This is a genomic window from Shewanella sp. 10N.286.52.B9, assembly GCF_002873635.1.
Classification (GTDB): domain Bacteria; phylum Pseudomonadota; class Gammaproteobacteria; order Enterobacterales; family Shewanellaceae; genus Shewanella.
In genome coordinates, this window is the sequence record NZ_MCTY01000047.1 from 1 (window position 1) to 57,671 (window position 57,671).

At 41.6% G+C, this 57,671-nt stretch carries 53 protein-coding genes (1 of these 53 running past the window's edge); 22 read left to right on the forward strand and 31 right to left on the reverse strand.

Going from position 1 to position 57,671, the window contains the following annotated elements; translation table 11 throughout:
- A partial coding sequence (locus tag BCU91_RS03780; RefSeq protein WP_198590427.1) for an antibiotic biosynthesis monooxygenase occupies positions 1-149 on the reverse strand: 149 nt, incomplete at its 3' end.
- 299 nt (positions 150-448) lie between these two features.
- Between BCU91_RS03780 and BCU91_RS03785 the strand changes: the two genes are divergently transcribed.
- Both BCU91_RS03785 and BCU91_RS03790 read left to right on the forward strand, forming a co-directional pair.
- Positions 449-1,477 carry a radical SAM protein gene (locus tag BCU91_RS03785; protein ID WP_055023927.1) on the forward strand — a complete coding sequence of 343 codons (1,029 nt, stop codon included), beginning with the start codon at positions 449-451 and terminating at the stop codon, positions 1,475-1,477.
- A gap of 17 nt (positions 1,478-1,494) precedes the next feature.
- Complete coding sequence (locus BCU91_RS03790) at positions 1,495-2,052, forward strand: DUF1349 domain-containing protein (RefSeq protein WP_198589518.1); 558 nt, start codon at positions 1,495-1,497, stop codon at positions 2,050-2,052.
- 185 nt (positions 2,053-2,237) lie between these two features.
- Here the strand turns inward: BCU91_RS03790 and BCU91_RS03795 are convergent, their stop codons facing one another.
- Positions 2,238-3,203 carry a helix-turn-helix domain-containing protein gene (locus BCU91_RS03795; RefSeq protein ID WP_102530930.1) on the reverse strand — a complete coding sequence of 322 codons (966 nt, stop codon included), beginning with the start codon at positions 3,201-3,203 and terminating at the stop codon, positions 2,238-2,240.
- Positions 3,204-3,317: 114 nt separating this feature from the next.
- On the opposite strand from BCU91_RS03795, the gene BCU91_RS03800 reads away from it, so the two are divergent.
- On the forward strand, positions 3,318-4,109 hold the full coding sequence (locus BCU91_RS03800; protein WP_102475385.1) for an MBL fold metallo-hydrolase: 792 nt from the start codon (positions 3,318-3,320) through the stop codon (positions 4,107-4,109).
- Positions 4,110-4,277: 168 nt separating this feature from the next.
- Here the strand turns inward: BCU91_RS03800 and phoR are convergent, their stop codons facing one another.
- The 3 genes from phoR to BCU91_RS03815 form a co-directional block, all read right to left on the reverse strand.
- A complete protein-coding gene (gene phoR / locus BCU91_RS03805; RefSeq protein WP_102530931.1) occupies positions 4,278-5,573 on the reverse strand; it encodes a phosphate regulon sensor histidine kinase PhoR in 1,296 nt (431 codons plus the stop codon).
- A gap of 221 nt (positions 5,574-5,794) precedes the next feature.
- On the reverse strand, positions 5,795-6,484 hold the full coding sequence (gene phoB, locus BCU91_RS03810) for a phosphate regulon transcriptional regulator PhoB (RefSeq protein ID WP_102439538.1): 690 nt from the start codon (positions 6,482-6,484) through the stop codon (positions 5,795-5,797).
- 217 nt (positions 6,485-6,701) lie between these two features.
- Positions 6,702-7,661, reverse strand: coding sequence for a porin (locus tag BCU91_RS03815; protein ID WP_102439537.1), 960 nt, complete (start codon positions 7,659-7,661; stop codon positions 6,702-6,704).
- A 344-nt stretch (positions 7,662-8,005) separates the two neighbouring features.
- Between BCU91_RS03815 and rdgC the strand changes: the two genes are divergently transcribed.
- A complete protein-coding gene (gene rdgC / locus BCU91_RS03820; protein WP_102439550.1) occupies positions 8,006-8,917 on the forward strand; it encodes a recombination-associated protein RdgC in 912 nt (303 codons plus the stop codon).
- A 129-nt stretch (positions 8,918-9,046) separates the two neighbouring features.
- On the opposite strand, the gene BCU91_RS03825 is transcribed toward rdgC, so the two are convergent.
- Complete coding sequence (locus BCU91_RS03825) at positions 9,047-10,852, reverse strand: PDZ domain-containing protein (protein WP_102530932.1); 1,806 nt, start codon at positions 10,850-10,852, stop codon at positions 9,047-9,049.
- A gap of 153 nt (positions 10,853-11,005) precedes the next feature.
- Here BCU91_RS03825 and BCU91_RS03830 point away from each other — a divergent pair, with 153 nt between their 5' ends.
- The 5 genes from BCU91_RS03830 (at position 11,006) to BCU91_RS03850 (ending at position 17,722) form a co-directional block, all read left to right on the forward strand.
- Positions 11,006-13,162 carry a tetratricopeptide repeat protein gene (locus tag BCU91_RS03830; RefSeq protein WP_102530933.1) on the forward strand — a complete coding sequence of 719 codons (2,157 nt, stop codon included), beginning with the start codon at positions 11,006-11,008 and terminating at the stop codon, positions 13,160-13,162.
- A gap of 163 nt (positions 13,163-13,325) precedes the next feature.
- Positions 13,326-14,882: a GGDEF domain-containing protein gene (locus tag BCU91_RS03835; protein ID WP_102439534.1), complete on the forward strand. Its 1,557-nt coding sequence runs from the start codon at positions 13,326-13,328 to the stop codon at positions 14,880-14,882.
- A gap of 31 nt (positions 14,883-14,913) precedes the next feature.
- Positions 14,914-16,275: a nucleotide 5'-monophosphate nucleosidase PpnN gene (ppnN, locus tag BCU91_RS03840; protein WP_102530934.1), complete on the forward strand. Its 1,362-nt coding sequence runs from the start codon at positions 14,914-14,916 to the stop codon at positions 16,273-16,275.
- A gap of 182 nt (positions 16,276-16,457) precedes the next feature.
- Positions 16,458-17,216 (forward strand): flap endonuclease Xni, encoded by a 759-nt coding sequence (gene xni / locus BCU91_RS03845; protein WP_102530935.1) that lies wholly within the window; start codon positions 16,458-16,460, stop codon positions 17,214-17,216.
- Positions 17,217-17,242: 26 nt separating this feature from the next.
- Entirely contained in the window at positions 17,243-17,722 is a 480-nt protein-coding gene (locus BCU91_RS03850) for a DUF3192 domain-containing protein (RefSeq protein ID WP_102439531.1), read from the forward strand.
- 84 nt (positions 17,723-17,806) lie between these two features.
- Here the strand turns inward: BCU91_RS03850 and BCU91_RS03855 are convergent, their stop codons facing one another.
- Complete coding sequence (locus BCU91_RS03855) at positions 17,807-20,569, reverse strand: prolyl oligopeptidase family serine peptidase (RefSeq protein WP_102530936.1); 2,763 nt, start codon at positions 20,567-20,569, stop codon at positions 17,807-17,809.
- 525 nt (positions 20,570-21,094) lie between these two features.
- Here BCU91_RS03855 and BCU91_RS03860 point away from each other — a divergent pair.
- Positions 21,095-22,105 (forward strand): isocitrate dehydrogenase, encoded by a 1,011-nt coding sequence (locus BCU91_RS03860; protein WP_102439529.1) that lies wholly within the window; start codon positions 21,095-21,097, stop codon positions 22,103-22,105.
- A 131-nt stretch (positions 22,106-22,236) separates the two neighbouring features.
- On the opposite strand, the gene rlmM is transcribed toward BCU91_RS03860, so the two are convergent.
- The 4 genes from rlmM to BCU91_RS03880 form a co-directional block, all read right to left on the reverse strand.
- Positions 22,237-23,328 carry a 23S rRNA (cytidine(2498)-2'-O)-methyltransferase RlmM gene (gene rlmM, locus BCU91_RS03865; RefSeq protein WP_102439528.1) on the reverse strand — a complete coding sequence of 364 codons (1,092 nt, stop codon included), beginning with the start codon at positions 23,326-23,328 and terminating at the stop codon, positions 22,237-22,239.
- Between the two features lie 187 nt (positions 23,329-23,515).
- Positions 23,516-23,896 (reverse strand): DUF423 domain-containing protein, encoded by a 381-nt coding sequence (locus BCU91_RS03870; RefSeq protein ID WP_102439527.1) that lies wholly within the window; start codon positions 23,894-23,896, stop codon positions 23,516-23,518.
- A 22-nt stretch (positions 23,897-23,918) separates the two neighbouring features.
- The gene (locus BCU91_RS03875; RefSeq protein ID WP_102439549.1) at positions 23,919-24,650 is read right to left on the reverse strand and encodes an alpha/beta family hydrolase; all 732 of its coding nucleotides are present in this window, start codon (positions 24,648-24,650) and stop codon (positions 23,919-23,921) included.
- A gap of 76 nt (positions 24,651-24,726) precedes the next feature.
- Positions 24,727-25,638: a transcriptional regulator GcvA gene (locus BCU91_RS03880; RefSeq protein ID WP_076540323.1), complete on the reverse strand. Its 912-nt coding sequence runs from the start codon at positions 25,636-25,638 to the stop codon at positions 24,727-24,729.
- 178 nt (positions 25,639-25,816) lie between these two features.
- Here BCU91_RS03880 and BCU91_RS03885 point away from each other — a divergent pair, with 178 nt between their 5' ends.
- Positions 25,817-26,053, forward strand: a complete 237-nt coding sequence (locus BCU91_RS03885; protein WP_102519846.1) for a hypothetical protein — start codon at positions 25,817-25,819, stop codon at positions 26,051-26,053.
- A gap of 161 nt (positions 26,054-26,214) precedes the next feature.
- Here the strand turns inward: BCU91_RS03885 and thiI are convergent, their stop codons facing one another.
- The 3 genes from thiI to pomA all read right to left on the reverse strand — a co-directional run bounded on the left by thiI (position 26,215) and on the right by pomA (position 29,753).
- Positions 26,215-27,669: a tRNA uracil 4-sulfurtransferase ThiI gene (gene thiI, locus BCU91_RS03890; RefSeq protein WP_102519847.1), complete on the reverse strand. Its 1,455-nt coding sequence runs from the start codon at positions 27,667-27,669 to the stop codon at positions 26,215-26,217.
- Positions 27,670-28,034: 365 nt separating this feature from the next.
- Positions 28,035-28,982, reverse strand: a complete 948-nt coding sequence (locus tag BCU91_RS03895; protein WP_102439524.1) for a flagellar motor protein MotB — start codon at positions 28,980-28,982, stop codon at positions 28,035-28,037.
- A gap of 3 nt (positions 28,983-28,985) precedes the next feature.
- Positions 28,986-29,753, reverse strand: coding sequence for a flagellar motor protein PomA (gene pomA, locus BCU91_RS03900; RefSeq protein ID WP_102439523.1), 768 nt, complete (start codon positions 29,751-29,753; stop codon positions 28,986-28,988).
- A 398-nt stretch (positions 29,754-30,151) separates the two neighbouring features.
- Here pomA and xseB point away from each other — a divergent pair, with 398 nt between their 5' ends.
- Genes xseB through dxs form a run of 3 tightly spaced genes read left to right on the forward strand, consistent with a single transcriptional unit; the run spans position 30,152 to position 33,169 of the window.
- A complete protein-coding gene (gene xseB, locus BCU91_RS03905) occupies positions 30,152-30,388 on the forward strand; it encodes an exodeoxyribonuclease VII small subunit (protein ID WP_076540313.1) in 237 nt (78 codons plus the stop codon).
- Positions 30,389-30,390: 2 nt separating this feature from the next.
- A complete protein-coding gene (gene ispA / locus BCU91_RS03910) occupies positions 30,391-31,272 on the forward strand; it encodes a (2E,6E)-farnesyl diphosphate synthase (protein ID WP_102439522.1) in 882 nt (293 codons plus the stop codon).
- Between the two features lie 19 nt (positions 31,273-31,291).
- Complete coding sequence (gene dxs, locus BCU91_RS03915) at positions 31,292-33,169, forward strand: 1-deoxy-D-xylulose-5-phosphate synthase (RefSeq protein WP_102530943.1); 1,878 nt, start codon at positions 31,292-31,294, stop codon at positions 33,167-33,169.
- A gap of 176 nt (positions 33,170-33,345) precedes the next feature.
- Here the strand turns inward: dxs and grpE are convergent, their stop codons facing one another.
- A complete protein-coding gene (gene grpE / locus BCU91_RS03920) occupies positions 33,346-33,963 on the reverse strand; it encodes a nucleotide exchange factor GrpE (protein ID WP_076540307.1) in 618 nt (205 codons plus the stop codon).
- Positions 33,964-34,061: 98 nt separating this feature from the next.
- On the opposite strand from grpE, the gene nadK reads away from it, so the two are divergent.
- A complete protein-coding gene (gene nadK, locus BCU91_RS03925) occupies positions 34,062-34,940 on the forward strand; it encodes an NAD(+) kinase (RefSeq protein WP_102439520.1) in 879 nt (292 codons plus the stop codon).
- A gap of 114 nt (positions 34,941-35,054) precedes the next feature.
- Here the strand turns inward: nadK and BCU91_RS03930 are convergent, their stop codons facing one another.
- Together BCU91_RS03930 and BCU91_RS03935 are read right to left on the reverse strand one after the other, a co-directional pair.
- A complete protein-coding gene (locus BCU91_RS03930; protein ID WP_102530937.1) occupies positions 35,055-36,095 on the reverse strand; it encodes a GTP-binding protein in 1,041 nt (346 codons plus the stop codon).
- A gap of 59 nt (positions 36,096-36,154) precedes the next feature.
- Complete coding sequence (locus tag BCU91_RS03935; protein WP_102439518.1) at positions 36,155-37,480, reverse strand: DEAD/DEAH box helicase; 1,326 nt, start codon at positions 37,478-37,480, stop codon at positions 36,155-36,157.
- Positions 37,481-37,762: 282 nt separating this feature from the next.
- On the opposite strand from BCU91_RS03935, the gene BCU91_RS03940 reads away from it, so the two are divergent.
- The 4 genes from BCU91_RS03940 (at position 37,763) to BCU91_RS03955 (ending at position 42,240) form a co-directional block, all read left to right on the forward strand.
- Positions 37,763-38,380, forward strand: coding sequence for a peptidylprolyl isomerase (locus BCU91_RS03940; protein ID WP_102530938.1), 618 nt, complete (start codon positions 37,763-37,765; stop codon positions 38,378-38,380).
- Between the two features lie 300 nt (positions 38,381-38,680).
- Positions 38,681-39,829, forward strand: coding sequence for an L-threonine dehydrogenase (gene yiaY / locus BCU91_RS03945; RefSeq protein WP_102530939.1), 1,149 nt, complete (start codon positions 38,681-38,683; stop codon positions 39,827-39,829).
- A gap of 331 nt (positions 39,830-40,160) precedes the next feature.
- A complete protein-coding gene (locus BCU91_RS03950; protein WP_102439515.1) occupies positions 40,161-40,526 on the forward strand; it encodes a cytoplasmic protein in 366 nt (121 codons plus the stop codon).
- 412 nt (positions 40,527-40,938) lie between these two features.
- A complete protein-coding gene (locus tag BCU91_RS03955) occupies positions 40,939-42,240 on the forward strand; it encodes an NAD(P)/FAD-dependent oxidoreductase (RefSeq protein ID WP_102530940.1) in 1,302 nt (433 codons plus the stop codon).
- A gap of 164 nt (positions 42,241-42,404) precedes the next feature.
- Here the strand turns inward: BCU91_RS03955 and BCU91_RS03960 are convergent, their stop codons facing one another.
- From BCU91_RS03960 to BCU91_RS20670, 5 genes are all read right to left on the reverse strand, one after another.
- Positions 42,405-42,773: a hotdog domain-containing protein gene (locus BCU91_RS03960; protein ID WP_076540291.1), complete on the reverse strand. Its 369-nt coding sequence runs from the start codon at positions 42,771-42,773 to the stop codon at positions 42,405-42,407.
- Positions 42,774-43,030: 257 nt separating this feature from the next.
- Positions 43,031-44,056: a low-specificity L-threonine aldolase gene (gene ltaE / locus BCU91_RS03965; protein WP_102439513.1), complete on the reverse strand. Its 1,026-nt coding sequence runs from the start codon at positions 44,054-44,056 to the stop codon at positions 43,031-43,033.
- 88 nt (positions 44,057-44,144) lie between these two features.
- Entirely contained in the window at positions 44,145-44,729 is a 585-nt protein-coding gene (gene tpx, locus BCU91_RS03970; RefSeq protein ID WP_102439548.1) for a thiol peroxidase, read from the reverse strand.
- An 87-nt stretch (positions 44,730-44,816) separates the two neighbouring features.
- Positions 44,817-45,641, reverse strand: coding sequence for a mechanosensitive ion channel domain-containing protein (locus BCU91_RS03975; RefSeq protein WP_102439512.1), 825 nt, complete (start codon positions 45,639-45,641; stop codon positions 44,817-44,819).
- Between the two features lie 25 nt (positions 45,642-45,666).
- Positions 45,667-46,164 (reverse strand): OmpA family protein, encoded by a 498-nt coding sequence (locus tag BCU91_RS20670; protein WP_277869331.1) that lies wholly within the window; start codon positions 46,162-46,164, stop codon positions 45,667-45,669.
- A 614-nt stretch (positions 46,165-46,778) separates the two neighbouring features.
- Here BCU91_RS20670 and BCU91_RS03985 point away from each other — a divergent pair.
- Entirely contained in the window at positions 46,779-48,284 is a 1,506-nt protein-coding gene (locus tag BCU91_RS03985) for a peptide MFS transporter (RefSeq protein WP_102439510.1), read from the forward strand.
- Positions 48,285-48,397: 113 nt separating this feature from the next.
- On the opposite strand, the gene BCU91_RS03990 is transcribed toward BCU91_RS03985, so the two are convergent.
- On the reverse strand, positions 48,398-49,543 hold the full coding sequence (locus BCU91_RS03990) for a response regulator (RefSeq protein ID WP_102439509.1): 1,146 nt from the start codon (positions 49,541-49,543) through the stop codon (positions 48,398-48,400).
- Between the two features lie 51 nt (positions 49,544-49,594).
- Positions 49,595-50,332: a VacJ family lipoprotein gene (locus tag BCU91_RS03995; protein WP_241901018.1), complete on the reverse strand. Its 738-nt coding sequence runs from the start codon at positions 50,330-50,332 to the stop codon at positions 49,595-49,597.
- A 487-nt stretch (positions 50,333-50,819) separates the two neighbouring features.
- Here BCU91_RS03995 and BCU91_RS04000 point away from each other — a divergent pair, with 487 nt between their 5' ends.
- Together BCU91_RS04000 and BCU91_RS04005 are read left to right on the forward strand one after the other, a co-directional pair.
- The gene (locus tag BCU91_RS04000; protein ID WP_102530941.1) at positions 50,820-52,619 is read left to right on the forward strand and encodes a hypothetical protein; all 1,800 of its coding nucleotides are present in this window, start codon (positions 50,820-50,822) and stop codon (positions 52,617-52,619) included.
- A 34-nt stretch (positions 52,620-52,653) separates the two neighbouring features.
- Positions 52,654-52,953, forward strand: coding sequence for an EscU/YscU/HrcU family type III secretion system export apparatus switch protein (locus BCU91_RS04005; protein WP_102439506.1), 300 nt, complete (start codon positions 52,654-52,656; stop codon positions 52,951-52,953).
- Positions 52,954-52,973: 20 nt separating this feature from the next.
- Here BCU91_RS04005 and BCU91_RS04010 read toward each other — a convergent pair whose 3' ends face one another.
- The 7 genes from BCU91_RS04010 to BCU91_RS04040 form a co-directional block, all read right to left on the reverse strand.
- The gene (locus BCU91_RS04010) at positions 52,974-53,372 is read right to left on the reverse strand and encodes a DUF2802 domain-containing protein (protein ID WP_102439505.1); all 399 of its coding nucleotides are present in this window, start codon (positions 53,370-53,372) and stop codon (positions 52,974-52,976) included.
- 89 nt (positions 53,373-53,461) lie between these two features.
- Complete coding sequence (locus tag BCU91_RS04015; protein WP_076540271.1) at positions 53,462-53,956, reverse strand: chemotaxis protein CheW; 495 nt, start codon at positions 53,954-53,956, stop codon at positions 53,462-53,464.
- An 8-nt stretch (positions 53,957-53,964) separates the two neighbouring features.
- Positions 53,965-55,047, reverse strand: coding sequence for a chemotaxis protein CheW (locus BCU91_RS04020; RefSeq protein ID WP_102439504.1), 1,083 nt, complete (start codon positions 55,045-55,047; stop codon positions 53,965-53,967).
- On the reverse strand, positions 55,031-55,822 hold the full coding sequence (locus BCU91_RS04025; RefSeq protein WP_102439503.1) for a ParA family protein: 792 nt from the start codon (positions 55,820-55,822) through the stop codon (positions 55,031-55,033). Before BCU91_RS04025 ends, BCU91_RS04020 begins: the two co-directional genes overlap by 17 nt.
- Positions 55,823-55,895: 73 nt before the next feature.
- A complete protein-coding gene (locus tag BCU91_RS04030; RefSeq protein WP_241904030.1) occupies positions 55,896-56,300 on the reverse strand; it encodes a hypothetical protein in 405 nt (134 codons plus the stop codon).
- A gap of 13 nt (positions 56,301-56,313) precedes the next feature.
- Entirely contained in the window at positions 56,314-57,471 is a 1,158-nt protein-coding gene (locus BCU91_RS04035; RefSeq protein ID WP_102439502.1) for a chemotaxis response regulator protein-glutamate methylesterase, read from the reverse strand.
- 23 nt (positions 57,472-57,494) lie between these two features.
- Positions 57,495-57,671 carry part of the coding region annotated (locus BCU91_RS04040; protein WP_102530942.1) for a chemotaxis protein CheA on the reverse strand (this coding region is incomplete at its 5' end). The annotated region continues 1,649 nt past the right edge of the window, so 177 of the 1,826 annotated nt are shown.

Genomic DNA, 57,671 nt, shown 5'->3' on the forward strand with positions numbered 1-57,671 from the left:
GCTGGGTTGTCGTTGTCTTGGTGGAGGTCATAGTTGATGCAACCGTCTTCGGCACGAGTGACGTCGATTAATTTCAACAGCTCTGCTTTTACCAGTTCGATTTTGTCTTCATTGGCTTTGATGTTTGCAACGATAGTTAGCTTAGTCATAGTGTGTTCCTTTGTATGGAGTTGAAGCAGCTGATGGTGTGCTGCGTTGTTGGTTTGGGCGTATATTACGGTGATTATTGCAAAGTAAAAACAGTCTAGAAATTGATTTATTATCAAATTTAGTTTGAGAATTGATTTTTAAGTCTGACCATAAAGAGGGAATTAGATCGCGTTGTGTGGTGATGTGCACGGTGTTTATCTATTTTTTTTTGATAATAATTCAAATAATACCGCGTTTTTACCGTGTAAAATTTGCCGTAGGATGGCCAAATCAATTTCAATTCATTGGATAAATAGCCATGTCACAGATACATTTTCAACAGGGCCCAATACGCCCACCATCAGAAGCAGACAGTTTGCTTATCAGAACCACACAAGGGTGCCCGTGGAATAAATGTAAGTTCTGCACCCTTTTTGAAGGCATGGAGTTCTCTATTCGTCCGGTTGAAGATATTAAGCGTGATATCTGGGCGGCGAGGGCGTTTTATAAAAACAGAACCTTTGATAGCTGTTTTTTGCAAGATGGCGACTCATTCGCCATGGAAACCCAAGACTTACTTGACGTGCTCAATACACTGAAAGAGGCTTTTCCGGAGCTTAAACAGATCAGCTCTTATGGCCGGGCGCAGACCATGACTAAAAAATCGCCAGCGGAGATGAAAGCAATCTGCGATGCTGGGCTAAACATGCTTTACTGCGGTATGGAGTCGGGATCTATCGAGGTTCTAAAACTGATGAAAAAGGGGATCACCCCGAAATCAATCTTGAAGTCAGCCGAATATGCCAAGCAAGCGGGTATGAAAATGATGACCTTCATTATCCTTGGCTTAGGTGGAAAAGAACTGTCAGAGCAACATATCGCAGCAACGGCCGAGCTACTGAATCAAATCAACCCAGACGAAATTCGCATACTCTCGCTGGCGGTTAAATCGGGAACTGAATTGGATGAGTTAGTACAAAACGGCCAATTTACACCACTAACAGAGCGAGAGATGCTTGAAGAACAATATCAGCTTATCAGCAAGCTAGACGGCATAACGGGTAATTATGGCAACTTCCATGGCATCAATGTATTGACGGAACTTAATGGACAATTACCACAAGATAAAGAGACATTTTTGCGCACCATTGAGCACTTTATGATGATGAGTGAAAACGACCAGAATAACTTTGTTTTAGGTCGCCGCATGCACTATTACGCCACACTGAGTGATATGCGAAATCAGCTTATGTATGACAGCGTACAAAAAGAACTAGACCGAATTAAGCTGCAAAATCTTGGCAATCTTGACGATATTTTCTATCAACTCCGCCAACGTATGATCTAATAGTAAGGAACAGCGCAATGATAAACAATCTAGATAATTGGACGATTCAAAATGAAAACCCAGAGCACTGGTCGTTTAAAAATGAAGTGCTTACAATGCAAGTTCAAGAGGGCAATATCTTTGGTGCTGGCGCTAATGATGTAAAAAACATCTTTATTTATCCGGTAGACAAGCCAGAATACAGCGCGGAGGTGACGATTAATCTAGATCCGAACCTCAGTTTCGAGCAGGCTGGACTAGGGATTTACTGGGACAATGATAACTATATAAAAATCAGTAAAGAGATGTTTATGGGTGCGCGATCGCTGGTGTTTGTTGTAGAACAAAATGGTCAGCCTGATATTAAACATCGCTTATTATTCGGTGAGTCGACAGTATCGGTAAAGCTTGAAAGAAGCGACACTAAAGTTCGCGCTTATTATCGAACGCAAGATAACGACACATGGCAGTCAATTATAAGCACTGCCGCACTATCAGGGCACGAGCAAGGCGTTATGCTTTACACCTTTAGCGGCAGAATCACTGTGCCCAACTTTGCTGAATTTAGTGAGTTTGAGCTAACTGATTTGAACTAATGTGCATCCCGCATAAGATGAACTGGCCTGCTCCATTAATAAAGATTGAGTGGGTTAGTTAAGTGACGTTGCCATACTTTTAATGATCCATGTGTTGCTGAATTAGCAATTTCGCTAAAACGGAATTGTCCAAAGGTATGCTGGCGGTAGCATGTAACGCAAAAATGCCCTCAATGAAATGAATTCTATTGCTTGAAAGTCGTGCGCCACTGAACCGGCGATACATGAAAAGCAGATTTAAAGTGCTTTCTAAATACACTGTCAGAGCCAAAACCCGCTTGCTCTGCAACTTGAGGTATCGGTAGTTTCGTGGTTTCTAATAGACGTTGGCTAAACACCAAACGTCGATTTTGCAGCCATTCACCAAATGTACAACCATAGGTGGATTTAAACTGGCGTGTAAAGGTACGTTTACTCATCGCACAGCGCTCAGCGAGTTCATCTAGTGAATGAGACTGATTGAGACTCTGCTCAACCTGCCCAATCACAAGGTTAATACTTGTCTCTGTGAGGGGTTTTATGTTGACTGGTGCTGGTATGTATTGTTGCTGCCCACCATTACGAGATGGTGCAGTCACCATCTTACGAGCGAGATCATTCGCAAGCTCACTACCACACAAACGGCGCACTATGTGCAGACAGCAATCGAGTGAAGCTGCTACTCCAGCAGAGGTGATGATAGTCTCATGTTCAACAAATAGAGGGTTTGGGTCAAAATTCACCTTAGGAAATTGCTGCTGAAATTGTTCGGTAAATGCCCAGTGGCTTGTGGCTCGTTTGCCATCGAGAACGCCAGCACACGCGAGAACATAAGAACCAAGGCAGAGCCCTACCAGCAACTTCCCTTTATCATGATGATCTATTAACGCCTCTAGAAGTCGCTCACTTGGCTCTGGCAGGTCATTTGGCCAGCTTGGAATAATTATAATATCGGCTTCTTGGGTAGCACTTAGATCGCTATCGACCACCACACCAAATCCAGAGCTTGTTTCAAACCGCAAGCTGTTTTCGCTACAGGTCCTCAAGTTAAACCGAACCGGCTGACCGAAAAAGATATCTTGAAACACCAGACAGGGCACAGAGAGATGAAAAGCACTGATGCCTTCGAAGGCTATCATAGTAATTTTAATTAACTCGCTTGATTTGTTCATGAGTGTCTCGATTTGCGCGAACGTTGACTTTCAAGACAGTATCATAAGAAGTCGGAAAGTAGCATACTAAATCGTATAGAGAACATGACTTCTTAGTGAGTTTAGAGAGGCATTATGAAGATCCACCACCTACGTAGCGCAACTTTTATCATTGAATCTGGCGAAACATTTATCCTTATTGATCCTATGTTGGGGAAAAAAGGCTCTATGCCTCCGTTTTCAGTCATTAAGGCTAAGGCCGCGAAAAATCCAACCGTTGAGATGCCAAGTAATGCCGATGAGCTACTAAACAAGGTTACTCATACCTTAATTACTCACAGTCAAACACTTGGTATCAAGGCATTACAACATGGAGATCACCTAGATCCGGCAGGTGAGACGTTTTTAACAAGTCGTAATATCCCAGTTGCGACACCAGCCAAAGATAAGGCTTACCTAGAAAAATACGACTTAACGGTAAATTGGGGAATTGAAGACTGGCAAACTATCGACTTTCTAGACGGAAAGCTCACCGCGGTTCCGGCTTTGCACGGCCATGGATGGATTCACAAGGTAATGGCTAATGGTGTTGGATTTTTCTTGGAGCTCCCCAATGAGCCTTCTATTTACATTAGCGGTGATACAGTTCTAACCGATGATGTAAAACGAGCGTTGACTGAGTTGAAACCTGATATCACAGTAGTCGCGGCAGGTCGTGCTCGTATGGACGTTGGTCAACCGTTATTGATGTCTATTGATGAGGTCATGGAGTTTATTCGCCTTTCCCCTAATAAGGTGGTTGCGAACCATATGGAGGCACTCAATCACTGTGCAGTGACTCGACCAATTCTTAAAGAAGCAATTGATAAAAACGGTTTGTCAGATAAAGTCCTTATTCCTGCTGATGGTGAGACCTTGGAGTTTTAGATACCTGAACTAATCCGATGACTCTCGATTTAAGTAAATAATCTAAATGATTTTTGTCCAAAAGCTTGTCAGAACCAGCAATTTACCAGCTATCACAACAAGTCACACAAACAAAAAAGCAGACATTGATGTCTGCTTTTTTAATGCTAAAAATTTAGGGGAAAGTCATTACCCCTTAATCACCAAATGTGCTGGAATAATAAAGCTAAAACAACTGCCCTTTTCTAACTCACTGGTAATGTGCAACTCACTGTAATGATGATTAAGCGCATGCTTTACAATCGCTAGCCCTAAACCACTACCACCAGTTTTACTGGAGCGGGCATTATCAACCCGATAAAAACGTTCGGTTAAGCGGCTTATATGATGTGGCGCTATCCCAAGGCCGGTATCGGTTACGCTAAATTTAGCGCCGCTTGGGACTAACTCCCAGCGAATGGTAATTTTGCCGCCTGGCTCTGTGTAACGAATCGCATTTGAAATCAAGTTAGTACAGGCGCTTCGCAATTGCACTTCGTTACCGTGACAATTTAAATTATCCTCACAAATGAACTCAAGCTGGTATTGATCCATTGCCAATGCCGAGGCTTCATCTTTTAAAATATCCAACATGACCTGCATATTGATGGTTTTTTCTAAATCAATATCAGCCCCATCTTCAATACGCGATAACACTAATAACTGCTCCACCATTGATTGCATTCGCCTAGTTTGCTGCTGCATCAATTTAAGTGGCTTATGGTTCATGCTGTCAGGCTCTTCCATGCTTTGCATGATCTCAAGATAACCTTGCAGTACGGTAAGCGGGGTTTTTAGCTCATGGGATACATTAGCAACAAACTCTTTGCGCATACCCTCTAACTGATTAATGCGGGTAATATCACGGGCAATCAGTAGCATCTGTCTGTCGCCATAGCTCATTAAGCGTATTTCTAATAAGCGTTGATCCGATAGTGGTGAGGGTAGCTCTAATGGCTCGTTAAATTTACCAGACTTAAGGTAGGCCGAAAAATCAGGATGACGGATGAGGTTATCAATGCGTTGACCGCTATCTTGGGGCCAAACAAAACCCAGCAGCAGTTGCCCCAGTTTGTTACACCATAAAATATTGAGTTCAGAATCAAGTACGACCGCAGCATCTGGTAAGGCTTCAGCACCTTGCCTAAAGCGGCCTAAAATTGACGCTAACTGGCCAACTCGGCGACGATTTTTACCTTGCAGGCGGTATATGCCATTGAAAATACCTTCCCAACTGCCAGTGCCTTGAGGTGGAGTGAGTTTGCGGTCTTTCCAAAGCCAGTAATTTAAGCGGGTAATTTGGCGGTAATGCCAGCCTAAAAGGGCAATACAACCGACAATAATACTCATATAAACTTGATTGATGATCATGCCTATGATGGCAAAAATCAACAAGATCCCCACAAGGCGAAGGAGAAGTCTGGACCCTGAGTAAGCTCGAAACATAAGCGGCCTAATTATGATGGTAAAAAATCTTAAGCAGATTTTTTACCGTATTGTCGGTCGAAAAATAATGGTTCACAAGATAACTTAAAACCATGTTACTGACTATAGCCAAGCCGTTGAATTACACTTAAATTACTGTAAATAAATAACAATATTTACATTTACCTAAACAACAAAAGTGAAATACAACAGTATATTAGGCTTTGGCTGATAGTGAGTAATTACATTCTGGTTGAAAAACGATATCCCGCACCGCGAACGGTTTGAATCAGTTTATCATGGCCTGAGTCTTCAACGGCTTTGCGTAAGCGGCGTATATGGACATCGACAGTGCGATCTTCAACATAGACGTTGGTGCCCCACACATTGTCTAATAGCTGTTCACGGCTATAGACACGTTCAGGGTGAGTCATGAAAAAGTGCAGTAACCTAAACTCGGTTGGGCCCATTTCTAGCACTGACTCACCAACAGAGACACGATGGCTTACCGGATCTAATTGTAACCCTTGCACATCGATAAGCTCTTCAAGTCGTGTTGGCGCACTACGGCGTAACACAGCCTTAATACGTGCCACTAACTCTTTTGGTGAAAACGGTTTAGTAATGTAATCATCTGCACCGACTTCTAATCCCTTAACCTTATCTTCTTCTTCACCGCGAGCGGTTAACATGATGATAGGAATTTGACGAGTAAACTCATCTTGCTTTAAACGCTTAGCTAATTGTATTCCACTTCCACCTGGGAACATCCAGTCTAATAAAATCAGATCTGGATAAGGTTCTTGCAGTAGGTCTATTGCTGAATCAAAATCTTCAGCAGCCGTTGTAGTAAAGCCGTGTTGTTCCATAACAAATGTCAGCATTTCTCGAATGGCTGACTCATCTTCTACAATTAAAATCTTAGCTGTCATAATATTATCTGTGAGTAGTTTGCCGCGTTAGTATTATTGGTCAGTTTTATTACAGAAATATGATCTCAAGGCCCTAAATGGAATTAAAATCATATTTTTGTCATAAATCTATCACGCTACGCCATAATTAATGTATTGAAAAACACAAAGGAGGCGATATGCCTCCTTTGTTATGTATCACACATTTTCGGTTAAACCGCTTTTAATAAAGCGATACTTAGAACTTGTGTTCGATACCTACAGCAAAGTAACTTTCGTCGATTGAGATATCCATATCATTACCATCTGCATCTTCCACTGTACCCATTGAAGTACGGTCAGTGTAGAAAGCAAATAACTTCGTTGGCTTACCTAGTGAGTAATCTGCGCCAATTGACCATGAATCGCCTTTATCTTCCATGTCTTGGTATTGGGCTTTTAGGGTCACGCTGTCAATTTTATAAGCAGCGCTGAGTAAGTAGCCATCTTTGCTATCACCGCTATCGACTTTTTCTTCTTGTTGGTACATACCGCCAAGTACAAAACCTGCGACTTTACCTTGTACTGTACCACGAACAATATCATAACCTGCAACTTCAGCATCATAGGCAACCGATGCATAAATTGGGGTTTTCTTCAGCCCTGAGTCACCGTACATTGCAGCGATACTGAAACCATCCTCATCTGCTTGCTTACTGTCACCTGATGCAGCGTAAGTCACGCCCGCTTGGAAGTCACCAAACTTAGGCGTTAAGTAAGTTGCGGTTTCTGCTATACGGTTTTCACCAGCAAATAAGTTTTTCAAATCGCCTGAGTAATCACCAAACTGGTCGACTTTGCCCTGCGACTTTTTCAGCATAGTGTCGTTACGGCCCACCGCGAATGAACCAAAGTCGCCTTTTAGGCCAACAAACTGATTACGGGCTTTGAAGTTGTTTGAGCTGTCTGAGTCAGTTGCCACTTCATATTCGATAGTATAAAACGCTTCTAAAGAACTATTTAATTCGAAAGCGCCTTTCACACCAAATCGTGATGCATTGCTTTGCACTCGTGTTTCTGAACCTGAACCGTCATCATTTGATTGAATTGAAACATTGAGCTTACCGTAAATTTCAAGTGGCTCTGCCGCTTGAGCGGTTGAAAGCGTGGCAGCAGCAATAGCAGAAGCAACTAGCGTTTTATAAAAAGTGTTCATCATTTCATCCTTTAGACTTAATAGTTGGTGTTTTACACCTTTTTCTGTGCAGCTAATCAGTTGGAACGAGCAGAAACCTGCTACCTAATAGCTTGGGAACGAGGCGAATATTGCACACCTTTTGTTGCAGAAATATTTCAAAACAGGACTTTTATTTAGAACAAACTAATTCAATTACAAAACAAGATAATCAACACGCTGAAAAGTAAAGAAAATATCAATTAAAAGTGATTTATGACAATTTGATGAATTCTGCCATAGCGACAATCATGCAGATTGGGAATGATGGTTTACCCCAGCGCCACGATACCGTAAACTGCATTTTTAATTTTCGAAGAGTGTCTTTCATGTGGTTTAAAAATCTCACCCTATATCGTTTTAATAAGCCTTTCAGTACCGATACAGAGGCACTTGAAACAGCATTAGCTGACTTCACCTTTTCGCCATGCTCAAGCCAAGACATCAGTAAGTTTGGCTTTTCAAATGCATTGGGCAAAAAAGGCCAAGCGTTAGTTCACAGCGCTGAAAACCGTCATTTAATTTGTGTCACTAAAGAAGAAAAGATCCTGCCTGGCCAAGTGATCAAAGAAGCGCTTGATGAAAAAGTAGCGTTAATAGAAGATCAAGAAAGCCGCAAAGTGACCAAGAAAGAAAAAGATGCGATGAAAGAAGAAATAACCATGACGCTATTGCCTCGTGCTTTTTCTCGTCGTAGTCAAACCCATGCGTTAATCATGCCTGAGTTAGAAATGATTTTAGTGGACAGCTCAAGCGCCACTAAAGCTGAAGAATTATTAGCTTTATTACGCAAAGCCTTAGGCAGCCTACCGGTTGTGCCGCTGCACTTTACTACGCCAGTTGAAACCACGTTAACCGAATGGTTAAGAAACGGCGCATCACCACAACCTTTTGAAATGCAAGATGAAGCTGAGCTTAAGTCTGATTCAGATGAAGGCGGCATTGTGCGCTTTAAGCAGCAAGTACTGCAAGAAGATGAAGTATTAGCCCATTTAGCGACCGGCAAACAAGTACATAAACTGTCATTGCATTTTGCTAAGTCGATTGCGTTTTTATTACAGTCTGATGCCAGCGTTAAGCGCCTTAAGTTTTCTGAAGAATTTAGAGCTGCTACCGATGATGTGGGCACAGAAGATCCCTTGGCGAAACTGGATGCCGATTTTGCATTAATGGGCGGCGAGCTAGTCGCATTTATTAATGCGATGAAGCAGGCATTAGGGCCTATTGAAGAAAATATCTAAATTTGTAACTTCACTTTAGTGGTTTAATCAAATTTAAAAGCCCAACAGAATTTATTTCTATTGGGCTTTTTTGTAGCAACTTTCTATGCTTTTAATCAAAAAATTGATTAAAACTATTAATTTACTAGCTTATTTAGCAAACTCACCTTGCTCATCAAATGGCCAGTCAATGCCTAACCAAGCTTTAAGAAAGGCCTTTTGTGCAGCCGTTGGTGAATCAACACCGATTATGGCTAGCTCACCTTTAGGTTGCTCATCTAAGGTTAACTCAAGCTGCTTTAAGGTGTCGTTATTAAACAGGCTTACGTTAATGGTGTCTTGCGGGCTGAAATCTTCTAAGCGCTTTTTAAAGCCCGCGGCAGTGACTTTTAAACCGTTAATGGCTACCACTTCATCGCCAGCAACAATACCCGCCAACCATGCAGGGCTGTTACGGCTGACATGGGATAGTGTTAAATCATCATGCTGACCCGATAACGTCATACCGCTGTAAACAGTCGACTTTGGCTCTTTGCCATAGGATATCGCTAAACCCGCTTGTGCCAGTAAGGTATCAAAATCTAAGCTGAATGGCTGGGTAATATGCTGCTGCCACCAAGGCTGATAATCTTTACCTGCCAGCGTCTTTAAAATACCTTTTACATCATCAACGCTATAGCCTTTAGGCAGTTTATGGTCACGGTATAATTGACGATGAACATCACGATACGAATGCGCTAACTGGGTGTCTTTCAATAAATTAAAATCCAGTGACAACGACGCCAAGTAGCCTTCAGAATAGATATTGACCCCATGGTTAATGGCATAATCACCGCCAGTATTGGTCCACTCATTTAAACTGGCTTGCGCAACCGATTGTATTTCACGACCCGGTTTATGCAGGTTGTTATTTATCCGTTTGGCTAAATCGGCAAAAAACTCTTTCGGGGTAATGACATCGGCTCGCAATAATAACTGATTTTGAAAATAACTGGTTGAGCCTTCAGCCATCCATAATAACTCTGTCATGCTGGCATTTTGGTAATCATAAGGCACTAGGCCCTGTGGGCGATAAGCTTTGACATTCCAAGTATGGATAAACTCGTGAGATGCTGTGCTGATAAAGCGCAGGTAATCTTTACGTTCTCTAAAGTTAAAGCGTGGCAATTGAATAATGGTTGAATTTAAATGCTCAGTGGCGCCTCGTGCGCCACTGGTGGCATGCACCATATACACATAACGCTCAAACGGGTAGTCATCCCAAATCACCTCAGCTTGGCTGCTGATTTTGGTTAAATCTGTAACGATTTGCTGAGCATCGTAATTACCTTCACCCCAAAAAACCAGTTCATATTCACGACCGTCAGCTGTAAAGCGATAATGGGCGTTTTCACCGGTTTCAATTGGCGAGTCAATTAACACATCATAGTTATCAGCAATAAATGAATGGGCTTTGCTGCCCTGTGCCATACCTGAATAACTGTTCCAGCCTTGGGGCACATTCATTGAAACCAACACATTGTCATCACGAAACTCTGGGCTATACATAAACACCCCACTGGCATCGATATAAGCATGTGAGCTATCAATATGACGCACTCGAGTACCTAAATCATTGGCATACAACTGATAGCTGACATTAACTGCAGTCGGTTTTGACAAATTCACTTGCCATTCCCCCGTCTCAGTACGCTGCCATGGTAACACTTGGCCCTGTTCATCTGTTGCTGTAAATGAGCGAACCCCATCAGCTAACGGCAGCACTGCATATTTTCCCGTACGCCAAACGGGTAAATTGACCGTTAAATTCTCAGCTGAAGATGTAGGGAAACTAACATTCACTTGGGCTAAATGGTGCTGTGGCTGAGTCAAATCGATTTGGTAACTAACTTGGGCAAGGCTGCTGGCGCTAAAAAGTAAGCTGGCAGATAAAATAGTCAATTTTTTGGCTTTCACTCTCGATTCCTTCTGTTATTATTCTTGTTATGTTTTTAAGGACTTGTAATTAAATTTCTTCCCTTAAGGCGCGCAGTATAACAAGTACAGTGAGTTCACTCACCTAGTAACAATAAAAGCTTACAAAAATTATAATAAGGTTGCTCATTCTTCATGCGAAAACTCATCAGTGGTTTACTCAGCTTAATATTACTGTCGGCCTTTCCTGTTGTTGCGGATACCTTTATCGAAGCTGAAATTGAGTTTAATGAACGCCCAGTTCAGTTGTTTGAGCAACTGCAGAAAAAAACCAACTTCCCATTATCATTTAACAACCGCCAGCAATTTGAACAACTGGCTGAAGAGTTAAAATACCAACCTAAGCAATTACAAAGAGATTTAGCGACCCTAGCAAGATTATATTTACAATCAACCATCACAGCCCCTAATGAAGTCAGTCATGCCCGCTTATTAACCAGGCAACTTGAATCAATCGCTATTAGCCCGCTAGATGAAGCAAAAATTTTACTCTTAGAAGGAAGAATAAGAGGAAGAGAGGATCAGCAATATCAGCAAAGTATCATTCTGTTCAAAGAGGCATTAAACAAAATAGCCTCACTCAACGACAGCGAAGCCATGACCTTTAAATTTGTGTTACAAGGTTATTTAAGCATCATGAATAGCTTGCTAAAACAAGATACCCAAGCCATGTATCACTACAAACAGTATCGTGACCTTGCCTACCAAATGCGGGTGGATTATTTCATTGCCCAAGCTGAAACCGCTTTAGGTAAGTTCTATGTTAATAAGCAGCAACTGGCGAAGGCATTACAGCACTATAACGAAGCATTTCGTATTACCAGTCGATTAGACACCCCAGTGCTACATGCACACACTCAATTTCAGTTATCACGATTATATCGAGATCTAGGCCAATGGGATGAAGCCCTAAAAAATGCCAACAATGCCGCCATTAGTTTTCAGCAGCTAGGACAACAAGCCTTCCAATCAAAGGCCCTGACAGTCATAGCCATGGTTTATGGCATGCAAAAACAATGGAATAAAGCTATTGATTACTACCTTAATGCCCAACAAATTGATCAACAAAATGGTCATCTCATTGGTCAAGCCCTTAACTTTCATAATATCGGCGAAGCCTACTTTTATTTAGATGATTATCAGTCATCCCTCAATTACTTGACCATGGCCAATGAAATTTTTAAAGCCAGAAAGGTATTACACTACTTAGTGTATAACGAGTTATTGTTTGCTCAGGTAAGCTCAAAACAGCAGCAATGGCAGCAAACCATTACACATGCTGAGGCAGCGCTAGAGATAGCAGAATCAAAACAACTGATTGATGCCCAAAAAGAAGCCTTAGAATACCTTTCCGTTGCTTATCGTAAAGTGGATGACATTTCCTCTACCCTTGAGGTAATGGATAAAATGGTTGCCATTAGCCAAAGTGAACAAGATTCACCAGTCAATGACATGGTTCATTCAAGCTTAAACGAAGAAAAATTCAAATTAGAAATTAGAAATTTACAGCAAAAACTCACTCACTACATGGGTGATAACAAGGACCAGCAAAAGGCTATTATAATCCTGTTTGCGGTGATATTTATCTTTGCCTTTTTATGGTTTGTCAGCCTAAAAAAATTAAATCGTGCCAAACAAACCTGCCAAACCTTACGACAGTTATCCGTACAAGAACCACTGACACAACTGAATGGTTACCAGGCCTTAATTAATTTACTTTCAAGTGCCCGTTCACCCAAAACGCTGGCTTTAGTGAATATACGCGCCCTGGCTGATATTGATATTGATCTGGGTTTATCTGAATATAAGGCGATTACAGTATCCCTTAGTAAACAATTAGAACTGGATTTACATTGTGAAGTGTTCATCATCAAGCCGGGTGAATTTGGCTTATGTTTCTCAGACGAGTTATCAGCCCAGCAAACATTAACCAACTTACAAGCACAGCTAGCTGCAATCACCATTGCCAATAAAAGCAATATACCTAATTTTTCAGATATTAGTGAGCAGCCATTACACGCCATTATGGGCCACGTTAACTTGCCATTACTGGCCAATCCGGATGTAAGATTAACGGCACAATTACAATATGAAACGGTGCAATATGCCCTCGCGGCGGCAAAAAGCCTCAATGAGGATCAAACCTATGTCAGTATTCGCAGCTTAAATTTTGCCCCTGCGGCGATATTTTTTAAACCCTTGTATTTAAATTTAACCCATGCACTGCAAAGAGGCATAATTAGGGCTGAAACAAATCGTCAAGCTGCCGATATTAAGTGGCCAACCGGTTGAGTTAACAACTCACGTGATTTACGCTCAAATAACACACAAGTCAATGATATATATCAAAAAAGCAAACAAAAATTGTGTGTAAACAAGTAATTAGTGGTATTGTTATCCAATATAGTTAATTGGACTAATAACAAATTTATTTTTCTCAAAGAAGGCTTACAGCATGCAAGACTCTTCAGCAGCGGTGTCACAAGTTTCATTATTAAAACAAAAGCTCAACGCCGCTAAATTAGCTATCGAAGAAATTCATGATGATCGTAGTGAAAAATTACGCACCTTAATTCAATTTTTAGGACACTTAAGCTTAGCGTGCAAGGGCCAAAATCTTGAATTAGATAATCGCCTTGCCAAACTGAGACATCATTTACAGGGTTTTGAGCAAATAGATGAAGCCTTGCCTGAATTGGTGGGTATTGAGCGGTTATTAAAGGCACAATATAGCCAAACAATGACTAGCCTTGAAGAGAGTCGCAACAGCCTGTCCCGGGTGATCAGCCAGATTCAGCGGGTTGATTCTGCCCCTGATGAAATCAAAAAAGAAATTAATTACTTTAAAAAAGATCTTAATAAGCCGATCCATACCATTTGGGAATATATTCCTAAGGTGGAACAAGTTATCGGCTTTTACGAGCAAATTCTTCAGCAAAAGTTTGCCAATGCTGATGACCATGTCATTTTGCCTCAACACTTAATTTTAGCAAAAGAGTTAGCCCAAAAAATATCTGAGATAGAATTCAGAAAAGAGCAACGTGATCAAATTCTGGTCATGAAAGAAGTGCTTATGGGTGATATTAAACTCAATACTTTACTTGAGTCATATCAAACAATACTGAGCTTTTTACTGAATAACATTGCCCGAGAAAAAACCGCCTCTCAGGATTTTCTGTATACCTTAAATGATGCGATTAGCATAGTTCGTGATGTGGTCAATAATACTGCAAACAATAACGAGCGTTCACAACAAATTAAAACTCAGCTTAATAAAGAAATTAACCTGCGGGTTGATAATGCTGACGGTATTGTCGATGACGTCGATGATATCATCGCGCTAAAAACTGAGCTGACCGTCCAACTTGCTTCATTACGAGATGCATTAAACCGTAAAGAAGCCCTTGAAACTCGTGAGCAATCACTGCTACGTAAATCCGTTGAGTCGATGAAAAAAGAGCTAAGCTCTATTACTAAAGAAGCCAACAGCTACAAAGAAAAACTGTTTGAGCATCAAAAACTCAACCTATTAGACCCATTAACCCAACTGCCAAATCGTGCTGCATTAGAAGATAGAATGGAGCAAGAGTATAGAAACCATAAACGCTTTAATAGTCCATTATGGGTGGCGGTAACTGATATTGATTACTTTAAGACAGTCAATGACAGTTTTGGTCATAGTACCGGTGATAAAACCCTGCAAGTCATTTCCATGGCGCTAAAAAACTCCCTTAGAGAAAGTGAGTTTGTTGCCCGTTATGGCGGCGAAGAATTTGTTTTATTGCTACCAGATGTCAATGAAGAGCATATTGGTCTATTGTTAAATCGGGTCAAAGATAAAATTAAGAATATTCCATTTAAGTTTAAAAATCAGAGAATTACTGTGACATTATCCATAGGTGCAGCTCAGGTCATGGAAAACGAACGTATCGAAGAAACCTTTGAACGTGCTGATGCTGCACTTTATAAAGCCAAAAATAATGGTCGAGATAGAGTTGTAATCGATATCTAGTATCTACTGCAACTCTACCAAGGAGTTGCATATGATAATAAAGATCAGCCCTAGAGGCAGCTTAGATCAACTTTCGCAAATGGAGGTTGATCGCCTCAAGCAAAGTGCTAAAAATGAGTTATACCAACTACTGCGAAACTGCTCACTGGCAGTGCTTGCCTCCGGTTTAAAAAGTGATAATTCTGACGCTTTATTCAAGCGCTACGCCAATTTTCATATCAATGTGCTGCAACGTGAACGCGGCTTATTACTAGAGCTCATCAACCCGCCAACACAAGCCTTCGTTGATGGTGAAATCATTGCAGGGATCCAAGAACATCTTTTTGCTGTGCTTCGCGATATCGTCTATATCGACAATAAATATGACAATCTAAAGCACATCAATCTCACCAATGCCAGCCACATTACCAATGTGGTATTTGATATCTTGCGTAATGCCAGAGTCATTTCACCGATGATCGATCCTAATGTCATAGTGTGTTGGGGCGGACACAGCATTAACCCCATAGAGTATCAATACACCCGTGAAGTAGGCTATGAGTTGGGGTTAAGAGCGTTAGATATTTGCACCGGTTGTGGTCCAGGCGCAATGGAAGGCCCAATGAAAGGCGCCGCCATTGGTCATGCCAAACAGCGCATTAAAGATGCCCGCTATATTGGCTTAACCGAGCCCAGTATTATTGCTGCAGAGCCCCCGAATCAAATAGTCAATGAGCTGGTGATAATGCCAGATATCGAAAAACGCTTAGAGGCCTTTGTCCGTTTAGGCCATGGTATTGTTATCTTTCCCGGCGGCGCTGGCACCGCTGAAGAGCTGCTTTATATTTTGGGTATTTTGCTTAATCCCGCCAATGCCCAGCTGCCCTTTCCACTGATTTTAACCGGCCCTAAACAAAGTGCGGACTACTTCACTGAAATAGATGACTTTATCGGCGCTACCCTTGGTCAGCAGGCCCGAGATAAATACCAAATCATTATTGATGATCCTGTAAAGGTAGCGCAGCTGATGAAACAAGGCATGAGCGATGTAAAAGCCATGCGTAAACAACTTGGTGATGCTTACCAATACCAGTGGGCGCTGAAAATAGAACCTGAATTTCAACTGCCTTTTGAGCCAAATCACGAGGTCATGAAAAACCAGCACCTGTTTTTTCATCCGAACAAAGCTGAGTTAGCGGCCAGTTTACGGCGGGCGTTTTCAGGCATTGTTGCCGGTAATGTCAAAAGTGAGACCATTAAACTTATTGAAGACTTAGGTCCATTTGAGATAAGTGGTGATGAGCGGCTGATGACCATGATGGATAAACTGCTTGCTGCGTTCGTAACGCAACAAAGAATGAAACTGCCAGGCAGCGAATATACTCCTTGCTATCGCATCAATAATAAAAAATAGCACATGTTATATTGCTTTACTTTGCCGTCTACATCTTGCTTTTTAATCAAGTAGCGCTTAAATAGCCATTGATTCCACTGTTAAAAACAAGCCGTAAGGTTTAAGCTCAAGGACGGTTAATTTATAATTAAATCATACAGTGGCTCAATGTGAGCGACCTTACTGCAAACGAAAAGAAAACCATGAATAAATTACTCATTATCGATGGCCTTAATCTTGTTAGGCGTATTCATGCGGTATTGCCAGATGAAACGGATATCGTCAGTGTTAAAGAGCGCACACTGTCAGCATGTAAAAAATTACTTAAACATCACCAACCAACTCATGCCATTATGGTGTGGGACGGTGATGAAGAATCGTGGCGTAAACAGCTCTACCCTGATTATAAAAAAGGCCGTAAGCCTATGTCTGTCGCTTTAAAGGCTGGCCTTGAAGATATCAAAACCGCTCTGGCCATTGAACATGTTCAATCCCATGATGCCATTTCAGAGGCCGATGATGTGATTGCCACCTTGGCCACTAAAATTGCTGAAAATAACGGTCAGGCCATCATAGTGTCAACCGACAAAGGGTTTGGGCAACTGATGCATAGCAATATTGTTATTTGGGATCATTTCAAGCAGCAATATTTTGATATAAAAGCCTTAGAGAAAAAGCTCGCCGTGCAGCAAAATCAAATTTTAGACTTTATCGCGCTTGCGGGAGACGCGGGGAATAAAGTTCCTGGTATTACCGGTATTGGGCCAAAATCAGCAGCGGATTTATTAAACAAGTTTAGAAGCTTGGCAAACTTATACCAGTCACTGGATAATCTTGGTGCGAAACAAGCGCTAAAATTATCAGAGGGCAAAGAGATGGCAAGAATCAGTTATAAATTGGCGCAACTGCAATGCCATATGCCGCTAAACATTAACCTCAAGCAGTTTAGAGTAGTTAGCTAACCATTAATGAAGCAAGGAATCGCCTGATGAAATCTAAAGTGTCATATTTAATCGCAACCATCTTTATTGCATATGTCACTTTTGTTATTTTCGTTATATTTGTCTACGAGACTCGGCCAGAAGATCGCAGCTGGCAAGAACGCCAAGAGTTTAACCATAAAATGCTTAGCGAAATTATAATTGGCCAAACTATTGATAGCATTAGGCAACTAATGGGCCGAGCCGATTTTTCAGAGGCCAAAGCATCATCTGATGGCAGCTTTCAAATTATGTTTTACCGCACTCACCATGTCACCTCCGACGGTCAAACCACTAAAGATGAATGCACGCCGCTGTTATTTAAAGATGGTGAGCTGATTGCTTGGGGGCAAGAAACCTATGAGCAATTTCTGCAAATACCGATTATCGCTATCGCACCTCAAACTGAAACCGATCTTAACGCGATACAAACCAGTCCAATTCCCGCAGAGCAAGGCATAGAAACAGCAATAACTTCAGAACAGTAACCGCTCAGCTGAACCCATAAAAAATGCCACTGTATATCGCTATCAGTGGCATTTTTAGTTCAATATTAGATTGAATTGTAATCGTTAATCTTGGTTATATTCTCGATACGCCTCACCTTCTTTTAACCACTTAGGCGCTGCAACGCCTTTTAAATAATGGTCAAAATACTGCTTCATTCGAATGGTGTAATCTAGTTTATTAGGGTACTTTTTCAAATGATGTGGTTCATCTTCATATTGTAAAAACACCACATCTTTACCGGTTCTGCGCATGGCAAGATATAGCTCCACGCCTTGCTCCCACGGCACCGCATCATCTTTATCACCAAACATAATCATCATTGGAGTTTGAATGCGTTCAGCATAAAACACCGGTGAGTTTTCAATGTACTTTTGCGGCGACTTAAACAAACTTTCAGCAATTCGGCTTTGACCTGTTTCATACTGAAATTGACGAGCAAGGCCAGAGCCATGACGAATGCCGCTATAAGCACTAGTCATGTTCGACACGGGCGCACCGGTAACCGCTGCTTTAAAGATATTGGTTTGGGTCACAGCGAAAGCGGTTTGATAACCGCCCCATGAATGGCCTTGAATACCAATGGCATCTGGGTCGGCAACGCCCATATCAATGATTTTTTGAACGCCAGCAGTTAATGCCTTTACTGACGAGATCCCCGGGTAACCTACTTCAAAACGAATGTCAGGTAAGAAAATGGCATAGCCATTATCTGCATACCAAGCAAAGTTTGGTCGATGATTAATTGCCATATGCGGGAATGAATGCAAACGATCGCTCATAAAGCGATAGAAATACACCATAACCGGATACTGTTTACCGGCTTGATAATTCGTGGGCTTAATCAGTACGCCATCAGCTGGGCGGCCATCACCATCACGCCAACGCACCAATTCTGCAGCGCCCCAATTAAAATCATCTCGCTGACTATCTAAGTCAGTTTGTTGGCTGGCTTCATTAGGCGTATTCACACTTGAGGTGTATAAATCAGGGTAAAGATCATAACGCTGCTTAGAAAACACCATAGTGTCGCTATTTTTACTGCGGGCAAGTACCGTCAATTTTGCCTCGGTTTCAAGTTGCAACGAAACCCCAGGGACGCCAACAGTGGCGCGATAAAAACTGTCAGCTTTGGTGTGTTCATTATAACCGTGCAATAGCAGCGCTTGCTGCTGCTCAATGACAGCAGGCGTATCTGACGTTGCATATAACCCGGCCAATCTAAACTGCTGACGGTTTTTACGCCCTTCACCCGCAGAGAGCATAAAGCCGTCAAACGATGAGCTGCTAAATTGCCACACATCATATTTGTCATAGCCAATAATGCCAGAACCATCTGCCAACCAAGGTCCCAAGCCGTAACTTGGCGCATTACCTGGATAATCATGGTCTTCATTAGCAAAGCTAATCGCAATATCTTTGGTTAAGCTGTGTTTTCTGGCATTAGCAATATCATATAAAAACAACCCACCTTGTTGATAATACGCTACAAAACGCCCATTAGGAGACAAGCTTGGCATTTCACCTGAGGCATGTTGAGTTAAGATTTGCAGCTTACGGCCAGTATTTAAATCCACTAAATAGACATCTTGATAAAAGCCTGCCCAGGTGATCATTTTTTGATAAGGCACATCTGAGGTAGCTAATAAATAACGCTTTTGCTCACCATAGTGCACATCGGGTACGGCTTTATCTGCCAGTTGCACTATACGGTTAGCATTAACGTGCATCACAGCAAGATAAGTGCGCTTTAACTCTTTGGCATATTGTTTTACTTCATGAGGTTTTATTTTTGGGTCGTCACCATGCCACACTTTTAAATCACGAAGTCCGGTAACAATTTGTTGGTCAAATAAATCGGCTTCAGACTCTATTGATGCCAGTGTCAGGGCTTTATCTACTTGCGGTACGCGGCCAATAAATAGCCTTAAGCTATCTTCAGAAAAGAAAATTTTTGAATGCTGATTCAAAGTCCAGTCATCATCTGTTGGCACCTGTTTGAGCTTAAGAGACTCTAGAGCCAAAAGCTTCAGTTGATACTCTCGCTCATCACGCTCTACACTTGCATCCCCTTGGGTAAAGCCAAGCCAGTTGCCATCATCAGATAAACTCAGCTCTGCCACTTGATAACCGTCTGACTTATAAACTTGCGTTAGAGTATTAGTGATTAAATCGACCTTTTTAATCACATGCTGCTTGGCAGCAATATCATTAATGGCAACCACAAATTGGTTACCTGAGCGGTCAAAGTTAAATTGAGTAACATGGTCAAACTCCTGAAAAGTATTGGTGGCGAGTTGAATGAGCTTAAAACCACTGCCTTTATCTGCGCCATTAATGCTCGTTTCTTCAGCGTCCTCTTTGCCATCTTCTTTAGTGTCATCAATATCAAACCAAACCGCTAAATAATCACCTTTGGTACTAAACTCAGCTTGTTTAACCCGCTTAAACTGTTGCTGGTTACCTGTTTTGGTATTCAGTAAGCTAAGCCCTGCACTAAGCTCAGACTTTTTGAGGGTTTCTTTTTCTAATAAGCTCGGCGCAATAGTGGCAATCACATAATCACCATTTGCGCTGACTTTAACATCAGAGCCACCATCAATTTGATACTGCTTTTGTGTAGCCACTTGATTGACTAAAGCGCGGCTATTACCGCGATCTGGCATAGCCTCAACCGCTAACACTGTGCCATTTTCAGAGATAACGGGAGTCTGTAAGGTCTCAAAGCGCATAATATCATCGAGCAATAACGGCTTAATGTTGTCAGCTGATATGGCTGACATTGACACTGCTAACAGAGTCAATGGGATAAGGTTACGTAACTTCAAATCTTCCTCGTTATTGTTGTTATGGAATGAAATACAGTTCAGCTAAATTCATTAACTGAAAACATAATTGAAATTTAATAAAGCATTGTTGAAAATATCACCGCAATTTAATTAATGACCTTTCAGACTAAACTGTGCCAAGTTATTTTTGCAGCCCCTTAGATTGTTAGTAGGCCCAAAGCTAGTAGACTGTAGTTAGTAGACCAAAGTCGTCTATTTAAAATCTGTCACCTGCTTATGCTATGCACGCGAAACAACTTTACAACCAACCTTTTATTAACAACTAAAGCTGATTTATGACGCGAAATAAGCCTTTCAATTACATGGTTGTGAATATCTTAAAGCAATCACCTGAGGATTAGCTTAATTATTTAAAAAAATATGTGATTAAACTCACTAAAAACTGTAAAAAAAAATCTAAATTCGTTAAAATGCGCCGCAACAAAACCGTGAGTAAGTAGTCTTGTTAAGGTGTTGTAAACAATAACAAGAAAATGCAGTAACCACTAAGTGGAAGGACTATCCATGCCAAAACGTACTATAACCGTAATCCCAGGTGATGGGATTGGACCAAGCATTATCGATTCGGCTTTAAAAATTCTCGACAAGGCTGGTTGCGACTTTGAATATGAGTTTGCAGACGCCGGTTTAGCCGCATTAGAAAAGCAAGGTGAATTAGTACCTCAGCGTACCTTAGACCTTATCGAAAAAAACCGTATTACCCTTAAAGGGCCATTAACCACACCTGTCGGTGAAGGTTTTACCTCTATCAATGTAAGCCTACGTAAAAAATTCAGCTTATATGCTAACGTGCGCCCTGTACTTTCTTTTAAAGGTACTCAAGCACGTTATGACAACATTGATATCATCACAGTACGTGAAAACACTGAAGGTATGTATTCAGGCTTAGGCCAAAAAGTATCTGACGATGGCGCTACTGCTGAAGCGACCAGTATCATTACTCGTCAAGGTGCAGAGCAAATTACCACTTTTGCTTATGAGCTAGCACGTAAAGAAAACCGTAAAAAAGTGACTATCGTTCATAAAGCCAACATCATGAAGTCAACTTCAGGTTTATTCTTGAAAGTGGCGCGTGAAGTGAGCCAGCGTTACCCAGATATCGAAACAGAAGAAATGATTGTGGATGCAACGTGTATGAAGTTGGTCATGAATCCAGAAAACTTTGATGTATTGGTAACAACTAACTTATTCGGTGACATTCTATCTGACTTATGTGCAGGTCTTGTTGGCGGCTTAGGTATGGCGCCTGGCGCAAACATCGGTAAAGATGCGGCAATTTTCGAAGCGGTTCATGGTAGCGCACCTGATATTGCAGGCAAAAATCTTGCAAATCCTACATCCGTGATTCTAGCCTCTATACAAATGCTGGAGTATTTAGGCATGGCTGACAAAGCGGAAATGATCCGCTCTGCAGTATCTGCTGTGATTGAAGAAGGCGACCGCACAACCCGCGATCTTGGTGGTACTCATGGTACAACTGACTTCACTCAAGCTGTTGTTGATCGTTTAGGATAAGCTTTATTACCCTTTTAGCTGAGTTATTGCAGCGCTAATAACTCTAGTTTTAATTAAAGGATAATAAAAAAGCCCTTAGTGATATTCACTAAGGGCTTTTTAATGCTTGTTTAAATTTCCAGCTAAATAGCTTAGTTAAACGCCCAAGCAGTATTAGGTTTAACCCATAAGTGAACTGTCACTTCATCACGATCATGATAAAGGTGCTTACACTGTAATTTAAAATCTGTGATGTCGTTTTCTTTTAAAATTTCAGCCATAGTATCTAAAATCTGTCTGACTTCTTTATAACGACTTTTCATTGGTAATTTAAGGTTAAAAATGGCTTCTTTAAACCAGCCATTAATCGCCCAAGCTTCAACGAGCTCAGCAACACGTGACGGTTTTTCTACCATGTCACACACTAACCAATAAATGTTTTTTCTTGGTGGTTCGAAACGAAAACCATCGGCGCGATAATGTTTAACCTGTCCAGTGTCCATTAACTTCTGATCCATAGGACCATTATCAACTGCGGCGACAAACATGCCACGACGTACTAGCTGATAAGTCCAGCCACCAGGACAAGCGCCTAAATCCACAGAATGAAGCCCTGAGCGGCAGCGGTCTTCTTGCTCTTCCTTTGTCAAGAATTGCCCAAAAGCCTCATCTAATTTCAAGCTTGAACGACTCGGAGCATCGGCAGCCATTTTAAGACGGGGAATGCCCATAAAATAAGGTGAGCTATTGTTTGATAATGAATAGCCGACATAAGCCGTACCCGGCGCTACAAAGCACACATGAATGATAGGTCTGCGGTCATTTTCTTGAGCTAATAATGCGCCAGACTTTTTCAGGCCTTGGCGTAAAGGCACAGTAAATTTGCGGCAAAAACCTGACAGTTCTTTAGCTTCATTGGTATCTGGAGTTTCAACTCGTAATTCTCCCGCTTTTGACACTTCACTTAAAGCAGCCACAATCGGTGATACTCTGTCTTTTTCAGGCAAATCTTTTATCAACTCACCAGCAGCAAACATTTGTCTTGCAAACACTAATGAATTTAACTCAATTTGCTTTGCCAGTTGCTCACCGCCGTTTTCTTCAAAACATTGGTAAATCACATAAGCATCATTGGTATTGGTTTTAACAAAGCCACCAATATTTAATTCAGCTGCACGCTGTTGAATTTCTGCAGCACAATCTTTCTCATAGCCTGCGCGGCAAAATATAAAGAGGTTTTTCATGATAAGCCTTAAGCTTCTATAACCATAACTGCTTCACAGTATGGTCGAAGGACAAAATAATGGGGGCATTATACTCAAAAATTATGCCGCTGTGTTAAATAGAAAAGGCAAACCGATAAAAGCAACAAAGCAGCAGATTTGATAAACAAGCTGCTGCTTTGAAATATTTGCCAAAGGTGACGCTAAGTTATTTCTGCTTAGTATGTTTTGCTATCCCAATGGCAAACAATGTCCAGCCAATCAGCATACAACCGCCGCCCATAGGGGTAATTGGCCCAATCCATTTGGCGCCAGTAAAGGCATATAAATACAATGAACCTGAAAATAATAAAATACCCACGAAGAATAAATAACCTGCCCAATCCAGCAGTTTTGAACTTATCCAGTGACCACTTAACGCTACGGCAATAATGGCAAAGGTGTGATAAAAGTGATAATCGACACCGAGTTTAAAAATCGCAACCAACTCAGGCGGGGCAATACTTTTTAACCCATGGGCACCAAAAGCCCCTAAAGCAACCGCTAAAAAACCACTGATTGCCGCTAACAGTAATAAACCTTGTCTCATTGATATCTCGCTTTATAGAAAATTAATCCACAATATCAGTAATAAACTGATCACATATGGTTAAGCAGTGCTTCAGATTAGCCTCTAATGTGGTTCCTGACGACTTACGTGGCTTAAAACTATGATCGCCATCGGTTATCCAGCTGACTTTGACTTGTTTATTTATATCCCACTGGGGTATTTCGCTTATACCGCCAAATTTATCCCGCTCACCTTGCACCACCATTAATGGTTTTATGCCATTATTTAACGGCTCAAGTCTCGGCTCTCCGCCTTTTAATGGAACAAAGGGATAACCTAAGCAAATGCAGCCTTTAATTAAGGCGTTAACTGAAGCAGAGATCTCAACCTGCTCATCATTAATGATAAGTTCGTCATCGGTTAACAATGTCGCCGCCATTCTGCCACCCATTGATTTCCCCATTAACACAATGTTTTCGACCACAAGATCATTGTCTTCAATGGTTTGTTCAATGGAATTAAGTAGCCTAGTAAAATGCATTAACAGTTTAGGCGCTCTATCTGGCGGCCTTCTTTTGCCATCTTGCATATTGGCTTGCATATATAAGAAGTTAAAGCGCAATACTTGATAACCTTTAGCAACCAAGCCATTGGCGATATCGACCATAAACTCATGGTGCATATTAGCCCCAGCGCCATGGGCCAATACCACTAATGTTTTACTGGGGTCGCCCTGTAAGATTGATTCAATTTCTAAACTATCGTTTGTTACAGCTGGGCCTAGGGGGGTCATATCATTAGTTTCTTCGATTGTTAGTGACAACAGCATTAATTACTACGCTATGTGGTTAAGCTTGGGTAAGTTAGCCCTAGCCTGACAGTAATTCACTGCGAGACTCTTCAGCAAACATATCTACCATCCACTCTCTAAAGGCAGCGACTTTACCTAATTCAGAATGATTTTGCTGACACACTAAGTAATAAGCATCTTTGCTGACTAGCACCTCTGAGAACGGACACACCAAGCGGCCTGCTTTTATATCCGGCCTTGCGAGTACACTGTAACCCAGCGCAATACCTTGGCCATGAGCGGCAGCTTGCAGTACTAACGATGAATGACTAAAGATGGGGCCAGAATTAACATTAATTTCACTAATTCCACATTGCCTAAACCATGCCTGCCAATCATGACGGCTAGAATCGTGCAGTAAGGTATGATTTTTTAAGTCGCTGGGTTTCTCTAATGGTTTAGGTCCATTAAGTAACAGCGGTGAACACACCGGAATGAGCACTTCATTACGCAATTTATCCGCTCTTAAGCCAGGCCAATTACCTTGGCCATAATAGATGGCCACATCTACATCATCAGTCAATGAGCCCGTTTCGCTGTCAACAGCTTTAATGCGTACATCAATATCGGGATTTTGCTCACTAAACTTAGCCAAACGCGGCACAAGCCATTGAATTGCAAAACTTGGTGACATACTTACCGTTAACGAACCAATGGCGCTTCGGGCTAATAATCGGTCGGTTGATTCACCTAATTGGATAAAAATATCTTTAATATCGAGGAAATAACTTTGACCTTCTTCGGTCAATAAAAGCGAACGATTTTTGCGGCGAAACAGCTTTAGGCCTAGAAAATCTTCTAATGCTTTAATTTGATGACTAACAGCAGCCTGAGTAACAAACAACTCTTCAGCGGCACGGGTAAAGCTCAAGTGCCTTGCTGCTGCTTCAAATGCTTTTACCGCGTTCAAAGGTGGCAATCTTCGCGACATAGTGATCCATCTCTCGTTTTTTAATTAGTTTTTCTAATGAATAGCGTTACATTTTGTCGTTTGTAAAGAACACTGTATTCGGTTAAATTATGACCATCAGATTTATGGTGAGTTGGACAACTTCTACGCAGTGTAAGGGTGTGTCCGCCAGTGTTAAGTCAGCCCGGAGGCGACCTTTATGTTCAATTTAAAATCATTAGCTACAGTAGCTTTACTTTCTTGTTTTGCTTTTACAGCTAGCGCAAATGAAGAAGGCATTGATATCAGCGACCTTCAAGCTTCAATAAACGCAGAGCTTCAACAAAGCATGACAGAAATGCAAAGTAATGTTCAGGTTGATGTTAACAGCACTTTAGTTGCAGACAAAGAAGTTCAACAGCCAATCACTACCGCTGAAACGCGCACTGCTGATTAATTTACTGTAAAAACAGTAACAAAAAAACCGCATTGACCATTTAAATGGTAATGCGGTTTTTTTATGGGCTAAAATGACTGTCGCAGTTTCAATATGAAATACACATCACAGCCTGCAAAGCTTAAGTAGGAGCATCGACTAGCGATACTCCTTTTACGCCATTAAGGACGGTATACTTTAACGTTGCTGTGACCTTGCTCAGTCAGGTATAACGCTTGTAATTTACTCATTACGCCGCGATCACAGTAGAGTAAATAGGTTTTACTTTTATCTAAATCAGCAAATTGCGTTGCTAATTTAAAGAAAGGAATTTTTAAGAGTTCAGTGCCATCAATGCTTAGTGGGTTTTGCTCTTCTTCATCTTGTGCTCTGATATCAATCACAACACTGCCAGCTTCAATTGCATCAACGGTTTCAGTTTCACTTACTGTGGTTTCAACTTTTTCAGCAATTTGCTTAATATCGATAACCACGGCATCTTCTACAATACGGTCAATTAAGTCTTCACTGAATTTAAGCTCTTCTGCTTCAATTTTTGCCAGTACAGCCTTAACGGTTGGCTTTTGCGAAATCACACCACAATATTCAGGAATCGCTTTAGCGAAATCTTCAGTACCAATTTGGCGACTTTCATTGATAATGTCTTGCTTATCCATGGTGATTAATGGACGTAAAATCAATAAATCCGTACAGCGGTCAATTACGTTTAAGTTGGTCAGAGTTTGGCTTGAAACTTGACCTAAACTCTCACCTGTAACCAAAGCTTGGATGTTGTACTTTTCAGCCATTTTAGTGGCGGCGCGCATCATCATACGCTTAAGAATAACGCCCATTTGACCGTTATCAATTTTTTCTAGAATCTCAGCAACCACTGGCTCAAATGGTACAGTCATAAAGCGCACTTTGTGTGACTCGCCATATTTCTGCCACAAATGATAAGCCACTTGCTTAACACCAATCTCATGCTGCGCGCCACCTAAGTTAAAGAAACAATAGTGAGTGCGGGCACCTTTTTTGATGAATTGATAGCTTGATACACCTGAATCAAATCCACCTGAGATAAGCGATAATACATCTTCTTGGGTCGCCATTGGGAAACCACCTAAACCGGGAATACGGCGCACAACCATATACAGTTTTTCATGGTCAATTTCTAAATTAACCGTCATATCTGGATTTTTTAATTTCACACCCACAGCATCTGTGTGCTGGTTTAAACCGCCACCAACGTAACGCTCAACTTCAATTGAATTAAAGTCATGCTTTCCAGTACGTTTAACGCGAACACAGAAGGTTTTACCTGCCAATTGCTCTTTATAAACTGGCAGTACTTGCTGGTAGATATCATCCATTGACTCAAAACTGTATTCATCAACTTGAACAACATGAGCAATACCAGGAATACATTCTAAACGCTCAGCAATGGCGTTAATGCGCGTTTGTTCATCGCTGTTGACGTGGATCATAATGCGATCCCATTGACGTTGTACTTTTACTTCGTCATCAACTTTTTTAAGTACATTTCGAATGTTGGTCTCAAGAATTTTAGTAAAACGCATACGAACAGTTTTACTTTTCATCATGATTTCTGGGTATAGCTTTACAATAAACTTCATTGGATTTCCGCGGCAACTGATTTGGATGTTCACTTTTACGACTACGGATTGCGTTGATATTCAGCGCAAAATCAACTCATAAAAGTCAAAAATAATAATGGCTGGAAATTAACCAGCCAACAAAGGCGGGATTATAGCAAAAACTGTCTATATACCAAACACAATAAATTTTATTACACACAATCTTTGAGCTTAGGTGCTAAGGCTGTCATTAAATCTAAATAAAATTAGCAGTCTAAGCAATACTGCAACACAGCGTCAGTGAAACGGCGTTGCGATTACTGGCTATACAGCGCTATTTAAAGCCGATAAAAAGCCGCTTAAGGACTAAGCGGCTAATCTCATCTTATATAAAGAGCGCGTTTCTATGGCTGCTGTGATTGTGGCGCGAGTACTTCTATCTCAGCAGACTCTTTCGCCTTGCCTTGTTCAATAGCAATTTCAACTCGGCGATTACGGCTACGGTTTTTATCAGAGTCGTTAGCCACTAATGGCGCATTAGATGCCATACCCACCACCCGCATTCTGCTGTCATCAAAGCCTGTCACTTTGGCCAGTTCATGGGCTACTGAGACTGCGCGTTTACTGGATAAGTCCCAATTAGAACTGTAAAGCTCATTGCTAATGTGCATGCCATCGGTATGACCTGATACTGTAATAATGCCGGGAACATCTTTTAATAAGTCACCAATTGAGCGAATAACAGGTTTAAATCTTGGCTGTAAAAAGCCTGAACCCGATGCAAAAGAGCCTTTTTCGCGGATCCGGATAATAATCTGTTGCCCTAACGATTCAATTTCGATGGCGCCATCAACAATTTCCTCATTGAGTTTTTCGGCCATTTTTTTCACTTGGTCGTTAATATTTTCTTGCTCAGACTTCGCTTGGGCTTGCTGAGCCTGTGCTTGTTGCTGGGCCGTCGCTTGAGCATTACCGCCGCGATTATCCCCTTGCTGTTTTTGCACGCCGCCCGCACTGGCATCGTCGCCTGCTTGATACTCAATGGTTTGCTCTGTCATCTCATTGGTTTGCTGATTGATAATTTCAATAGGGGTAGGGTCCGGTTTTCCCGGCCGAAACTCTAACGCAATCACCGAGGTGCCTTTAGGAATATCTTTAACTTCAACTTTATTTTGCACCCCGAAGGCATACTTCATCGAACCGGCAATTTGCTTAAACTTCATCACGTCCATTTCAGAGAACGCCAGCAGCAAAACAAAAAAGCACATCAATAACGACATAAGATCAGCAAAGGTGGCTAGCCATAACGGCGCGCCGGGTGGTGGACAATCACACTTGGCTTTTTTAGCCATGAGCTACTCTCCGTCCGTGGTATCGATTTGACGTTGTTTTTCACCTAGATAATTTTTCAGGAAACCTTCGATAACACGTGGGTTCTGACCATCTTGAATCGCCAAGACCGCATCCATAATCAAATTGCGGTTAAGTAACTCTTCACTCATACGTAATTGCAATTTATCAGCAATCGGGAGCGCCACCATATTGGCGATAATCGCGCCATAAAGCGTGGTTAATAATGCCACCGCCATTGCCGGGCCAATTGATTTAGGGTCATCCATATTCGATAGCATGGCCACTAAACCAATCAAGGTACCAATCATGCCCATGGCTGGGGCCACATCACCTAAGGATTTAAAAATGCCAATGCCGGTTTTATGCCTTTCCTCGGTCAGGGCAATATCTTTTTCTAAGGCTTCACGCACCACATCACCATCATGGCCATCCACTAACATGTCGACCGCTTTTTGCATAAAACTGTTACCGATCTGCGCTTCTTCTAATGCTAAAAAGCCCCCTTTACGGGCTGCATCAGCCATATTCACTGATTGGTCAATTAACTCCTCAGGCTTATCAATTTTAAACATGAAAGCTTTAGCGCCAATTTTTACCGCGCCTAAAAATTGCTTAAGATTATATTTCATCATCACAACGAAAAGAGAACCAATAAGCACAATCATCACCGATGGCGCATCAATAAAAATCGAAATCCCACCACTGTTCACCATAGAACCAATAATAAAAGCGAAGGCGCCTATTAAACCTATTAGGGTTGCTAAATCCACAATTTCTCCTTGAGCGCAGTCTTAATAATGCTGCCTTACTTCTATGAATACCAATGTAACACTCTGAGCTATTGGGACAAATGTTCAAACGAACAAAAAAAACTCATACAGTGACACTTTCATCGATTAATTGGCTGGTTTATCAAAAAAGCATCAAAAAATGCTATTACGACTACCATTATTACTACCATGGATTTCAAACTTCGCTTAAAGCGACCGCTTGACACTGGTATTCATTATCTATATCGGTCAAACTTAGCCCAAGTTTAGGAATATTTTATGAATTATATAAATATTCAGTCACAAAGCGTGCTATTGAGCAAATAAACAACGACTGAATTTGACCCTTAGCGCGGCCTGATATACCTTGTCCCCGCATAATAGAAGGAATAAGAATTGTGGCAAAAAAACCTGAGAATCTAAGTTTTGAAGAATCCTTATCGGAGCTTGAAAACATTGTTGCAGATCTTGAGCAAGGTGAAGTCACTTTAGATAATGCCCTTAAACAATTTGAGCGCGGCATTAAGCTAGTGCGCCAGAGCCAATCTAAGCTAGAACAGGCTCAACAAAAAGTTTCCATCTTATTAAATGAAGACGATACCAACCTCAGCCCATTTACCGTTGAAGGCGAATAAGTGTGTTAGCCCAGTCAATTGAACAATACCAACAACGCGTGAACCAAGTTTTAGCAACTAAACTTGCCCAGCTTGATGACGCTGCCCCTATATTAAAAGCCGCAATGACCCACGGCGCCTTATTGGGCGGCAAACGCATTCGACCTTTTATGGTTTATAGCATTGGTGAAATGTTAGGTGCTGATTTAAAGCAGCTTGATAACGCCGCAGCCGCTATCGAATGTATTCATGCCTACTCATTAATCCATGATGATTTACCTGCCATGGACGATGATGCCCTGCGCCGCGGCCAGCCAACGGTGCATATTGCTTTTGATGAAGCCAGCGCTATCCTTGCAGGCGATGCCCTGCAAACCTTAGCCTTTGAACTTATTTGCGAGCCTAATGAGAGCATTAGCGCCTCTCAGCAACTTGCTATGGTAACCGCTTTAGCTAAAGCATCGGGTTATAGTGGTATGTGCGGCGGACAAGCTATTGATCTAGGCGCCACCAATAAGCGTATAGACCTTGAGCAGCTAACCCTGTTACATAATAAAAAAACCGGTGCCTTAATTAGCTGCGCTGCAGAACTTGCCTTAATCGCGGCATCAGCATCAAGCCTAGACCAACAAATTATCAGAGACTTTGCCGCCAATATTGGCTTAGCCTTTCAAGTACAAGATGACATTTTAGACATCATTGCCAGCACTGAAGAATTAGGTAAACCCCAAGGCAGTGATCAAGAGTCCAATAAAAGCACTTTTCCTAAATTATTAGGGCTTAAGGGTGCAAATGAATGCGCCGAGCAACTAATTAACGATGCACTATCAGCGCTGGCAAAATTGACCTACAATAGCCAGTTAATTGCAGACTTCGCCCGCTATATCATTGCGCGAAGAATATAAAGAGACAGTTTACCGCCATATGAGTTTCGATAATTCTCAATTTCCGGTATTAGCTCAAGCTAATACCCCTGACGATTTGAAAAAGCTGCCGCAAGGCATGCTGCCACAGTTATCCGATGAATTAAGACAGTTTTTGCTTAAATCAGTCAGTAACTCAAGTGGCCATTTTGCTTCAGGCCTTGGTACTGTTGAATTAACAGTAGCACTTCATTATGTCTATAATACGCCTTTTGACCGCGTAGTATGGGATGTAGGCCACCAAGCTTACCCCCATAAAATTCTCACTGGTCGTCGTGACAGAATGCATACCATTCGTCAAAAGAACGGTTTACACCCTTTCCCATGGCGTGAAGAAAGTGAGTACGACACCTTTAGTGTCGGGCATTCTGGTACCTCTGTTAGTGCAGCATTAGCCATGGCTGTGGCTGCAGAAAAAGAGCAGAAAAATCGTAAAGTCGTGGCCGTTATCGGTGATGGTGCGATGACCGGCGGTATGGTGTTTGAGGCCATGAACCATGCAGGCGATCTGCACAATGACATGTTAGTGGTGTTAAATGACAATGAAATGTCTATCTCAGAAAATGTCGGCGCACTGAATAACCATTTAGCCCAACTAATGTCAGGCCGCTTCTACACCACCATTCGTGAAAGCAGCAAAAAAGTGCTCAAAGGTATGCCTGTCATTAAAGAAATGGCAAAGCGTACTGAAGAACACCTTAAAGGTATGGTCGTACCTGGAACCTTATTTGAAGAACTAGGTTTTAACTATATTGGCCCGATTGATGGTCATGATGTTGATTCATTAGTTGAAACCCTGCGTAATATGCGCGATTTAAAGGGCCCGCAAATCCTGCATATCATGACTAAAAAAGGTCGTGGATATGAGCCTGCTGAAAAAGATCCTATCGGTTGGCATGCAGTGCCTAAATTCGACCACACTCAATTTAGAAAGCCGAAAACAAAACCAAGTTCACCGACATTTTCGCAAATTTTCGGTAAGTGGTTATGTGATGTTGCTGAAAAAGATGACAAGTTACTCGCCATTACACCAGCCATGCGTGAAGGCTCGGGCATGGTTGAGTTTTCACAGCGTTTTCCAAACCAGTATTTTGATGCCGCGATTGCTGAGCAACACGCGGTCACCTTAGGTGCTGGTTTTGCGTGTGAAGGCTACTCAGCTGTTGTCGCTATCTATTCAACTTTCTTGCAGCGTGGTTACGATCAGTTAATTCACGATGTAGCTCTACAGCGCTTACCTGTGTTATTTGCTATCGATCGCGGTGGTATTGTTGGCGCTGATGGCCCAACTCACCAAGGTGCTTTTGATTTAAGCTTCCTGCGTTGTGTTCCCAATATGGTCGTTATGGCACCATCTGATGAAGATGAATGTCGCCAAATGCTCTATACCGGTTATCGCTATAAAGATGGCCCAACGGCGGTTCGCTACCCTCGTGGTTGTGCGACAGGTATTGAACCAACTGAAGAAATGACTCCTATTGCGATTGGTAAAGGCTTGGTTAAACGTCAAAGCCAACAGCAGACGCAACGTGTAGCCATTGTTAACTTTGGTACTACTCTTGCTGCAGCGCTTGAAGCCGCTGAGACGCTCGATGCCACCGTTGCCGATATGCGCTTTGTTAAGCCATTAGATTTAACCCTGCTCGCTGAGCTTGCTCATAGTCATGACGTGATTGTCACCGTTGAAGAAAATGCCATTATGGGCGGTGCGGGTAGCGGCGTCATTGAAGCGCTGCATCAAATGAAAATCTTAAAGCCTGTGCTGCAAATTGGCTTACCTGATGAATTTATCAAGCATGGTGGACCGGATGAAATCATCCAAGAGCTTAAATTAGATGGTGCGGGTGTTTTAGCCCAAATCCAAGACTATTTAAGTTAACCGCCTCAGGGAGTTAAGCCAATTTGATTGGCGCTACTAAAAATCACAAAAAAGGACTGCATTGGCAGTCCTTTTTATTAACTCTTTATTACTAACGCTTGATTACTAACTATTGCTTTGCCAATGCTTTGCTTATTGATTGGCAAACCAAGAAGTCAGTTTTCAATTGTTATGCATTACGCTTGTGTATCAACACTTGCGCCACCTTGAGACACCATAACCATCGCAGGGCGAAGTACACGGTCTTTTAAGATGTAACCTTTTTGCATAACTAGCATCACGGTATCTTTAGGGTATTCTGCACTTGGCTGCATACCGATAGCTTGATGATGATTTGGATTAAATGCTTCACCTAATGGATTAACAAGCACTACGCCATTTTTCTCAACTGCTGCCATTAACCCTTTCATGGTCAATTCAACACCTTCAGCAATCGCTTTAGTTGCTTCATCTTCAGCATCAACACCAGCAAGTGCACGTTCCATATTATCTAATACAGGCAAAAGCTCATTCACGAACTTTTCTAATGCGAAGGCACGGGCTTTTTCTACATCTTTTGCTGCACGGGCGCGGATGTTTGCCGTTTCAGCAGCGGCGCGAATTTCAACATCTTTACGCTCAGCTAAGGCTGCTTGAGTTTCAGCAAGTTGTTGCTCTAATGCTTCAATTTTAAGGTTAGCTTGAGTTAACGCATCAACTTCGGTGGCCTCTTCTGCTGCGACTTCAGTTTCCGTTTCATTGACGACTTCTGCATCAATGATCTCTTGATCTACTTTGTTTGACTCGTTGCTCATTTTCACTCCAGCTAAAAATGCTTTGTTTCTGATTACTATGGGCATATTATGGGGATCATTTTCTTCGTTTCAAGCCTTTGTGCAAATCAAATACTAATATGACTAAAAAGTTTCAAACAATCGGCCTCATTGGCAAGCCACATCATCAAGGTACCAATCGCACTTTAAAGCGTTTGCATCATTGGCTTTCCATGCAAGGCTTCGACATATTAGCCGAAGAGCGAGTGGCTTCTGAGTTAAAAGTTGAAGTGGAATCTGTTGATTTAACTGAATTAGGTGAGCGCTGCGATCTCGCTATTGTCGTCGGTGGTGACGGTAATATGCTCGGCGCCGCGCGGGTATTGTCTCGCTTTGACATTGGGGTTATTGGGGTTAACCGTGGCAACCTTGGTTTTTTAACGGATTTACCACCCGATAACTTTGAAGAATCACTTTCTAAGGTACTTGAAGGCGAATACGATACAGAGAACCGCTTTTTGCTAGAGGCTGAAGTGCATCGTCATGGGATTTTAAAAGCCAGTAACTCTGCGGTTAACGAAGCGGTATTGCATCCGGGTAAAGTGGCGCACATGATCCAGTTTGAGGTCTATATTGATGAGCAATTCATGTATAGCCAACGCGCCGATGGCATGATTGTATCAACCCCAACGGGCTCAACAGCTTATGCCTTGTCTGCTGGCGGCTCAATTTTAACCCCTAACCTGCAAGCATTAATTTTAGTGCCTATGTTCCCTCATACACTATCGTCTCGCCCTATTGTGGTGGATGCATGTAGCACCATAAAATTAGTGGTATCACCGGATAACGGCGAGAACTTAGAAGTCAGCTGTGATGGTCACGTTGATTTAGCTGTGTTGCCTGGGGATGAAATTTTTATTCGCCGTAGCAATAATCATTTAAGAATGATCCACCCTAAAGGCCACAATTACTTTGATGTTTTGCGCGCTAAATTGGGCTGGGGCAGCAAACTGTTTTAAGGGCTAATGTTAGCTGCAGTGGTTGAAAATAACTGATGCTTTAGTAACTGTTGTTACTTTAGTAGCAGTTGTTTTAGGAAAAAATTTAACAACAACCACTGTGATCTAGCCCGTCTAAGCCATGTCACTCAAGCAATTGAGGATTTGCTCTGTTAATAATGCCTCTGATAACGGGTTTAAGCTAATTATCTCTAATCTTGAGTCCATGGCTTCATCAAGCTCGTTAATCGACAGCCTGCCATCGACAGCATTAAAAGCGCCAATGCCTTCTTCTGTGATCATTACCGCTTTTATGCGTAGCACCTCATTAAGTAAGCCGTCACACCAGGCAACTAACTTATCAAAGTCAAAACAATGCTCGGCGCTAAAAATCCAGCCAATACTATGCGCTCCTTGCGCTTGATTTAACTTGGTTATAAAACCTTGGCCATTGAACTCATCATCAACCACAGCAGCATTTGAGTCAAACAGTGATTGGCTAGGCTTGGTCACTGACTTGGCTAAATAAGATGCTTGAGTGCTTGAACTGCTGAGACTAATGGCTCGCGGCTTTATCAACGCCCAATAAACATGATTAAGCACATCAGCTGTGTTAGAGGCAATACACAGTTTTTTATCATTAGCTAAGTAAGCTGACAAAGAGGCAAAATCATCTTGCTGATATAAATCGGCCTTGCTGGCGTAAATCACTTCTGCAATGTCTATTTGCTGATTAAAGTTACTATTTTCAGTGTAGCGAGTGTCTTTGAGCTTGCGCGCATCAACCACACATAAGGTTTGATTTAACTGCAATACTTGCTGATTAAACTCATTGGTCAGTACCTTGAGTATTTCAGCAGGATGGCCAAGTCCAGTTGGTTCAATTAACAATCTATCTGGCTTAGCTTTTTGAATAATTTGATTAATCGCCACTTGCATCGGTACGCCTGCAGCGCAACATAAGCAGCCACCAGCAACTTCTTTTATGACCACTTGTTCGGATGAATTGCAGCCAGTTATCAGGCTCGCATCAATACCCACTTCGCCAAACTCATTAACTAGCACAGCCCAAATTTCACCCTTGGGTTTGATTGCCAGTAACGACACAATTAAGCTGGTTTTACCTGCCCCTAAAAAGCCGGTAATGAGGTTAGTATTAATGCGTTTACGGATCACCTGATAAATTCCACTAAATAACTAAATTAAACCCATGTAAATAATAAGCATTGTGATTATTATTTTTTAGCGTACTTGCCTTGTCTAGTCGGCTTAGCGTTCCCATCAGCACGACTACCTTTACCAGCAGGGCCACTTTTAGCTGCGCCGCCGCGATTTCGGTTGCCACCTTGGCGTTTATGTTTAAACAGCTTTTTAGGTTTTTCAGCATCGACTTCTCTATATCGAGCCGGTAATGGCGCGCCAAGTTCATAACCGGGTAACACTACCACAGGTATTGAGGTGCTAATGAGTGCTTCAATGTCTTCTAACAGCTCCATTTCATTTTGTGCGACCAATGAAATGGCCTGACCGGTTAAGCCTGCGCGGCCCGTACGGCCAATACGGTGAACATAATCTTCAGGCTCTGGGGGTAATTCAAAATTAATCACTAATGGTAAAGCTTCAATATCTAGACCCCTTGCGGCGAGATCGGTCGCTATCATGACGCGCAGCTTACCCGTCTTAAACTCTTCTAAAGCACGGTTGCGAGCGCCTTGAGTTTTGTCACCATGAAATACGGCAGCTTTAATACCATCTAACTTAAACTCTTTAAGTAAGTGCTCAGCCGTTTCTTTTAGGCTGGTAAATACCATCACCTGTTGCCAGTTATTACGGCCAATCAGCTCTGACAGTAACTCTGCTTTACGGCGTTTATCTACTTGATATACCGATTGGGTTACCGTTTCAGCAGGTTTTTGATTCGATATATGCACATACTCGGCATTTTTGAGCATTTTTGCCGCTAAGCTTTTGACATCATTAGAATAGGTCGCTGAAAACATCATGGTTTGATGTTGACGATTGATCATCCGCTTCACTTTTTCGATATCTTTAACAAAACCTAAGTCCAACATGCGATCGGCTTCATCGATAACTAAATGGGTCACAAAGGATAAATCAAGGTCATGCTGACCAATAATATCGAATAATCGCCCAGGAGTTGCTACCAAAATGTCGACACCTTTAGCGAGGGCTTTTCGTTGCGGGTTGATATTCGAACCGCCATAAACCGCGAGGCTCTCAAAGGGTAAAAACTGGGCATAGTTAACCAGATTTTGTTCGATTTGAATCGCCAGCTCGCGAGTTGGGGTCATGATCAGCACCCGTAAACGTTGCCAAGCTGTTTTGCTCTCTTGTTCGGCTATTTCAAGCTCAAGACGAGTTAATAAAGGTAAAGCAAATGCAGCAGTTTTACCGGTACCAGTTTGTGCGCTGGCTAATATATCCTTACCTTCAATAGCTAATGGGATCACAATTTGTTGTACGGGGGTCATATCGCTATAACCACATGTGTTAACCGCATCCAAAATCGGTTGTGACAAGCCTAATGAATCAAAAGTCATATTGTTCTCTGAAAACTACTGTTAAAGGCGCTATTGTAGCGACTTAGGTTAATATTAGCGAAATAAAAACCACAGCTAAATAAAGGCACTTAGGCTTAATGCAATGCATTAACCTGTAAAATCAGCCAAGTACATATAAGTTAGCTCTGTTTTATAACACGCTAAGATATGTTATTTCGGCCTTTAGGTAACACTTTGTATCTTATGGTTTTATTTATTGATTTAATTGGCACATTTTAGCAACACAGGCCTCACAATAATAAAACAACTAATAGGCCTGTGATGAAACTGCTATACCCGTTATTATTTGCATTAACCCTTAGCGCTTGTGGTGGCTCAGACTCTGACTCTCAAGTTCCAGAAACTCCTGAGACTACACCACCTGTCGAACCTACTGAGCTAGTTGCCGATATTTGCTATGTTATGTCGACAACAATGGGCGACATCAGCTTAGCCATCGATACCACTAATACACCCATTACTGGAGCGAATTTTAAACGCTATGTCGATGAGCAGTTTTATGATGGCACACTATTTCACCGCGTTGTCTATCAATCTGTTTCACAAGGCGGTGGCTTTACCACAGGATTAGTGAGCAAGCCTGGCTTTGAAGCTATCACATTAGAAGACAATGTTGGCCTAACTAACGCACGTGGCACCATAGCGATGGCGCGCACCACAGTGGCAGATTCAGCCACATCACAGTTTTATATCAACGCCCTCGATAATCCTCAATTAGATTATTCCAGTGGCCAACGTGGTTATGCGGTTTTTGGTCAAGTGTATGACGGTATGGCTGAAGTGGTCGATCAAATTAACATGGTATCGATTAATAGTAATAGCGTACCTGTAACAGATATCGTCATCAACAGCGTTGAAGAAACCAGCTGCCCACAATGATAACCTAGCAAAAAAATTTGTATGTGACTAATGTATAGCGCTTTATTATTAACGCCCGCAACAATTATCGTTGCGGGCTTTTTATTGGTTTACAGCGCAAATAAAACCAAAAGTACAATCAAGATTACACTTCACTAGCAAAATCAGAGCTAGCTCCGCTAATTACGATTAAAACCACAGAAACAACATGAACAAGTTTAAATGTATGAAATAAGTCACAAATTATAGTCAATATGATTGGTAATTTAATGACATTAAAGAATTCTGTATTAATTATTTTAATCATTAAAGAGGTTTCCCATGGCGACTAAATTTTTCATTCCTAGCGTAAATATTCTCGGTCAAGACAGTGTTAATGAAGCAATCAATGACATCAAAACACTGGGCTTTAAGCGCGCACTTATTGTTACTGATGCACCGTTAGTAAAAATTGGTTTAGTTAATAAAGTAGCGGCTAAGCTTATGGACAATGGCATTGCAGTATTTATCTTTGATGGCGTACAACCTAACCCAACCATGGGAAATGTTGAAGCAGGCTTAGCAATGCTTAATGCCAACGAGTGTGATTTTGTTATTTCGTTAGGTGGCGGCTCGCCACATGATTGCGCTAAAGGTATCGCTTTAGTGGCGACCAATGGTGGTAGCATCAAAGACTACGAAGGCTTAGATGTTTCAACAAGACCACAAATGCCGCTAGTCGCAATTAACACTACGGCTGGCACAGCCAGTGAGATGACCCGTTTCTGTATTATTACTGATGAGTCACGTCATATTAAAATGGCGATTGTCGATAAAAACACCACCCCTATTTTGTCAGTAAATGACCCTGAACTCATGGTTGAAAAACCTGCGGCGTTAACAGCCGCAACCGGTATGGATGCATTAACTCATGCGGTGGAAGCGTATGTATCAACAGCTGCGAACCCAATTACCGATGCTTGTGCAATTAAAGCCATCGAGCTGATTAAAGCTAACTTGGTTAATGCGGTTGAACAAGGTGATGATATCAATGCTCGTGAGCAAATGGCTTACGCGCAATTCTTAGCGGGAATGGCATTTAATAATGCTAGCTTAGGTTATGTTCATGCGATGGCCCATCAACTTGGCGGCTTTTATGATTTACCACACGGTGTGTGTAATGCACTATTACTGCCGCATGTACAAGCTTACAATGCGCAAGTGGTGCCAGGTAAATTAAAAGACATTGCTAAAGCAATGGGTGTAGATGTGGCGCAATTAGATGATACTCAAGGCGCAGCGGCTGCAATCGAAGCCATTAAAACCTTGTCTGTTGCAGTCAATATCCCAGCAAATTTAACTGAACTTGGAGTTAACCCAGAAGACATCCCTACATTGGCTGATAATGCGTTAAAAGATGCCTGTGGCCTCACTAACCCAAAACAAGCGACCCATGGTGAGATTTGTGAAATATTCACTAACGCACTATAGGTTACAACCGTAAGTTTCATATATTCGCGGCTCAAGCTGATCCGCGAATAAAGCCTGTCAATGGCTGGCATTCTCTACTAGAGAACAACCTGACTAAAACACAGCTTAAGACCAATAAAATTGCCATTAAGCTATTGAAATAGCGCCAGCCACAGCGCTAAAAATAATAGTCACACTTAAGTATTCTAACTACAAACTGATACTTTTATTTAATAAATAATACACTTACACACATAACTGTTAACCGCGTCTAACTTCTCAAAATAACCATTGACCTGCCTTAAAATAGGGGTCTATGATGAAGTTACATTCTTAAATAAGTAGGTAAGCTATGACTGCAATCACTCATGTGTATAACTACACAGTAAGATGTCCTCACTATAAAGAAAAAGATAAAACAGCTAGCTGGTTAAACCACATAGAAATCAACCAATCCTCAGAAATTGCACTAAACCGCATCACCAAATGGCACAATGCACCCGGTTCAAAATCATTTGAAAGCGGAAAGTTTGTCGTTAGAAAGTCGGACACCGACAACACTTATTACTCAATGCAAAGCAATCGCCTGTTAAATGATGCCCACGCTATGGTCACCTTTAAGATATTCCTCGATGATTGCTGCCAAGATGCAGATCCAGAGAAAATCATTGCCCATTTAGTCGAAGACTATAACAAGCGTCTTGCTAAAGCTCAGTAACGTTTCCAAGGATTACTGAATCACCGAAAAACGCTGTTATGTTTTTCGGTGACAATCTCAAATATTACCAAAGCCAATACGTGATCCAGTTAACACTATTCCAAACTAGTTAACCATCAGTTCACAGTTCCACACTCTTATTAAGACATCCCAGCTTTGTTTACTATATAAACTGCTTCTCATAATTTTTAACACGCTTTACGACTGCCTTTTAACGCTTCGATATGCTGCGTTCTTTTTTAATCTTATAAATTAACTCGCTTTACTCTGACTACCTTTACATGACAAGTGAGTTTGCAACGCTAAAGCGCATAATTTTTATAAGATTTTGTCGATTCTGTTCCTTGTCGTTAAAGCCATACCGATAAAAATATAACCGAATTATTTTAACTTCACTAAAGGAGCATCTTAGATGCAAGCAGTTCCGAATATCGTCATCGTTGGCGGCGGCGCAGGTGGCATGGAAATCGCCACTAAATTGGGTCATAAAGTTGGTAGAAAAGCCAAAGCAAAAGTCACACTCGTGGATTGTGCCGAAAGCCATGTGTGGAAACCACTGCTTCATGAAGTGGCTACTGGCGCCTTAGATATTGGCATTGATGCAATTAGCTACCGTGGCCACGCCTCAGCACATGGTTACCATTTTCAACAAGGTGCAATGATTGATATTAATCGTGATGATAAACATATTATTTTAGCGCCAATTAATGATGAAAACGGGGATGAACTCTTACCCGCTCGTCATATTCCTTATGACTATTTAGTGATTGCCATTGGCAGCGTAGCCAATGACTTTAATATTCCTGGCGTCAAAGAGCACAGCCTGTTTTTAGATAACACTGAACAAGCGATGCAAATTCGTAAGCTGTTATTAAATAAATTTATGCGCTATGCCAGTCATCATCAACTGGATGATAAAATTAAAATTGCTGTGGTAGGTGCAGGTGCGACTGGTGTGGAAATGTCGGCTGAAATGCACCATGCGGTAGAGCAACTCAGTGGCTTTGGCTATAAAATTGATACCAGTTTGCTGGAAGTTTCCCTCATTGAAGCTGATGAGCGCATTTTACCTAAAGTCGGCAAAGTAGAAATTTCTGACTCAGTGACCCGTGAACTCAAGCAATTGGGAGTGAAGGTCATGACAAACACCCGCATTACACAAGTGACACCAGAAGGCTTATCGACAACAGATAACACCTTGATCCCTGCAGATATGGTTATATGGTCAACAGGTGTTAAAGCACCAAACTTTTTAAATAATATTGGTGGTCTTGAAAGCAATCATATTAACCAAGTGATGGTGAAGCAAAATATGCAAACCACCCTAGACCCCTCAATCTTCTCTATTGGCGATTGTACAGCTTGCCCACAAGCTGATGGCAGCTGGGTACCTCCACGAGGCCAGTCAGCAAGACAAATGGCATTAATGACAGCTGATAACATTATGTTGATGCTTGCTGGCAAAGATCCTAAAAATGAATACGTTTACAAAGATTTAGGTTCGCTGGTGAACCTGTCGAAGTTCCACACTGTCGGTAACCTAATGTCATTTATGGGTGGCGGGGTTTTGGTTGAGGGTAAAATTGCCCGTTTTGTTTACACCTCACTTTATCGTCGTCACTTAATTGAGCTGCACGGTGTGGTGAAAGGCACCTTAATGATGCTGGCAAAAGGGATCAGCCGCATTATTCATCCGCATCTTAAATTACACTAAAGTGGAATTAGGCGCTTAAGCACTAACTGATAAAGATAAAACATTAACCTTGCCAGCTTTAGATCAATTAAAGCTGGCAAGGTTAACGCCAGTGAACGACTCTATTGGGGCTAGTTTGCTAAACACTTACCTTTACCGGTACTCGCAATGATTAAACCATCCCCTTAGGCGGCATTCGCTCTAATGCCATGAGGGATCGGTAAACCTCTTTCATTAATGTTCACAAACACAATTTTATCGATATAAGCAATCGGTGCATTGCTAAGGCTATTTCTCACTTTACATCTTAATGTAATAGAACTTTGCCCTAAGCTAATGGCTTCCATACCAAACTCAATCACATCACCCATTTTAGCGGGACTCATAAAATTAATTTCTGACACTAACTTAGCCATTAGCTGCTTACTGTGCATTTGACAGCGGGCAAATATCGACGCTTCTTGATTAAGCCACATCAGTAGCTGGCCACAACATAGACTTTGTTCTGCATTTAAATTTACTGGTTTTACAATATGACGGCCTAAATATTCCATAATATTGCTCCTTGAATTACTATACCACTTTATAGGTAGCAACTTTAAAGCCAACTCTTCAAGCTGTTGAAATAATTGGAAATTATAAAACCATGATATAAATATGGTCTCTTAACTGCGCCATAATATTACAACCTCAGTACTTGCTTGCACCAAAAAAAAGCACCTCTTGGCAGAAGTGCTTTTAAAGACAATCAATAACTGATTGAGCGCTCATTTATGGGTGCCACATTTGAGCTAAGACAGTTTTATCTGGATTATTTATTATTCAGCTGGACAATTATTTGCTTCAAGGTAGTGATAAAAGTCACAATATCCTGCCGGCTAATATCTTTGTGGGTCACCAAGCGTAATGACGATGACGGACTGATAATGATGCCCTTTTGCGCCAATAGTAAAGCGAGATGCTTGACATCATATGCCTTATCTAAAGATGCAAACACCATATTAGTTTGAACTAAATTGATATCCACTGAAAACTCAGGCATTTCAGATAACAGCTGTGCTAAAAGCGCGGCATTATCATGATCTTCTGCCAACCTATCCACTTGCTCGGTAATAGCCAATTGGGCTGCTGCTGCAATAATACCCGCTTGCCTCATACCGCCACCGAGCACTTTACGCCAGCGTATAGCTTTTTGTATTAAGCGCTCATCCCCAAGCAATATTGAACCTATTGGCGCAGCTAAGCCCTTTGATAAGCAAATTGAAACCGAATCAAAATACTGAGTAATCTCACTAATGGGTATATTTTGTGCCACTGCAGCATTCGCTACGCGCGCGCCATCTAAGTGGATTTTTAAATTATGATTAAAGGCTAATGCTTGGGCATCAGCAAGGTATTTCTGCGGTAACACCTTACCACCAATGGTATTTTCAAGGCTCAATAAACGAGTATGCGCAAAATGAATATCATTAGGCTTAATAGCAGCTTCAATATCTGCAAGTAAAATTGAACCGTCTGGCTGATTGTTTAACGGTTGCGGTTGAATACTGCCCAGTACTGCTGCCCCGCCACCTTCAAATTTATAATTATGAGCCTGTTGACCACAAAGGTACTCATCACCTCGCTCACAATGTGCCATTAAGGCCAATAAATTAGCTTGAGTACCAGAACTAACAAACAAAGCACTATCAAAGCCATATAAGTCAGCAGCCATATCTTGTAAATGGTTTACCGTGGGATCATCACCATAAACATCATCGCCAACCTCGGCATTCGCCATGGCTTTACGCATGGCATCTGTGGGTTTTGTTACCGTATCACTGCGAAAATCAATCATATCCACTCTCAATAAACTGGCGCGAGTACTGTTTCTAGTACTGTAAAATTAGCTTATTCTACCCCAGTTATTCGTGCTTAAGCTTGTGCTAGTCGGCAGAAATTTTATTTAATGCCGATAATGCGGCGTCGTAATCTGGATGATTAGCCACCTCAGCTACAAGTTCTTTATATTTGAGTGTTCCGTTCGTATCAATAATCAAAATAGCTCTCGCAAGTAAACCGCGGTCTTTGATCAGTAAACCATATTTATGACCAAAATCTCGCCATACAGCATCTGATAGCACTGTTATTTTATCCACTTGCTCTGCCTGACAAAAACGCTTTTGAGCAAAAGGTAAATCGGTGCTAATAGTTAACATCACCACATTGTCGTTGTATTGACTGACTGATTTATTAAATCGCTTAGTCTGCAACGCACAGACCCCAGTATCTAAGCTAGGCACAGCACTAATTAATACGGTTTTTCCTTTAAAGTCAGCCAGGCTTATGGGCTCGAATATCTCATTAACAAGGGTAAAGTCAGGCGCTTGAGTATTAACGCTTAATTGCTGGCCTACTAACTCCATCGGCTTACCGCCCATAGTAATTGTCGTCACTTCACTGCCAACACTGACATTAGGCAAGGTAAGTGCAATAACCACTGCGACTGAAGATAGAATATTATTGTACATTTTTAACCTCACGAAATCATTGCGATAAAATGGCCATAAAAAAGCCAGCATAATAGCTGGCTTTGTGAACAAAATGCACTAAATAGGCTATTTAGCTGGCATTTCTTTTAAATGTAAATCCATTTGTGGGAATGGAATTTCAATAGCTGCAGCATCTAGCGCATTCTTAATCTGTTCTAGTAACTCAAAATGAGCTGGCCAGTAATCGGCAGTGTTAACCCATGGACGAACCACGAAGTTAATAGAACAATCTGCTAGTTCACCTAGTGCAACAGTGTATGCAGGATCTTTAAGAACATATTGATTATTGTCTAACACAGAAGAGATAACTTTCTTGGTTGCTGCGATATCTGAGGTGTAACCCACACCGATAACTAAATCAACTCGACGTGTTTCTTTAGTTGAGTAATTAATAATAGTGCCATCCATCATCGCTGAGTTTGGAGCAATAATGGTCTTGTTATCGCCAGTACGAAGTTTAGTTGAGAAAATAGTTATTTCTTCAATCACTCCCGCTACACCAGCGGCTTCAACAAAATCACCTACACGACAAGGGCGGAAGATAACCATCAACACACCTGCGGCAAAATTTGACAATGAACCTTGCAGCGCTAAACCTACAGCTAAACCTGCAGCACCCAATACAGCGACTAGTGATGCTGTTTGTACGCCAATTTGACCTAAGGTTGCGATAATCGTAAATACAAATACCACGCCCCAAACCAAATTACCGACAAATGATGCTACGGTTTCATCAATTTTACGGCCCAGTAATAGTTTTGTAGTTAATTTCTTAGCTACGTTAGATAGATATTTACCTACGATAAATATCAAAATGGCCATCACAACTTTTAATCCATAAGTGATTAAAAATTCAGGCGCTTGTGCCATCAAACTCTCGATGCTTTCCATGGTTTACTCCCTTTATTAATAATAATTATTCAAACTTGAATTCAACGCGTCTATTTTTTTGCCTACCTAGCGCGGTACGATTTGTTGATATGGGAGCCAAACTCCCCATACCACTAACTTCTATTACATCGGCATCAATCGCAAACTGCTCGACCAAAATATCTTTAACTGATTGGGCTCTTTTTACTGACAAACTGGCGTTTAATTGCTCACTACCAATGTTGTCGGTGTGACCTAGTAAAGAAATACTGACAAGCTTATTGTCCTTAATGAGCTGGTGCGCCCGCTCAATACTGGGTAATTGCGACCTTAACACCCGAGACTGGCCAAAATTAAAATATATCGGGCTGACGCTCACTAAGCCCAAACTTTGCTGGCAACCGTTGGCAAGTACAGCTGTATTAATCTGTGTATTGGGACAGGCATCTTTTTTATCTGGTACGCCATCAAGATCACTATCAACCCAAGCAAGCACTGAACTGCTAAAAACTAAGCTGCATAAACAAACAAGTTGTCGATACAAGATCCTGCCTCCGCCATCAAAGTCAGTTAATTACACTCAATGGCCAGACACTTAATATGCAATAAAACTAAAAATTGTTTTTTTGACACTAAAATCCAATGAGTTACATTTTATATACTTGTTAAAAATTTGCAAAGCGTTTACACAATTAAAACAAGTATAGATTCTATTTGTCAGCCCGCTAACCGACCTCATACTAAATAATCGTCACAAATTCTGTTATCCGTTGTTATGGTGACTTTAATAGCATTTGCCAGCTAAAAGCTTGCCAACTAGCACCAAAAAAACAACAAAGGTATCTTTGCAAGCGGTTAAAAACTGATTCAACGTCTACATTTACAAACGCTGATCGCCCATGGCCATTGACTTTTACGGCTTATAAGATGTATATAAGGGTAGCTTTTTAAGGTTTTAATCCTTAAAACTTTAAAATGACAACATTTACTATAATAAATAAACAACAAAGTGGTTAAATTTATAGCAACTAAGTTGAAACGCGACAGAATGTTATTCTGAAAATATCAATACGTTGAACATAATCACAATTGCAAACAACAATTTCTGTGGCGACAGTGGTCCCGCAGGCAAATCACAAGCTTAAGGTGGAAGACTTAATGAGCAATGCAAAACCACAGGGGACCATGCTTGGTCATCCCAAGGGGCTTTTCCTGCTGTTTACAACAGAACTATGGGAAAGATTCAGTTATTACGCGATGCGTGCCATTTTGGTGCTCTATCTGGTCGATAAAGTTGAGTCTAATGGTGGTAGTGGTCTTGGTTGGACTCAAGCAGACGCACTTTCTCTTTATGGAACATTTACCGGTTTAGTGTACTTAACCCCGCTCATTGGCGGATGGTTAGCGGATAATATTTTAGGCCAACGTAAAGCGATTTATATTGGCGGCTTCTTAATGGCTGCAGGTCAATTTACCCTAGCAGCACCACATAGCTGGATGCCAGGTCTAGAAACAACCATGTTTTACATTGGCCTAGGCACCTTGATTATTGGTAACGGTCTATTTAAGCCAAACATCTCAACTATGGTTGGTGACTTATATGAAGAAGGCGATCACCGTCGTGATGGTGCATTTACTATCTTCTATATGGGTATTAACGTTGGTGCGGCATTATCAGGTTTCATTGTGGCATGGGCATACACCCAATTTGGCCATAGCATTGTTATTGACGGCAAAGAAGTATTTGTTAACAACTGGCAAGCAGGTTTCTTCTGTGCGGGTATTGGTATGGTTGCGTCATTAATCATCCAATTCCTATTCGCGCAAAAGCTACTTGGAGATATCGGTACGGTTCCTGCCGCTAAACTTGAAAAGCAAAAAAATGAAGCTAAAGGTGAAACACGTAAAGAGCCTTTAACTAAAGTTGAACGTGATCGCATTAAAGTGATCATGGTAATGGGTTTATTCACGGTTATTTTCTGGGCAGGCTTTGAGCAAGCTGGCGGATTAATGAACTTATTCACTAACAACTTTACCGATCGTATGATTGGTGGTTGGGAAGTTCCAACGACTTATTTCCAATCACTTAATGCTATCTTTATCGTTGTTTTTGCCCCTGTTATTGCGTCTATTTGGATCCGCTTAGGTAAAAACGAACCTAACTCACCAGTTAAATTTGCATTAGGTTTAGTATTACTGGGTATTGGTTTCCTATTCATGATCGGTGCTGTACTTGAAATGGGCGGCGACGCAAACGCTAAGTCAAGCATGTGGTGGTTAGTCGGTGCATACTTCTTCCACACCATGGGTGAATTATGTTTGTCACCAATTGGCTTATCAATGGTCACTAAATTGGCTCCACTGCGTATCGCATCATTAATGATGGGTGCTTGGTTCCTATTTATCGCAGCGGCTAACAAAATTGGTGGCTTAGTAGGTTCATTAATTGGTCACGGCGGTGATGTGGAAGATCAACTTGCCAATGCAATGTCTATTTTTGCTGGTATTGCGATCACAGCAGGTATCTCAGCGGTTATCTTATACTTCATGGCTGACAAGCTAGTTGATTGGATGCACGGCGCTGAAGGTCACAACGAAACTGAAGAGCAAGCGTTAACTGAAGAAATTGCAGTGACGGCTGAACATGAAGCAATAAAGCATTAATACTTAGCTTTAGTGCATCATGAATTAAAAAACCTCGCCATTTGCGAGGTTTTTATTTCAGCTTTATTTATCCAATACTGTGTTTATGACGTGGGCAGCTTGCATTTAATCTATTACAGCTTAAGAGCTAACTCCATAAAGCCGCCAGCGGCTAGCGCTTCATCATAGAACAAGCCATTAAATTGGTTATTCAGTAATCGAGCTCGATGATTTGCATCACTGCTGACAATACAGATCTTTTCTTCTGGCAGTAAACTCCTAAACTGCATACTAGGCTTATTCCACTCATCTGAGCCTAGTTGTCGTGAAGGTGAAATCGCCAATGGTGCTAAACCGTTATTATTACGTAAATAGCAACGCAGTCCGCTACCAGCTTGGCCAATCGCAACTCTGAAGTGTTCAAGCTCAACACACACATACACCATATCCACATACAAGTTCAGGCCTGAAGTCACCATACGCTCATTCAAGTAGCTCAGCATATTGTAAGGCTCGATTAAGGTATTACTGACGCCATTACGGTATTGTTTTAATTTTTGGTTAACAAAGCTTCGCATTAATACACAGCCGAATGCGGCGCGATTATCTTCAGGATAAAAATGCGCCATGTACATCATTAAATGCTTATCTCCCACCATAGTGGAATCGATAAAATAAGCACTTACATCACTATTTTTACACAAGCTATAGTGAACATCGGCGTTAGGGTAACCAATATTTGAGGTAGGAAACAATTGCTGCTGCACACTCTTAGCTGCTTCAGCACTGCTTTCCAGTAGGCTAAAGTTATCAGCTAATTCTTGATATGATAAATCTTCGCTCATCTTAGCGGCAGAGTTGATAACTGCATGGCTGTCATTAAAATCAAGCTTATCGGACTGAGCCTGCGGCGCTATAGCTTGTTCAATGGCTTGCTGGATGATAAAAAGATCAGAAACGGGTTTGACTAAGTAATCGCTGGCGCCATAGCGCAAAGCTTCCACGACATCAGCCATCACATTATTACCTGATATGACAATTGAAGGGACTGAAGGGTTTAACTCGATTATCTGTTTAAGCATACCAAGGCCCCCTAAGCGTGGCATGCTTAAATCAGCAATGACGATATCAACAGGCTGTGCTTGAAAGGCTTTGACGCCCTCTTCACCATTTTCTGCTTCAAAAACCACAGCGCCTTGCTGAGTTAAAAAGTCAGCGACTAACTGCCTAAAAACTGCATCATCTTCAACTAATAACACGGCGACATTGGTTAATGCCATAAAACCACCCCGATAGCACTGCTGTCGAAGAAGCCTCATCGTTCAGCAATATCACTCAAGCTCTAATAAATATTCTTCTAGTAATTCATCATCATCTTGTTTGACTGGCACGTTGCCATCATAAACTTTGTAATCCATATATTGAAAATAGGCTTCTTTGACAAATGTGTATGGATCAAGTGCATTATCTAATAGACGTTCTTGATCGATGGCTGATGCTCGTGAGTCGAGGTTTTTCAAGCCCCACTTAAGGACTGACTGCCATAACAAGAACTCTGACAAAGGAAAGTATAGACTATCAACCCAATCTGAGGCGAGTTCCCTTGTCACATAAGGACCAAAAAAAGGCGCCATAAAATAAGGGCCGTTTGGCACGCCGTAATAACCTAACACTTCATTGAAGGCATCTTGTTTGCGGGTCATGCCCATCATGTCTGCCACATCAATCACCCCAAAAAGTCCTAGAGTGGTATTAACGGTAAATCGGCCACCAGCATTGGCTGCCCAGCCCCACTTACCTTGTAATGCGTTATTCACTAACGAACTTGGTTCTTCAAAGTTACGCACAAAATTATTAACCCCAGACTTTACTGGTGTTGGCAAATAATCATTATATCCATGGGCTATAGGGCGGAAAAAATGACGATCAAGATAGTGGTAATTAAAATCCCACATGGCACGGTTAAATCCCTCTATGGGATCGCGAGGATCATCATAGATGACTTCGACATCAGGCTTGTTTGCCTGCTGAATAGGTTCGGCTTTTAATGAAAAGACACTGCAAGCCATCAATAAAGAAAGCAACAACAATTTATACTTCATACATCTCTCTTTCGGGACAATTCAATACTGAAATACTCTGAGTTAAGGCTCTATTTCAGTCGCGCTAGATTACAAATTCAACTTGTATTCACTTACCAGTAAAGCTTACAGATTAACTCTAGCAAAGATTTACATTGAAGATTAAAGCAAAGGACTATCAAGTCGATACAGTCTGTATAACCTATTCTGTGTAACGCTATTTAAGTTAGCCAAATAAACTTTTAAGATTTCATTTACAGTATTAATTGCGCGAATTTATCACTGTTGATAGTCAAAAATACTACAACTACAACTACAACACCTATAGTCAACAATTACGGCTAAGGATACTCAAGGAGTGTAGGAGATCAACGCTTAAATTGTAATAGAACATATTTAAAGGTGATAGTTAGGTAATGGTTTCGTAAATTGTTACGTAAATAGCAATAAACAACTTGAGTGACGATAAAAAAATATGACACAAGGCTTAATCACAGCAAGACTGGCGACAACTGAAGCCTCAAAAATGCGCCACAATTTAACCAGCGCGAATATCGCTAAACCAGCAAGCTTAGTGCCTGTTACGCTGCCATCTTCAATACGGTCATCATCGACAACACAATCATCATCGACACCGCTATTATCAGCTACAAACCAAGCGTCTACAGCCTGCTCATCATCTATACCCCAGTTATCTCAAGATACCAAAAACCATGCCGCGGTTACCTTTGCCGTCGCGAATAAAACATTTCAATTTTCAGCCTGCCATCAAATACAGCAAATCCTGCGTTCTGGTGGGCAGTTAATGTTAAACAATGACACGATAAAGCAATTAACTAAGCTCACTGGTACCGCATCTCATAAACAGGCCACAACGAGCAGTCTCACCAATAAGCAGTTAGTGCTAGTCGCACCTGCGATACAAACTAAGCTGCCTATTGAGCTGCTAAAACTGGCACAAAGCAATAATATTTCATCACCGCAATTATTGGCCTTGGCCGCCAGAGCACAAGGTTACCCGCTACCTGTGGTTGAAATAAAACATAATCACTTGCGCTTTAATACCGGGGCTGAGATTTCAGTGTCAGCATCAGCAAAATTGCCTCAAGGCCAACACCTTGCTCATATCAACCAAGTGGCTGGGAAACCGCTGTTAACATTAACCCCAATATTGCATGTTGCGACTGCTGATTTGTTTGCGATTGACACCAATAGCCACAATGACAACAATCACAATAAGTTAAAGGCGATCTCAGAACATATTGTGGTAAGAAAAGATGAACCGGCCCAATTACTGAGTCAGCTATTAAAAAAGCTTGAGCAACTACCTTTAAGAGCCAGTGTTGAAACCACGGTGACCAATGTAAAACCACCTCAGCAACAGGTAAACTCGCATCAACACGCTGCAAGCTCAACTGTGGCTCAAGTAAACAAAAGCCCCGTTGAAGTACTGAAACAAAATTTACATAAAGCTGGCGCAATGCCACTTAAAAAGGCTTGCAGCAATAATGCAACTAATACCCTTGTCAGTGCTTTATTAGCATTACTGCCGAGCTTAAATCCACGGCCATTAACCCAACTTGCAGATCAAAGCTTATTAAAACAAGAGCTACTGAGCTTAACCAGCTTAAATCTGGCCAATACGCAGCAGCTACCCAATACAGCATTAACAGCTGGGGCAATTAGCGCACTATTTCAGTTGCTCATTGGCTTTAAACGCCAAGGCGCTCACACCCAGCTGAGCCCGTCATTGCAGCACTACCTTGATAAACTGCAGCAAAAAGTACTCAACAACACTGACCAAAGCCAATTGCTTTTAAGTGCCTTAGATAAAGCCCGCAGCGTCGAGTTCTTAGGCAAACTAGCCACTAGCTTTGGCGGATACCAACAAGCGAGTAGCGACGCTAATCAGCATCTCGCTTGGTATATAGCGCTGCCTTACTCCATTGGCCCACGAAAAGAGCAATTAGAGGGCAAGTTTGAACGGGGCTCTTCTAATGATAACAGCGCGATAACAAGTTGGCGGTTGCAATTAAAATTTAATCTGGCTCAGGGGGCTTTATTGGTTAATGCCCATAAGATAGGAGATTTTCTTGATGTTAAATTTACCAGTGAAAATCAAAGCCTGTTAGATAAAGTGAGTGATTTTCAAGCGCTATTAAGCATAAAAATAAATCAGGCAGGCTTTGTCGCGCGAGAGTTCACCACGGTAATTGATAATGTACCCGCAACCTTATTACCAGGCGATCATTATCTAGTAAAAACCAATGCTTAATATGCACTTTAAGACGTGAAATTAGGAGCAAATAATGACTAAAATTAAGAAAGCGGTCGCGCTAAGCTTTGATGGCATTAGCGCGCCAACGGTCACCGCCACAGGCAAAGATTTAGTCGCTGAAGAGATAATAGCACTAGCAAAAGATGCTGGCGTCTATATCCATCAAGATGAGAATTTAAGTGAATTTTTACAGTTATTAGCACTCGGTGAACAAGTGCCCCAAGAGCTCTACACCTTAATCGCCGAGCTCATTGCATTTGTGTATATGTTAGATGGTAAATTTCCAGAGCAATGGGATAACTTACATCAAAAAATCATTGAACAAGCTTAGCGCTTTCGCAAAATGACGAGCTACTTTTTATGTAAACGGATAATTAATTCCGCTTCTGCTTTAGGTAGTTCACACTCATTAATCAGCTCTTCCACTCCAGCACCTAACCCCACCATTTTTAATGCTCTAGAGTATAATTTAGATTGTGGGTCTTGCTGACTTGCCTCTTCTAGGCGCTGTGATTGTTTAGTTAATTTTTGCTCTAACTCTAAAACACGCTTACCAACACCGATAGTGCCACTGCGTAATTCCTGCAGCTCTCGTTTAACGGTTTCTCGCTGGCGATCATTTTCTTTTACCAACACAGTTAATGCATCTACTTTGCTTTGCAGCTTGCTGGCTCTTTTTGAAAAAAACATCGCTATTGCGGCACAAGTGACAACATAAATAACAATAGTGATAAGCAATTCTTGCGACATTCATACTTCCTGATAAGACTGATTTTTGTCATTAAAACACAAAAGCCAGCAAATAATAATGCTGGCTTTAGTTGAAACGCAAAAAACGCTTATAACTGAGTTATTTCTGCCCACTCATCGTCAGATAGTAACTTATCAAGGTCGACTAAAATCAATAACTCATTATCTCGGTTACTGACTCCCTGAATGAATTTAGCACTTTCTTCAGTGCCGACATTCGGGGCATTATCGATTTCAGAGCGGCGTAGGTAAACCACTTCGGCAACGCTATCAACCAAAATACCAATCACTTGCTTTTCTGCTTCAATGATGACTATTCGCGATGAGTCATCAACTTCTGCAGCATCAAGGCCAAAGCGTGAACGAGTATCTATCACAGTGACGACATTGCCACGTAAATTAATGATACCAAGCACATACATAGGCGCACCGGGAACGGGGGCAATTTCGGTATAACGTAATACTTCTTGAACTTGCATGACGTTGATACCATAAGTTTCGTTATCTAACTTAAAAGTAACCCACTGTAAAACTACATCTTCTTTACCTGCAGCAACCGCTGCTACATTTCTTGAATCTGTCATAAATAACCTCAGACAATCGAATCTTGACAACCTAATCCTGCATCTAGCATTTCAATGAGCGCTTGCACATTTAAAATGCCACACATTTGTTCTTTTACTACGCCGGCAAGCCATGGACGCTTACCCGCTTTTTCACGCCAATTGACATGAGATTTATTAATTTTTACCGCGTTAACTAAGGATTCACATGCCAGTCCCCAGTCACTGTTTTCAAGCATGACGATATACTGATAATCAATAGATTGCGCCATTTCGGTGGTGTACTTTTCTGGCATCACCCAGCGGCAACTATCTACAACATTCACCTTTTGATCTCGACGAGTTTGTACCCCTAAAAACCATTTGGGGCGCCCTATCAGGTGATTAATATGTTCAATTTTTACGATACCGCCCAAACTCACCAATGGCACCGCAAGCGTCAAGCCTGCCACATTGAAAAATAACACCTGAAATTCATCATCTAAAACATCTTGTAAATCTGTGGTGATACTTGGCGGAATCGATGCTAATTCAGCTTTAGCGGGCGACTGACTGACGTCGATAACCGCGGTTTCAACATAAGCTCGCTTATGATTATCTATATCGGCTGAGATTTGAGAATCTTTATTATCCACTACGGATAATTTCGCGGCCTGTGCTGCAGGTTGAGCTATTGGCAGCTTTGCCTGTTGCACCGTACCTTTAAGTACTTGCTTTACCTCAAGTGGAGATTCAACACATTGTTCTGAAGTTGTTGATACTGGTGCTGAGACTACCGCCAATAATTTAGATAAGGCATTTTTATCCACTTGCGGCTCAGCAAATGACGAACTTAAAGATTCACCCAGCGTCGCGACCGTTTGCAAGCGAAGACTTGGAGCCGCCAACTTAGTTGTGGCATGTAAATATTTATCTTCACTATTGTGCAGGGAGCCTTCATAAATTTCTGCAACCTCTGTACTGCTAGTAGAGTCTGTGTGTTGAGCGACTTGTAGTCTGCTGATTGAAGTCTGTTTATTGCAGCTTGTAGCAGCATCTAAAGCCTTATCAGAAGGCTCTTGTAATAATACTGAGAAGAAATCAAAAACAGTTTCATCAACCGATTTTGACATGAGTTAACTCCCTAGACATTAAAAAATCCAGTAAGCGATTATAGGCTTTCATCCCACGGCTGCTGGGCATATGATGGGATAGTGGCACATGGGCTAAACTGGCATCTCTAAATTTAGTATCCACAGGAATAACATCAGGCCATAAAGTTTCTGGATAGCTTAGCTGCAAGGATTGTAACGCTACAGGTGACGCTTTAGTGCGCCGATCATACATGGTTGCTAAAATGGTAAAGCTGTAATCTGTTTTCTTTGAACGCCCCATTAGCGCCATGGTTTTCACCATTCGCTCTAAGCCTTTTATGGCCAAAAACTCAGTTTGAACTGGAATGATTATATGTTCACTTGCCGCCAGAGCATTAACCATTAACACCCCTAAAATAGGCGGGCAATCAATGATAGCAATATCATATTTGTCATCTAGCAAGGCTAATAGGTTACGTAAAACCAGTCCCATCCCTTCTTGATGTCCCAAAGCTCTATCTAATGTGGCTAGCGCCATTGAGGCAGGAATAAGATCTAAACCATCAATTGAGGTCGGCACAATATGCTTTTCAACATCCGCTAAAGATAACGGCTTATGCGCCAAAAAAATATCGTAAAGTGAACTGGGGATTTGCTCAGAATCAATCCCTAAATAATAACCTAGCGATGCATGAGGGTCTGTATCAATCATCAATACCCTTTGACCACGCTTAATTAACGCGCCAGCAAGGCTGGCAACCGTAGTTGTTTTACCTACGCCGCCTTTTTGATTTGCGATTGTCCAAACTTTCAAATGACGCCTCACAGCTTTATTATTGTTATTATTCAATTGATTATTAACTGACTACACTAGATTACAATCTGCTCTAAAGTGAGTCTGATTCACGGGTGGTTATCCTGATCCCACCATGGGGTAAGGGGATTACTTTTACCCCTTGAGCGTTTTCAAGCGTTTGTATATTCTGCTGTTCCTGTGGCTGAAAGTGCTGGTTATTTTCAGCTGTCGTTCCAGGCCCTAGGCTTAATGTTACCGCTTCACCATTCGCCGCCTTTTGCACTAATGCTTTGGTGGGTTCTGGATGTTTTCCAAGCCAAGCAGCAATGTCCGCTGCCTGCTCATCAGGCACCATTAACAACACTTGCGATGCTTTTAGTTGCGCAACTTGTTGAGACAATTCGCGGTTAGTTTTTGCCGCCTCAAAATATAATCCTGCCAGCGTAATAACCGCGATAATCAATAAAAACACCACTGACATTTGTTGGGTGTTCATTGCCTTGTTGACCTTAGCCACGGGCCGTCTCTTTGATAATGGACTCCGCCATACTGTCGATAGCAATGGAATGAGTTGATAAACCTGCTACGGTAACCGCTTGCGGCATACCATACACCACACAACTAGCTTCATCTTGTGCCCAAATCGTTGCTCCAGCGGCTTTCAGCATTCTGGCGCCTTCTCTGCCATCTGCGCCCATACCGGTAAGTACAACCGCTAATACATCACCGCCAAATACTTTTGAGGCTGATGCAAAGGTAATATCCACACTGGGTTTGTAGTTCATCTCGGCATTACCGGCGATAACTTTTAAACGTCCAAATGAACCACTTCGCTCCACCATCAATTGCATGCCACCTGGGGCTAAATAAGCACAACCGGGTTGCAGTACATCCCCATTTTGCGCTTCTTTTACCGTAATCTGACATAAGCTATTTAAGCGACTGGCAAAAGCAGGCGTAAACGCAGCCGGCATGTGCTGAATAAGTAATATTGGGTGTGGGTAATTTGCAGGAAATGCCGTTAAGACTTTTTGCAGTGCAACAGGCCCACCCGTTGAAGTGCCTATCAGCAAGGCTTTATATTTTTTACCGCTCGCTCTAATGGCGCTGGCAGAACACACGTTTTGGGCGCTACTGGCCTGTGAATTATTCGCTTGCGAGCGATTATTTAAGGCCGGTTTCGATGCTAATGTGGTTCTCAAGCTTGCAGGGTTAGCTGCATCTGCTGCATTTCGAGCTGTAACCGTTCTTGGTAATGGCTTATATAATCGTCTTCTGCCTAAGGTTTTAACCCTTAGTTGCAGTAGCTTAATGGCCTCTTCTTTTTTAGAGGCTATATCTTCAAAGCGTTTCGGTAAAAAATCCAATGCGCCGGCATCAAGCGCATCAAGCGTCGCTTTAGCGCCATCATGGGTTAAAGACGAAAACATCAGTATCGGTGTTGGGTTAGTTGCCATTATTTTACGCACAGCAGTAATGCCGTCCATCACTGGCATCTCGATATCCATGGTGATGACTTGTGGCTTTAATTTCTCAGCCATGTCGATGGCTTCTTGGCCATTGACTGCAACACCCACCACTTCGAGGTCGTCATCTTGATTCACTATTTCGCTGACTCGACGTCTAAAGAAACTTGAATCATCAACAACTAAAACTTTGGTAGCCATTTCATTCCTTATCAATTGGAATTTTATCTTTTACTTTTGGCGTAATATTTTAATAAACCCGGTACATCAAGGATCAATGCAATACCTCCATCGGAGGTAATTGTTGCCCCTGCCATACCCGGCGTACCTTGCAGCATACTGCCTAAAGGCTTAATCACAACTTCTTCTTGACCGATTAATGCATCAACCACAAAACCAAT

Excerpts from the sequence above, each read along its gene's own strand:
- BCU91_RS03955 (WP_102530940.1), top strand. The coding sequence starts at position 40,939 with ATGCAAGCAGTTCCGAATATCGTCATCGTTGGCGGCGGCGCAGGTGGC.
- yiaY (WP_102530939.1), top strand. The coding sequence starts at position 38,681 with ATGGCGACTAAATTTTTCATTCCTAGCGTAAATATTCTCGGTCAAGAC.
- BCU91_RS03995 (WP_241901018.1), bottom strand. The coding sequence starts at position 50,332 with ATGGCTTGCAGTGTCTTTTCATTAAAAGCCGAACCTATTCAGCAGGCA.
- BCU91_RS03985 (WP_102439510.1), top strand. The coding sequence starts at position 46,779 with ATGAGCAATGCAAAACCACAGGGGACCATGCTTGGTCATCCCAAGGGG.
- nadK (WP_102439520.1), top strand. The coding sequence starts at position 34,062 with ATGACTAAAAAGTTTCAAACAATCGGCCTCATTGGCAAGCCACATCAT.
- BCU91_RS03860 (WP_102439529.1), top strand. The coding sequence starts at position 21,095 with ATGCCAAAACGTACTATAACCGTAATCCCAGGTGATGGGATTGGACCA.
- rdgC (WP_102439550.1), top strand. The coding sequence starts at position 8,006 with ATGTGGTTTAAAAATCTCACCCTATATCGTTTTAATAAGCCTTTCAGT.
- BCU91_RS03850 (WP_102439531.1), top strand. The coding sequence starts at position 17,243 with ATGAAATCTAAAGTGTCATATTTAATCGCAACCATCTTTATTGCATAT.
- BCU91_RS03880 (WP_076540323.1), bottom strand. The coding sequence starts at position 25,638 with ATGTCGCGAAGATTGCCACCTTTGAACGCGGTAAAAGCATTTGAAGCA.
- ltaE (WP_102439513.1), bottom strand. The coding sequence starts at position 44,056 with ATGATTGATTTTCGCAGTGATACGGTAACAAAACCCACAGATGCCATG.
- BCU91_RS03940 (WP_102530938.1), top strand. The coding sequence starts at position 37,763 with ATGAAACTGCTATACCCGTTATTATTTGCATTAACCCTTAGCGCTTGT.
- BCU91_RS03875 (WP_102439549.1), bottom strand. The coding sequence starts at position 24,650 with ATGACCCCCCTAGGCCCAGCTGTAACAAACGATAGTTTAGAAATTGAA.
- ppnN (WP_102530934.1), top strand. The coding sequence starts at position 14,914 with ATGATAATAAAGATCAGCCCTAGAGGCAGCTTAGATCAACTTTCGCAA.
- BCU91_RS03885 (WP_102519846.1), top strand. The coding sequence starts at position 25,817 with ATGTTCAATTTAAAATCATTAGCTACAGTAGCTTTACTTTCTTGTTTT.
- BCU91_RS04030 (WP_241904030.1), bottom strand. The coding sequence starts at position 56,300 with ATGAACACCCAACAAATGTCAGTGGTGTTTTTATTGATTATCGCGGTT.
- phoB (WP_102439538.1), bottom strand. The coding sequence starts at position 6,484 with ATGACAGCTAAGATTTTAATTGTAGAAGATGAGTCAGCCATTCGAGAA.
- BCU91_RS03800 (WP_102475385.1), top strand. The coding sequence starts at position 3,318 with ATGAAGATCCACCACCTACGTAGCGCAACTTTTATCATTGAATCTGGC.
- BCU91_RS03975 (WP_102439512.1), bottom strand. The coding sequence starts at position 45,641 with ATGGAAAGCATCGAGAGTTTGATGGCACAAGCGCCTGAATTTTTAATC.
- BCU91_RS04015 (WP_076540271.1), bottom strand. The coding sequence starts at position 53,956 with ATGACAGATTCAAGAAATGTAGCAGCGGTTGCTGCAGGTAAAGAAGAT.
- BCU91_RS04020 (WP_102439504.1), bottom strand. The coding sequence starts at position 55,047 with ATGTCAAAATCGGTTGATGAAACTGTTTTTGATTTCTTCTCAGTATTA.
- BCU91_RS03870 (WP_102439527.1), bottom strand. The coding sequence starts at position 23,896 with ATGAGACAAGGTTTATTACTGTTAGCGGCAATCAGTGGTTTTTTAGCG.
- BCU91_RS04005 (WP_102439506.1), top strand. The coding sequence starts at position 52,654 with ATGACTAAAATTAAGAAAGCGGTCGCGCTAAGCTTTGATGGCATTAGC.
- BCU91_RS03835 (WP_102439534.1), top strand. The coding sequence starts at position 13,326 with ATGCAAGACTCTTCAGCAGCGGTGTCACAAGTTTCATTATTAAAACAA.
- BCU91_RS03785 (WP_055023927.1), top strand. The coding sequence starts at position 449 with ATGTCACAGATACATTTTCAACAGGGCCCAATACGCCCACCATCAGAA.
- BCU91_RS04010 (WP_102439505.1), bottom strand. The coding sequence starts at position 53,372 with ATGTCGCAAGAATTGCTTATCACTATTGTTATTTATGTTGTCACTTGT.
- BCU91_RS03815 (WP_102439537.1), bottom strand. The coding sequence starts at position 7,661 with ATGATGAACACTTTTTATAAAACGCTAGTTGCTTCTGCTATTGCTGCT.
- grpE (WP_076540307.1), bottom strand. The coding sequence starts at position 33,963 with ATGAGCAACGAGTCAAACAAAGTAGATCAAGAGATCATTGATGCAGAA.
- BCU91_RS04035 (WP_102439502.1), bottom strand. The coding sequence starts at position 57,471 with ATGGCTACCAAAGTTTTAGTTGTTGATGATTCAAGTTTCTTTAGACGT.
- rlmM (WP_102439528.1), bottom strand. The coding sequence starts at position 23,328 with ATGAAAAACCTCTTTATATTTTGCCGCGCAGGCTATGAGAAAGATTGT.
- BCU91_RS03960 (WP_076540291.1), bottom strand. The coding sequence starts at position 42,773 with ATGGAATATTTAGGCCGTCATATTGTAAAACCAGTAAATTTAAATGCA.
- dxs (WP_102530943.1), top strand. The coding sequence starts at position 31,292 with ATGAGTTTCGATAATTCTCAATTTCCGGTATTAGCTCAAGCTAATACC.
- xni (WP_102530935.1), top strand. The coding sequence starts at position 16,458 with ATGAATAAATTACTCATTATCGATGGCCTTAATCTTGTTAGGCGTATT.
- thiI (WP_102519847.1), bottom strand. The coding sequence starts at position 27,669 with ATGAAGTTTATTGTAAAGCTATACCCAGAAATCATGATGAAAAGTAAA.
- BCU91_RS03830 (WP_102530933.1), top strand. The coding sequence starts at position 11,006 with ATGCGAAAACTCATCAGTGGTTTACTCAGCTTAATATTACTGTCGGCC.
- BCU91_RS03790 (WP_198589518.1), top strand. The coding sequence starts at position 1,495 with ATGATAAACAATCTAGATAATTGGACGATTCAAAATGAAAACCCAGAG.
- BCU91_RS03950 (WP_102439515.1), top strand. The coding sequence starts at position 40,161 with ATGACTGCAATCACTCATGTGTATAACTACACAGTAAGATGTCCTCAC.
- BCU91_RS03990 (WP_102439509.1), bottom strand. The coding sequence starts at position 49,543 with ATGGCATTAACCAATGTCGCCGTGTTATTAGTTGAAGATGATGCAGTT.
- BCU91_RS03795 (WP_102530930.1), bottom strand. The coding sequence starts at position 3,203 with ATGAACAAATCAAGCGAGTTAATTAAAATTACTATGATAGCCTTCGAA.
- BCU91_RS04000 (WP_102530941.1), top strand. The coding sequence starts at position 50,820 with ATGACACAAGGCTTAATCACAGCAAGACTGGCGACAACTGAAGCCTCA.
- tpx (WP_102439548.1), bottom strand. The coding sequence starts at position 44,729 with ATGTACAATAATATTCTATCTTCAGTCGCAGTGGTTATTGCACTTACC.
- BCU91_RS03935 (WP_102439518.1), bottom strand. The coding sequence starts at position 37,480 with ATGACTTTTGATTCATTAGGCTTGTCACAACCGATTTTGGATGCGGTT.
- BCU91_RS03895 (WP_102439524.1), bottom strand. The coding sequence starts at position 28,982 with ATGGCTAAAAAAGCCAAGTGTGATTGTCCACCACCCGGCGCGCCGTTA.
- phoR (WP_102530931.1), bottom strand. The coding sequence starts at position 5,573 with ATGTTTCGAGCTTACTCAGGGTCCAGACTTCTCCTTCGCCTTGTGGGG.